Annotated in this window: 63 protein-coding genes, 2 riboswitches and 1 other annotated feature (1 of these 66 cut by a window edge); of the genes, 47 read left to right on the top strand and 16 right to left on the bottom strand. The window is 41.9% G+C overall.

The window, feature by feature from the left end:
* On the top strand, positions 1 to 269 hold the 3' end of the coding sequence (locus tag EBQ12_RS03225) for a poly-gamma-glutamate hydrolase family protein (protein ID WP_125589011.1). The gene continues 355 nt to the left of window position 1, outside the view; only the last 269 of its 624 coding nucleotides appear in the window; its start codon lies beyond the left edge, outside the window; it ends in the stop codon at positions 267 to 269.
* On the opposite strand, the gene EBQ12_RS03220 is transcribed toward EBQ12_RS03225, so the two are convergent.
* Positions 260 to 844: an ImmA/IrrE family metallo-endopeptidase gene (locus tag EBQ12_RS03220; protein WP_008346294.1), complete on the bottom strand. Its 585-nt coding sequence runs from the start codon at positions 842 to 844 to the stop codon at positions 260 to 262. The genes EBQ12_RS03225 and EBQ12_RS03220 overlap by 10 nt on opposite strands.
* A 311-nt stretch (positions 845 to 1155) precedes the next feature.
* On the opposite strand from EBQ12_RS03220, the gene EBQ12_RS03215 reads away from it, so the two are divergent.
* A complete protein-coding gene (locus EBQ12_RS03215; RefSeq protein WP_017359601.1) occupies positions 1156 to 2055 on the top strand; it encodes an N-acetylmuramoyl-L-alanine amidase in 900 nt (299 codons plus the stop codon).
* Here the strand turns inward: EBQ12_RS03215 and EBQ12_RS19605 are convergent.
* From EBQ12_RS19605 to EBQ12_RS03190, 6 genes are all read right to left on the bottom strand, one after another.
* On the bottom strand, positions 2044 to 2175 hold the full coding sequence (locus EBQ12_RS19605; RefSeq protein ID WP_277597302.1) for a hypothetical protein: 132 nt from the start codon (positions 2173 to 2175) through the stop codon (positions 2044 to 2046). The genes EBQ12_RS03215 and EBQ12_RS19605 overlap by 12 nt on opposite strands.
* 99 nt (positions 2176 to 2274) lie before the next feature.
* Positions 2275 to 2451, bottom strand: a complete 177-nt coding sequence (locus tag EBQ12_RS03210; RefSeq protein ID WP_008346289.1) for a type II toxin-antitoxin system SpoIISB family antitoxin — start codon at positions 2449 to 2451, stop codon at positions 2275 to 2277.
* The gene (locus EBQ12_RS03205) at positions 2420 to 3190 is read right to left on the bottom strand and encodes a type II toxin-antitoxin system SpoIISA family toxin (RefSeq protein ID WP_017359599.1); all 771 of its coding nucleotides are present in this window, start codon (positions 3188 to 3190) and stop codon (positions 2420 to 2422) included. Before EBQ12_RS03205 ends, EBQ12_RS03210 begins: the two co-directional genes overlap by 32 nt.
* A gap of 146 nt (positions 3191 to 3336) precedes the next feature.
* Positions 3337 to 4335 (bottom strand): inorganic phosphate transporter, encoded by a 999-nt coding sequence (locus EBQ12_RS03200; protein ID WP_017359158.1) that lies wholly within the window; start codon positions 4333 to 4335, stop codon positions 3337 to 3339.
* Positions 4336 to 4350: 15 nt separating this feature from the next.
* Positions 4351 to 4968: a DUF47 domain-containing protein gene (locus tag EBQ12_RS03195; RefSeq protein WP_017359157.1), complete on the bottom strand. Its 618-nt coding sequence runs from the start codon at positions 4966 to 4968 to the stop codon at positions 4351 to 4353.
* A gap of 206 nt (positions 4969 to 5174) precedes the next feature.
* A complete protein-coding gene (locus tag EBQ12_RS03190; protein ID WP_024719593.1) occupies positions 5175 to 5633 on the bottom strand; it encodes an ASCH domain-containing protein in 459 nt (152 codons plus the stop codon).
* Positions 5634 to 5860: 227 nt separating this feature from the next.
* On the opposite strand from EBQ12_RS03190, the gene ggt reads away from it, so the two are divergent.
* The 18 genes from ggt to EBQ12_RS03100 all read left to right on the top strand — a co-directional run bounded on the left by ggt (position 5861) and on the right by EBQ12_RS03100 (position 23195).
* Positions 5861 to 7615, top strand: coding sequence for a gamma-glutamyltransferase (gene ggt / locus EBQ12_RS03185; protein ID WP_125589009.1), 1755 nt, complete (start codon positions 5861 to 5863; stop codon positions 7613 to 7615).
* Between the two features lie 258 nt (positions 7616 to 7873).
* The gene (locus tag EBQ12_RS03180) at positions 7874 to 8905 is read left to right on the top strand and encodes a sulfate ABC transporter substrate-binding protein (protein WP_096881315.1); all 1032 of its coding nucleotides are present in this window, start codon (positions 7874 to 7876) and stop codon (positions 8903 to 8905) included.
* 11 nt (positions 8906 to 8916) lie between these two features.
* The gene (gene cysT, locus EBQ12_RS03175; RefSeq protein ID WP_024719596.1) at positions 8917 to 9762 is read left to right on the top strand and encodes a sulfate ABC transporter permease subunit CysT; all 846 of its coding nucleotides are present in this window, start codon (positions 8917 to 8919) and stop codon (positions 9760 to 9762) included.
* A gap of 5 nt (positions 9763 to 9767) precedes the next feature.
* The gene (gene cysW, locus EBQ12_RS03170; protein WP_125589007.1) at positions 9768 to 10637 is read left to right on the top strand and encodes a sulfate ABC transporter permease subunit CysW; all 870 of its coding nucleotides are present in this window, start codon (positions 9768 to 9770) and stop codon (positions 10635 to 10637) included.
* Between the two features lie 15 nt (positions 10638 to 10652).
* Positions 10653 to 11384 (top strand): sulfate/molybdate ABC transporter ATP-binding protein, encoded by a 732-nt coding sequence (locus tag EBQ12_RS03165; RefSeq protein WP_024719598.1) that lies wholly within the window; start codon positions 10653 to 10655, stop codon positions 11382 to 11384.
* Between the two features lie 240 nt (positions 11385 to 11624).
* Positions 11625 to 12092 carry a PTS sugar transporter subunit IIA gene (locus EBQ12_RS03160; RefSeq protein WP_024719599.1) on the top strand — a complete coding sequence of 156 codons (468 nt, stop codon included), beginning with the start codon at positions 11625 to 11627 and terminating at the stop codon, positions 12090 to 12092.
* Between the two features lie 50 nt (positions 12093 to 12142).
* Positions 12143 to 13516, top strand: coding sequence for a PTS galactitol transporter subunit IIC (locus EBQ12_RS03155; RefSeq protein WP_007498866.1), 1374 nt, complete (start codon positions 12143 to 12145; stop codon positions 13514 to 13516).
* Between the two features lie 19 nt (positions 13517 to 13535).
* Positions 13536 to 13814 carry a PTS sugar transporter subunit IIB gene (locus EBQ12_RS03150; protein ID WP_017367077.1) on the top strand — a complete coding sequence of 93 codons (279 nt, stop codon included), beginning with the start codon at positions 13536 to 13538 and terminating at the stop codon, positions 13812 to 13814.
* A 62-nt stretch (positions 13815 to 13876) separates the two neighbouring features.
* Entirely contained in the window at positions 13877 to 14323 is a 447-nt protein-coding gene (locus EBQ12_RS03145; protein WP_017359148.1) for a hypothetical protein, read from the top strand.
* The gene (locus tag EBQ12_RS03140) at positions 14320 to 15351 is read left to right on the top strand and encodes an alcohol dehydrogenase catalytic domain-containing protein (protein ID WP_045034933.1); all 1032 of its coding nucleotides are present in this window, start codon (positions 14320 to 14322) and stop codon (positions 15349 to 15351) included. Before EBQ12_RS03145 ends, EBQ12_RS03140 begins: the two co-directional genes overlap by 4 nt.
* A 180-nt stretch (positions 15352 to 15531) precedes the next feature.
* Positions 15532 to 16515 (top strand): pyruvate dehydrogenase (acetyl-transferring) E1 component subunit alpha, encoded by a 984-nt coding sequence (pdhA, locus tag EBQ12_RS03135; protein ID WP_041507420.1) that lies wholly within the window; start codon positions 15532 to 15534, stop codon positions 16513 to 16515.
* 31 nt (positions 16516 to 16546) lie between these two features.
* Positions 16547 to 17527 carry an alpha-ketoacid dehydrogenase subunit beta gene (locus EBQ12_RS03130; RefSeq protein WP_026050078.1) on the top strand — a complete coding sequence of 327 codons (981 nt, stop codon included), beginning with the start codon at positions 16547 to 16549 and terminating at the stop codon, positions 17525 to 17527.
* A 17-nt stretch (positions 17528 to 17544) separates the two neighbouring features.
* A complete protein-coding gene (locus EBQ12_RS03125; protein WP_125589005.1) occupies positions 17545 to 18867 on the top strand; it encodes a dihydrolipoamide acetyltransferase family protein in 1323 nt (440 codons plus the stop codon).
* Between the two features lie 12 nt (positions 18868 to 18879).
* The gene (gene lpdA / locus EBQ12_RS03120; protein WP_008346251.1) at positions 18880 to 20262 is read left to right on the top strand and encodes a dihydrolipoyl dehydrogenase; all 1383 of its coding nucleotides are present in this window, start codon (positions 18880 to 18882) and stop codon (positions 20260 to 20262) included.
* Positions 20263 to 20293: 31 nt separating this feature from the next.
* A complete protein-coding gene (locus tag EBQ12_RS03115; protein ID WP_046526584.1) occupies positions 20294 to 20989 on the top strand; it encodes an SDR family NAD(P)-dependent oxidoreductase in 696 nt (231 codons plus the stop codon).
* Positions 20967 to 21752: an SDR family NAD(P)-dependent oxidoreductase gene (locus EBQ12_RS03110; RefSeq protein WP_108611579.1), complete on the top strand. Its 786-nt coding sequence runs from the start codon at positions 20967 to 20969 to the stop codon at positions 21750 to 21752. The genes EBQ12_RS03115 and EBQ12_RS03110 overlap by 23 nt, the downstream gene beginning before the upstream one ends.
* Before the next feature lie 93 nt (positions 21753 to 21845).
* On the top strand, positions 21846 to 22802 hold the full coding sequence (locus EBQ12_RS03105) for a sugar-binding transcriptional regulator (protein ID WP_125589003.1): 957 nt from the start codon (positions 21846 to 21848) through the stop codon (positions 22800 to 22802).
* A gap of 63 nt (positions 22803 to 22865) precedes the next feature.
* Complete coding sequence (locus tag EBQ12_RS03100) at positions 22866 to 23195, top strand: hypothetical protein (protein ID WP_008358910.1); 330 nt, start codon at positions 22866 to 22868, stop codon at positions 23193 to 23195.
* A gap of 13 nt (positions 23196 to 23208) precedes the next feature.
* On the opposite strand, the gene EBQ12_RS03095 is transcribed toward EBQ12_RS03100, so the two are convergent.
* Complete coding sequence (locus EBQ12_RS03095; RefSeq protein WP_019743458.1) at positions 23209 to 24534, bottom strand: APC family permease; 1326 nt, start codon at positions 24532 to 24534, stop codon at positions 23209 to 23211.
* Between the two features lie 329 nt (positions 24535 to 24863).
* On the opposite strand from EBQ12_RS03095, the gene EBQ12_RS03090 reads away from it, so the two are divergent.
* Complete coding sequence (locus EBQ12_RS03090) at positions 24864 to 25814, top strand: ring-cleaving dioxygenase (RefSeq protein WP_046526586.1); 951 nt, start codon at positions 24864 to 24866, stop codon at positions 25812 to 25814.
* A 42-nt stretch (positions 25815 to 25856) separates the two neighbouring features.
* Here EBQ12_RS03090 and EBQ12_RS03085 read toward each other — a convergent pair whose 3' ends face one another.
* Positions 25857 to 27176 (bottom strand): S1C family serine protease, encoded by a 1320-nt coding sequence (locus tag EBQ12_RS03085; RefSeq protein ID WP_125589001.1) that lies wholly within the window; start codon positions 27174 to 27176, stop codon positions 25857 to 25859.
* Between the two features lie 169 nt (positions 27177 to 27345).
* Here EBQ12_RS03085 and proG point away from each other — a divergent pair, with 169 nt between their 5' ends.
* The 10 genes from proG to EBQ12_RS03035 all read left to right on the top strand — a co-directional run bounded on the left by proG (position 27346) and on the right by EBQ12_RS03035 (position 37741).
* Positions 27346 to 28170 carry a pyrroline-5-carboxylate reductase ProG gene (gene proG, locus EBQ12_RS03080; RefSeq protein ID WP_039963379.1) on the top strand — a complete coding sequence of 275 codons (825 nt, stop codon included), beginning with the start codon at positions 27346 to 27348 and terminating at the stop codon, positions 28168 to 28170.
* Positions 28171 to 28359: 189 nt separating this feature from the next.
* A complete protein-coding gene (locus tag EBQ12_RS03075) occupies positions 28360 to 29184 on the top strand; it encodes a M55 family metallopeptidase (protein WP_039168738.1) in 825 nt (274 codons plus the stop codon).
* Positions 29185 to 29202: 18 nt separating this feature from the next.
* Positions 29203 to 30138 (top strand): ABC transporter permease, encoded by a 936-nt coding sequence (locus EBQ12_RS03070; RefSeq protein WP_008346233.1) that lies wholly within the window; start codon positions 29203 to 29205, stop codon positions 30136 to 30138.
* Entirely contained in the window at positions 30135 to 31097 is a 963-nt protein-coding gene (locus EBQ12_RS03065) for an ABC transporter permease (protein ID WP_024719611.1), read from the top strand. The genes EBQ12_RS03070 and EBQ12_RS03065 overlap by 4 nt, the downstream gene beginning before the upstream one ends.
* A gap of 7 nt (positions 31098 to 31104) precedes the next feature.
* On the top strand, positions 31105 to 32118 hold the full coding sequence (locus EBQ12_RS03060) for an ABC transporter ATP-binding protein (RefSeq protein ID WP_007498841.1): 1014 nt from the start codon (positions 31105 to 31107) through the stop codon (positions 32116 to 32118).
* Positions 32115 to 33734, top strand: coding sequence for a peptide ABC transporter substrate-binding protein (locus EBQ12_RS03055; RefSeq protein WP_072367664.1), 1620 nt, complete (start codon positions 32115 to 32117; stop codon positions 33732 to 33734). Before EBQ12_RS03060 ends, EBQ12_RS03055 begins: the two co-directional genes overlap by 4 nt.
* A 114-nt stretch (positions 33735 to 33848) precedes the next feature.
* A complete protein-coding gene (locus EBQ12_RS03050; RefSeq protein WP_125588999.1) occupies positions 33849 to 34790 on the top strand; it encodes a S66 peptidase family protein in 942 nt (313 codons plus the stop codon).
* The gene (locus EBQ12_RS03045) at positions 34787 to 35866 is read left to right on the top strand and encodes a dipeptide epimerase (RefSeq protein WP_125588997.1); all 1080 of its coding nucleotides are present in this window, start codon (positions 34787 to 34789) and stop codon (positions 35864 to 35866) included. The genes EBQ12_RS03050 and EBQ12_RS03045 overlap by 4 nt, the downstream gene beginning before the upstream one ends.
* Complete coding sequence (locus tag EBQ12_RS03040) at positions 35866 to 36783, top strand: C40 family peptidase (RefSeq protein ID WP_125588995.1); 918 nt, start codon at positions 35866 to 35868, stop codon at positions 36781 to 36783. Before EBQ12_RS03045 ends, EBQ12_RS03040 begins: the two co-directional genes overlap by 1 nt.
* Positions 36773 to 37741, top strand: a complete 969-nt coding sequence (locus tag EBQ12_RS03035; RefSeq protein ID WP_008346217.1) for an ABC transporter ATP-binding protein — start codon at positions 36773 to 36775, stop codon at positions 37739 to 37741. The genes EBQ12_RS03040 and EBQ12_RS03035 overlap by 11 nt, the downstream gene beginning before the upstream one ends.
* A gap of 63 nt (positions 37742 to 37804) precedes the next feature.
* Here the strand turns inward: EBQ12_RS03035 and EBQ12_RS03030 are convergent, their stop codons facing one another.
* Positions 37805 to 38665, bottom strand: a complete 861-nt coding sequence (locus tag EBQ12_RS03030) for a dimethylarginine dimethylaminohydrolase family protein (protein WP_125588993.1) — start codon at positions 38663 to 38665, stop codon at positions 37805 to 37807.
* A 179-nt stretch (positions 38666 to 38844) separates the two neighbouring features.
* Here EBQ12_RS03030 and EBQ12_RS03025 point away from each other — a divergent pair, with 179 nt between their 5' ends.
* The 5 genes from EBQ12_RS03025 (at position 38845) to EBQ12_RS03005 (ending at position 41925) form a co-directional block, all read left to right on the top strand.
* Entirely contained in the window at positions 38845 to 39366 is a 522-nt protein-coding gene (locus EBQ12_RS03025) for an acyl-CoA thioesterase (protein WP_008346212.1), read from the top strand.
* 114 nt (positions 39367 to 39480) lie between these two features.
* Positions 39481 to 39807 carry a PadR family transcriptional regulator gene (locus EBQ12_RS03020; protein WP_052320600.1) on the top strand — a complete coding sequence of 109 codons (327 nt, stop codon included), beginning with the start codon at positions 39481 to 39483 and terminating at the stop codon, positions 39805 to 39807.
* A gap of 4 nt (positions 39808 to 39811) precedes the next feature.
* Positions 39812 to 40564: an HAAS domain-containing protein gene (locus EBQ12_RS03015; RefSeq protein ID WP_125588991.1), complete on the top strand. Its 753-nt coding sequence runs from the start codon at positions 39812 to 39814 to the stop codon at positions 40562 to 40564.
* A 310-nt stretch (positions 40565 to 40874) separates the two neighbouring features.
* Positions 40875 to 41363: a small multi-drug export protein gene (locus EBQ12_RS03010; protein ID WP_007498817.1), complete on the top strand. Its 489-nt coding sequence runs from the start codon at positions 40875 to 40877 to the stop codon at positions 41361 to 41363.
* 16 nt (positions 41364 to 41379) lie between these two features.
* On the top strand, positions 41380 to 41925 hold the full coding sequence (locus EBQ12_RS03005; protein WP_035392303.1) for a GNAT family N-acetyltransferase: 546 nt from the start codon (positions 41380 to 41382) through the stop codon (positions 41923 to 41925).
* Here EBQ12_RS03005 and EBQ12_RS03000 read toward each other — a convergent pair.
* Positions 41920 to 42978, bottom strand: a complete 1059-nt coding sequence (locus EBQ12_RS03000) for a bifunctional transcriptional activator/DNA repair enzyme AdaA (protein WP_125588989.1) — start codon at positions 42976 to 42978, stop codon at positions 41920 to 41922. The two genes, EBQ12_RS03005 and EBQ12_RS03000, sit on opposite strands and share 6 nt — an antisense overlap.
* A gap of 199 nt (positions 42979 to 43177) precedes the next feature.
* Positions 43178 to 43289: riboswitch (guanidine-I (ykkC/yxkD leader) on the top strand.
* A gap of 66 nt (positions 43290 to 43355) precedes the next feature.
* On the opposite strand from EBQ12_RS03000, the gene EBQ12_RS02995 reads away from it, so the two are divergent.
* Together EBQ12_RS02995 and EBQ12_RS02990 are read left to right on the top strand one after the other, a co-directional pair.
* The gene (locus tag EBQ12_RS02995) at positions 43356 to 43685 is read left to right on the top strand and encodes a DMT family transporter (RefSeq protein ID WP_024719620.1); all 330 of its coding nucleotides are present in this window, start codon (positions 43356 to 43358) and stop codon (positions 43683 to 43685) included.
* Entirely contained in the window at positions 43682 to 43996 is a 315-nt protein-coding gene (locus tag EBQ12_RS02990; RefSeq protein ID WP_017359126.1) for a DMT family transporter, read from the top strand. The genes EBQ12_RS02995 and EBQ12_RS02990 overlap by 4 nt, the downstream gene beginning before the upstream one ends.
* Before the next feature lie 33 nt (positions 43997 to 44029).
* On the opposite strand, the gene EBQ12_RS02985 is transcribed toward EBQ12_RS02990, so the two are convergent.
* Positions 44030 to 44215: a hypothetical protein gene (locus EBQ12_RS02985; RefSeq protein WP_017359125.1), complete on the bottom strand. Its 186-nt coding sequence runs from the start codon at positions 44213 to 44215 to the stop codon at positions 44030 to 44032.
* A gap of 163 nt (positions 44216 to 44378) precedes the next feature.
* Between EBQ12_RS02985 and purU the strand changes: the two genes are divergently transcribed.
* The 6 genes from purU to EBQ12_RS02955 all read left to right on the top strand — a co-directional run bounded on the left by purU (position 44379) and on the right by EBQ12_RS02955 (position 49948).
* Positions 44379 to 45281, top strand: a complete 903-nt coding sequence (gene purU / locus EBQ12_RS02980; protein WP_125588987.1) for a formyltetrahydrofolate deformylase — start codon at positions 44379 to 44381, stop codon at positions 45279 to 45281.
* A gap of 43 nt (positions 45282 to 45324) precedes the next feature.
* Positions 45325 to 45543: a binding site (T-box leader), on the top strand.
* A gap of 56 nt (positions 45544 to 45599) precedes the next feature.
* The gene (proB, locus tag EBQ12_RS02975) at positions 45600 to 46697 is read left to right on the top strand and encodes a glutamate 5-kinase (RefSeq protein ID WP_125588985.1); all 1098 of its coding nucleotides are present in this window, start codon (positions 45600 to 45602) and stop codon (positions 46695 to 46697) included.
* Between the two features lie 12 nt (positions 46698 to 46709).
* A complete protein-coding gene (locus EBQ12_RS02970; protein ID WP_125588983.1) occupies positions 46710 to 47957 on the top strand; it encodes a glutamate-5-semialdehyde dehydrogenase in 1248 nt (415 codons plus the stop codon).
* A gap of 125 nt (positions 47958 to 48082) precedes the next feature.
* Entirely contained in the window at positions 48083 to 49219 is a 1137-nt protein-coding gene (locus EBQ12_RS02965) for a response regulator aspartate phosphatase (RefSeq protein WP_008346192.1), read from the top strand.
* On the top strand, positions 49209 to 49343 hold the full coding sequence (locus EBQ12_RS02960; protein WP_008346190.1) for a hypothetical protein: 135 nt from the start codon (positions 49209 to 49211) through the stop codon (positions 49341 to 49343). The genes EBQ12_RS02965 and EBQ12_RS02960 overlap by 11 nt, the downstream gene beginning before the upstream one ends.
* A gap of 176 nt (positions 49344 to 49519) precedes the next feature.
* Positions 49520 to 49948 carry an organic hydroperoxide resistance protein gene (locus EBQ12_RS02955; protein ID WP_017367099.1) on the top strand — a complete coding sequence of 143 codons (429 nt, stop codon included), beginning with the start codon at positions 49520 to 49522 and terminating at the stop codon, positions 49946 to 49948.
* 33 nt (positions 49949 to 49981) lie between these two features.
* Here the strand turns inward: EBQ12_RS02955 and EBQ12_RS02950 are convergent, their stop codons facing one another.
* On the bottom strand, positions 49982 to 50428 hold the full coding sequence (locus EBQ12_RS02950; protein ID WP_008346188.1) for a MarR family winged helix-turn-helix transcriptional regulator: 447 nt from the start codon (positions 50426 to 50428) through the stop codon (positions 49982 to 49984).
* Positions 50429 to 50589: 161 nt separating this feature from the next.
* Here EBQ12_RS02950 and ohrB point away from each other — a divergent pair, with 161 nt between their 5' ends.
* Complete coding sequence (gene ohrB, locus EBQ12_RS02945) at positions 50590 to 51006, top strand: organic hydroperoxide resistance protein OhrB (protein WP_046343356.1); 417 nt, start codon at positions 50590 to 50592, stop codon at positions 51004 to 51006.
* Positions 51007 to 51082: 76 nt separating this feature from the next.
* Here ohrB and guaD read toward each other — a convergent pair whose 3' ends face one another.
* The 3 genes from guaD to EBQ12_RS02930 all read right to left on the bottom strand — a co-directional run bounded on the left by guaD (position 51083) and on the right by EBQ12_RS02930 (position 55405).
* Positions 51083 to 51553, bottom strand: a complete 471-nt coding sequence (gene guaD / locus EBQ12_RS02940) for a guanine deaminase (protein WP_008346184.1) — start codon at positions 51551 to 51553, stop codon at positions 51083 to 51085.
* Between the two features lie 142 nt (positions 51554 to 51695).
* Positions 51696 to 53984: a 5-methyltetrahydropteroyltriglutamate--homocysteine S-methyltransferase gene (gene metE / locus EBQ12_RS02935; RefSeq protein ID WP_017367101.1), complete on the bottom strand. Its 2289-nt coding sequence runs from the start codon at positions 53982 to 53984 to the stop codon at positions 51696 to 51698.
* 156 nt (positions 53985 to 54140) lie between these two features.
* Positions 54141 to 54333, bottom strand: a riboswitch (cobalamin riboswitch).
* Between the two features lie 112 nt (positions 54334 to 54445).
* On the bottom strand, positions 54446 to 55405 hold the full coding sequence (locus EBQ12_RS02930) for a S8 family peptidase (protein ID WP_007498796.1): 960 nt from the start codon (positions 55403 to 55405) through the stop codon (positions 54446 to 54448).
* A gap of 459 nt (positions 55406 to 55864) precedes the next feature.
* Between EBQ12_RS02930 and EBQ12_RS02925 the strand changes: the two genes are divergently transcribed.
* Entirely contained in the window at positions 55865 to 56167 is a 303-nt protein-coding gene (locus EBQ12_RS02925; RefSeq protein WP_058337430.1) for a hypothetical protein, read from the top strand.
* 1 nt (position 56168) lies between these two features.
* Entirely contained in the window at positions 56169 to 56372 is a 204-nt protein-coding gene (locus EBQ12_RS02920; RefSeq protein ID WP_008346178.1) for a helix-turn-helix transcriptional regulator, read from the top strand.
* Positions 56373 to 56493: the final 121 nt, after the last annotated feature.

The following is a 56493-nucleotide window of genomic DNA, read 5'->3' as shown; positions in this document are numbered from 1 at the left end:
GGGAAAAAGCTGCTGAAACAGTGAAGTATCTCACACAAAATGGCTTCCATGCCTTACTTTTATCTGAATCGGATCAATTTGCTGGAACACATCCTCAAAATATTAATAATCAATGCCTCACAGGAAAAAGTGTTCAAATTGAAATTAGCCAAGCTCAGAGAAGAGCTTTCTTTCAAGACTTTAGGCGGAGCCGTAGGCGTGATACACAAACCGAACAATTTTATCAATACACAAATGTACTGAAACAAGTGTTAAGCCTTTATGAATAAACTTCTGACGTCACGTGTGCAGACGCTTTTGTTTGATACGCAGCTTCATTTTCTGCGACCTTGCCTGCTCTCATTAAATAAGAAGTAAATTCTTTTTGAAATTGAATGCCGGCTCTTCGCTGTTCAAATAGAGCAAGCCGTTTTTCAGCAAAAGCCCGAGTGACATGAAATGTTTGAGCAATATGCAAAATGGCTTGCTGCCTAAGGTTTGGGAGCGTCATTTGCAACAGCATAAAAGTCGGAACACAAAAGTGATACATGAATTGTTTTGCTTGAAACTCTTGCAGTTCTCGAAAGAGCTTGTGCATGTTAAAGTGGTTGCCTGTATGCTTCAGCACATGACAAAGCTCGTGGGCGAAATCCTGCCACTGTTCTTCTGACGATAAGGCTCTGTTCAAAATAATACTGTAAAGACCTTGATGTTTGATCATCATGCTGCCAGTATCCTCGTAGTGTACCCATACATGAAATTCAGCTGCGATCCTATGCATGTCTACATAGGCAGGACCGCTTATTTGCAGTTGAGTGTATAACCGTTTAATATCTTCTTCTAAATGGGTTAAAAAATAAGTCATGTCAAAACCTCCATACAAACGTATGTTCTATTTTTGCCGTAAAAGAAAAGTCCATATAGGACTAAATGGCTAATAAAGCTATCGCTTACTTTTTATATCGGCTTGTTTTTAACAATTTTAACATAAAATCAAAGAAAATTGGAAGTTTTTCCTGTTTTTTATTCTATTTTTTTATATTTTACAAAGATAAAACAGCGATTGAATTCAAATTTTACCATAGTCTTATGACGAAAACAAACAAATTTGTCTTACGTTTGCCACCGATTGATGAGCAAGATCAAACATCAATTTAACAAAAAGGAGTGCAAAACATGGTACAAATTTATCAAGATTTTATTCCAGTTGGAAACGGAAATCGGCCAGGATATGCTATGACGCCGCTTTATGTAACTGTGCATAACACAGCCAATACATCTAAGGGAGCTGACGCAAAAAGTCACGCGGCATATGTCAAACGCTCAACAACAGAGGTAAGCTGGCACTTTACAGTGGATGACAAGGAGATTTTTCAGCATCTCCCTTTAAATGAAAATGGATGGCATGCTGGGGATGGACATGGAGATGGCAACCGAAAATCGATTGGCATTGAAATTTGTGAAAATGAGGATGGAAACTTTCAACAAGCTGTCAAACATGCCCAGTGGCTTATTCAAAAGCTTTTAAAAGAACATGGCATTCCATTAGCAAATGTGGTGACGCATCAGCATTGGTCAGGAAAAACATGTCCACGTCTGCTGCTAGCTACATGGGATGAATTTAAAAGAGGAATTGAGACCGCAGGTGATCCGGAAACGGTTATCACATATGTGGTGAAAAGCGGGGATACGCTAACGAGTATTGCCAAAGCCCATGGTGTCACAGTGAGTGACTTACAGACATGGAATCAGATTAGTGACCCGAACATGATTCGAGTTGGACAAGTTCTCAAGATTTATCATGCAGAAGAAAAGCTCAGTTATGAACTGCCAGATGGGGTGTTAAAGGTGACATCACCTCTGACAAAGGGGGAGCATGTACGTCTCGTCCAAAAAGCGCTTGCTGCTGTGTATTTTTATCCGGACAAAACAGCTGTAGATAAGGGCATTGATGGCGTTTATGGGGAAAAAACAGCCAATGCCGTCGCGCGATTTCAACTGATGAATGGTCTAACAAGTGATGGAGTATACGGTCCTAAAACAAAAGTGAAGTTGCTTCAACTATTAAATCAGTGAGTCTTTCTTTTTGGCCGCTTGAATGACGGCTACACTTTTTTCGTGTAATCGGCAGACATAAGGGGATGGCTTAAATTCAGCAAACTGAACATACCTCATTTGTTTAAGTTTCTTTTTCATATTGGCACCTCAATCGTTGCAGCAGTTGGTTTTATTGTATGCAAGTAGATGTGAAAACGGAAGTAGGACGCGGATGAAGTTCCGCGTCCTTTAGTGTAATCAAGCTTTTTTATTTTTATACTCATCTAGGAGCTGTTCATTCTTTTTGAAAATACGCTCCGTATGGGGACTTACTTTGTAATCAGCCATACTAATATGGCGCTTTTTCTTTAAAATCTTAAATGGGTTTTTCTTGCGATTGTTATTATCCCCTTGAAGTGCGTGTTCCATCTTCATCACCTTCCTCTTCGTCAGGCAAGATTAGGTCATAAATCGTTGTAAGTGAAGTCATTAATAAATAGTCGAATTCAGTGACAATTTCCTCAGAGGTCAGCTTAATCACAAAGTGTGCATCCGCTACTGAAAACGGGATGAGAACCAATTTGCCGAAATCATCGTAATACACTTCCTGCCTGTCAAGCTTTGCTTGAATGAGCGCTCTCTGATCAAGTGTCCGCAGCAGGTCATCTTTTTGCTCCTGCGTATCATAAGGACAAAGAACTGCTTGAATATTCATTTTTTCTGCAAAAGAATAGATCAGTCGTTCAATTCCCTCTATATATGCTTCTATACTTCCATAATATACATGGATCGGTTCGTTTTTCAATAGGTATTGGTACGTTTTTAGTTTATTGAGGTAAGAATGAAGTAGATCGTTATTTTGTTCTAGGAGTTGATGTGTGTCGGTTTCAAGTTCATGATTTCCGAGTTTTTTAATATAGGAGCTGAGGAAAATAAAGGCATCAGTTAATGCGAAAAAAACAGCAATAATCAGGTAGTGCATCCAATCGGTGAAGATTGAAGCAGGGTCATTTGTCCAGTACACAACAGCACCCGCTACATAAATCCAATACCACGTTTTACGAATCGCAAACATCTTTTCTTTTACTTTTTGTTCAAAGCGCCATACCGCAAATACATATACAGCAAGAGCACCTAGCAATAACCAAACAGTCAATTGAAAAAATAATAGCATGTTCTTCTCTCCCATAGACAGATGGATACTTATTTATTTCTATGGATATGATTGGAAACCCTGCTTCATGAAAAAATGGCTTGCAGAAAAAGACCATTTGAGGATGCAAACAAATAAAAAAAGACCTGTCTAACAGGTCTTTGATATTAAAGAATCGCATTTAACACAAAGTATATAAGTGCCCCTAGAGTTCCCGAAATCGGTAATGTGATCACCCAAGTGACAAGCATACGTTTTGCCGTACCCCAGTTGACTCCTTTTACTCTATGTGCAGAACCTACACCTAGAATAGAAGATGAGATCACGTGAGTGGTACTAACAGGTAAGTGAATAAATGTTGCACCGAAGATAATAGCTGCACCCGTTAAGTCTGCAGATACTCCGTTTACTGGACGAATCTTCATGATTTTACCGCCGACTGTTTTAATAATCTTCCAGCCGCCAATAGACGTACCTAGTCCCATTGCAAGCGCACAAGAGAATTGTACCCAGAAAGGAATGTCGTCTGTTGTATGCAAATTACCTGCAATTAAAGCCATCGTAATAATTCCCATCGCTTTTTGCGCATCGTTTGTTCCGTGGGTATACGATTGCAGTGCAGCCGTTAAAATTTGAACACGTCGGAATTGTTTATTTGTTTTTGCGAGATTGTTGTTTCGGAATATAATTTTGATAATGGTATACACGATATATCCCAAAACAAAAGCCAGGATAGGTGAAAGCAATAGTGCTTGAATGATTTTAATGAATCCCGAATAGTTTAAAGCGCCAAAACCAGCGGAGGCAATAACAGCTCCTGCAATTGACCCGATCAGTGCGTGTGAAGAACTACTCGGAATCCCGTAATACCAAGTAAGCAAGTTCCAAGTAATGGCTGCAATTAAAGCAGCCAAAATGACGACAGATCCGTTTTGAAGTGTAAAAGGATCTGCGATGTCTTTTGTAATGGACTTTGCCACACCTGTAAATGTCATTGCTCCTAAGAAGTTCATAAACGCTGCCATAATAATAGCATGTCTTGGCTTTAACGCCTTTGTTGAAACTGAAGTAGCAATGGCATTTGCTGTATCGTGGAATCCGTTAATGAAATCAAAAGCAAGTGCACAAATGACAATAAGTATGGTAAGGATGAGTAATGTATCCATGTTTAACTAACCCCGTTACGCATTCTTCATAATGATTGTTTCTAGATTGTTGGCAACACTTTGACAGGAATCTGCGATTTCTTCAAGTGTTTCGTAAATTTCTTTGTATTGAATGACCTTAATTGGGTCTGTTTCTTTTCCAAACAAGTTCTTTAGTGATTTGCGGTGAAGATTGTCACAATTATGCTCAATCTCTTTAATTTTGATTGCGTGCGGATGAATATCTTTCAAGCGATTATCAGCCAGTAATTCAATAGTCGTTAAAATTTCTTTCGCACATTCTCTGATGTAGTGGCTGAATTTGTCGATATGTTCGTCAGAGCTTGTAATTGAATAAATTTCTAAAGTTGCTGAAAAATGCTCAATGCCGTCTAAAACATCGTCGAGGCTATTCGTCAATTGAAGAATGTCTTCACGTTCAATCGGTGTAATAAAGGCTTTGTTCAGCTCTTTAATCATGGTATGAACATGATTATCACCTTTTGTCTCATATTCCTTCAATGTGTCAGAAAATTCTTTCAGAGTGGTTTGATTTGTTACTTTATAGCTAACAAAATACTCAGCAGTTTCATCTAAATTTTTAGCAATTTCCGTTAACAAGACGGAAAACTTGTCTTTTTTCCTTTTTAACATGTAAAAACCCTCCATTGTATAAATGAGACAATGCACACATCAAATAATTATATATTCTTTTGTCGAAAAAAAACAGGTGTAGTCGAAAATTTCTTCACTTTTTCTATTTGATCTTATTCTGACCTAAAGATGTGATCTCAACTCACCTTTTTCAGAAAGGGGAAAAGAAAGCAAAAAAGCGGACCATTTTTGGCACCGCTTAAAAGTTAAGAAGCTGAATAAACAAGCTTAAATCGCTCACAAACAAGAAGCATATCTTCCTTAAATGTTAATCCGTACGGCTCAAGGGCTTCTGTGAAAAATTCTTCATGTTCTTTGTACCAATAGTCATATGAAAGATCGCCTTCACCTTCTGCTTTTGCAAATGATTCAGGAACCTCATTCATTGGCATGATATCTACTTGCGTGATCTCTATGATGGCTTTTGGTTCCTCCTGACTGTCCAAAATGACCGCATATTGACCGGGTTTTGGAAGAGGCTCTTGTTCTTTTTCGTAAAAAAGGTATCCGGAACAAGTGGCTGTTTTTTTTCCTTGTTGTACAAGGTCAAGCAAGTGATCTGGATTTGCGCCAAATGCCCAAGCAGAAACAGAGGCGTGATCAGGAGTTTTTTCTGATTTTTCTTCCCAATAAGATTCCCAAAATAAAGTGCTTTTGTGGTTCATTCTTTTTCCCCCTTTGTTATGAGTTTATTATATCGTGAAGTTTCAAACTTGGAAAACGTATGTCTTTATTACTACAAGATGTGCATGTCATATGTTTTGAAAACATGCGTTTTGTTTGGCAGATATAGGATGATAGAATGAAAAATTTTGAAATTTTAGAATAATCTATTGTATTCTGGTCAAGAAGTCGGTAAGGTCAAAGTAAGAATATGGAAGGGGTGTTGTTCATGAAACGCATTTCTCTAACTGTTTTGTCCATATGTCTGTTTGTTTTCTCGTTTTTCCTGCCGGTCAGCCAAGTCACTGCAAACGAAACTCATGGGAATAAAGTAGCTGTTGGCAAAGATGGTATGGTGGCTACTGCACATCCGCTTGCATCGGAGATTGGTGCTGACGTATTGAAAAAAGGTGGGAACGCAGTGGATGCTGCTGTTGCCATTCAGTACGCACTTAACGTAACAGAGCCAATGATGTCTGGAATTGGCGGTGGCGGATTTATGATGGTTTATGATGGGAAGACAAAGGAAACTTCCATCCTCAATAGCAGAGAGCGAGCACCACAGGGCGCAACACCTGACATGTTTTTAACAGATGATGGGAAAGTGATTCCGTTTGCTGAGCGATCTACACATGGAAATGCGGTAGGTGTTCCAGGGACTGTAAAAGGTCTTGAAGCTGCATTAGATAAGTGGGGTACTCGTTCTATGAAGGAATTGATTGAGCCCTCCATTCAACTTGCAGAAGATGGTTTTGAAATTGATTCTGTCTTGGCAAATGCGATTGATGATCACCAAGGAAAATTGAAAAAAACGGCCGCAGCGCCAATTTTTCTTCCAAATGATCAGCCACTCGAAGAAGGAGATCTGCTTGTCCAGCCAGGTCTTGCAAAAACATTTAAACTCATTGCGAAAAAAGGAAGCAAAGCGTTTTATGAAGGAAAAGTAGCAAAGGCACTTGCAAATACAGTTCAAGATTTTGGCGGGACGATGACTTCAAAAGATATCAAACGTTATGAAGTCAAGACTGACAAGCCAATCTGGGGAGACTATAAAGGATATCAGCTTGCAAGCATGCCTCCACCAAGCTCAGGCGGGGTGTTTATGCTACAAATTCTCAAAATACTTGATCATTTTAACCTGTCTCAGTATGACCCCAAATCATTCGAAAAATATCAGCTGCTTGCTGAAACAATGCACCTCTCCTATGCTGACAGAGCCGCATATGCCGGCGACCCCGAATTCGTAGATGTTCCACTAAAAGGACTACTAGACGATGATTACATTTCAGAAAGAGCCTCTCTCATTCAATTAGATCAAATGAATCGCAGCCCGAAAGAAGGAGATCCTTGGGCATATGAGGATGAGAAAAATCCATCCCCAATTGTTCCTCAGCCAGAAGATAAAACCATTGGTGAGACGACCCATTTTACTGTTGCAGATCAGTGGGGAAATGTTGTGTCATTCACCACTACCATTGAACAATTATTTGGTACAGGGATACTTGTTCCAGAGTATGGATTTTTCTTAAATAATGAACTGACTGATTTTGATGCAAGACCTGGTGGGGCAAATGAAGTCCAGCCCAATAAACGTCCGTTATCAAGTATGACTCCGACGATCATTTTTAAAGATGGAGAGCCTGTCATGACTGTTGGGTCTCCTGGTGGAACGACGATCATTGCTTCTGTTTCACAGACGATTCTCAATTTACTTGAATATGACATGGAGCTTCAAGATGCGGTAGAAGAGCCAAGAATCTACACAAACAGCTTAACTTCGTATCGTTATGAAGTAGGTGTCCCTCTAGATGTAAGAACAAAGTTAAATGATATGGGTCACCAGTTTGGCAGTTCCCCTATTGATATAGGGAATGTGCAAGCTTTACTGATTGATCGAAAAGCAGGGACATTCACTGGAGTAGCTGATTCAACGAGAAATGGAACTGCTGTAGGTGTCAATCTAAAGGTAGCTGCAGATCAATAGCATTTCCCGGGAAAAGAAGCGCCTCATCAAGACGGCGTTTCTTTTTTTCATTATAATAAAAACATAGTTGACACCTGTGAATAGTTTGAATAATATATAGACTAACATCAATCATACATAGCTGATCGGACAACCGAAGGCTCTTGGCATTGACGTACAGAACTTTTTTGTACTTCAATCGCTGAGAGCCTTTTTTGCGTATAGAACTGAAAACGGCAAGGTTGGTGTCACTATTCAATGTGCAAGGGAGCGGATAACATGAAAAAATGGATATGGATTTCTATTGCGATGACACTTTTCATCATCACAAGTGCTGCATGCTCAAATGCGAATGAAGCCTCAAATCAAAAGGGAAAGATTGAGCTGTTGAATGTGTCATACGATCCTACCCGTGAATTGTATCAGGAATACAATCAAGCCTTTCAGACTTATTGGAAAGACAAAACCGGTGAAGATGTGACGATACAGCAGTCTCATGGAGGATCAGGTAAGCAGGGGAGATCGATTATTGATGGACTCGAAGCAGACGTGGCTACACTTGCTCTTGGGTACGACATTGATGCCATTGCAGATCGAGGGCTACTTTCAAAGGATTGGCAAAAAGAATTTCCGAATCAGTCCACACCTTATACGTCTACTATTGTGTTTCTTGTGAAGAAAGGAAACCCCAAAAAAATTAAAGACTGGGATGACTTGATTCAGCCAGGTGTATCTATCATCACACCAAATCCAAAAACGTCAGGCGGTGCAAGATGGAATTATTTAGCCGCATGGGCATATGCCGATAAAACCTTTCATGGGGATGAAGAAAAAACGAAGGATTTTGTGAAAAAGTTATATGAGCATGTCGAGGTGCTCGATTCAGGTGCTCGTGGCGCCACAACAACTTTTGTCGAGCGCGGTCTTGGTGACGTGTTAATTGCTTGGGAAAATGAAGCCTATTTAACACTGCATGAATTAGGCAAAGACAAATTTGAGATTGTCAGTCCTTCCATTAGTATTCTAGCAGAGCCGCCCGTTGCCGTTGTCGACCAAAATGTGAAACGAAAAGGAACAGAGAAAGTGGCAAAGGCTTATTTAGATTATTTGTATTCTAAAAAAGGACAGGAAATTGCGGCGAAAAACTATTATCGACCAAGAAATCAAGAAGTGCTAAACAAATATAAAGATCAATTTAAAGAGATTGATATGGTGACCATTGATCAGGCATTTGGCGGATGGCGAAAGGCGCAGAAAAGATTTTTTGATGATGGCGGATTATTTGATCAAATATATAGCGGACAAAAATAGGGGGCGACGTGATGAAGAAAGGCTATGCTGCCGCCAATAAAAGAAAACGTGTATTGCCTGGATTCGGGCTGAGTCTCGGAGTGACACTTGTTTATGTCAGTGCGATTGTCGTGATTCCTTTATCTATGGTATTTATTTGGACGGCTTCATTAGGAGCAGAAGGAATTTGGAATGTCTTTAGTGATGCGCGGGTGCTAAAGTCGCTGCAGCTTACGGTTACGACTTCTTTTGCAGCTGCACTCATCAATGCAGGTTTCGGTGTACTGATCGCATGGGTTCTCACGCGGTACTCGTTTCCAGGAAAGAACATCCTGGATGCCCTCATCGATTTGCCGTTTGCTCTTCCAACGGCAGTGGCTGGCATCGCTTTGACAACTCTTTATTCTCCGAATGGGTGGATTGGGCAATTTTTGCATGTGAAGGTGGCATACACCCCGCTCGGTATTATTTTGGCACTGATTTTTATTGGCGTTCCATTTGTCATAAGAACGGTTCAACCGGTCATTGAGGGGCTTGAGCAGGAAGTGGAAGAGGCCGCAGCTATACTTGGTGCTACAAGAAAACAGACCTTTTTTCATGTACTGCTGCCTGCCTTGTTTCCAGCGGTGCTGACTGGATTTTCTCTTGCATTTGCAAGAGCACTCGGTGAATATGGCTCCGTTGTGTTTATAGCGGGAAATATTCCGTTTAAAACAGAGATTACACCACTGATGATCATGTCTAAGCTTGAGCAGTATGATTATCAAGGTGCCGCAGCCATTGCCTGTTTCATGCTGCTCTTATCATTTGTCATTTTGTTATTGATTCACGGATTGCAGTGGTTTGTCGAGCGGAAAAAACAAGTGGAAGTGAGGTGAGATGATTGGAAAGGGAGCTTCTTAAAGAGCACCGCATCAAGTACAGGAGTCCTGTGACGGAATCAAAAGCGGTGAAGAGTATGTTGATTGGTGTGGTGTATGCTTTTTTGATTTTGTTTTTACTCATGCCGTTGATTGCTGTGTTTTCAAAGGCTTTTGAGAAAGGATGGAGTTCTTATCTTCTTGCCATCTCGCATCCAGACACGCTTGCGGCAATTAAATTGACTGTTTTGATTGTGATGATCACATTGCCGCTTCAAATGATTTTTGGGGTCAGTGCTGCTTGGCTCATCACAAAATTTCATTTCCCGGGAAAACGTTTGTTAACGACTGTCATTGATCTTCCGTTTGCGGTGTCACCTGTCATTGCAGGACTTGTATTTGTACTTTTATTTGGTTCAAATGGACTTTTAGGACCGTGGCTTTTAGCAAATGGATGGAAAGTGATTTACTCTGTACCGGGGATGATTCTTGCGACCATCTTTGTGACATTTCCTTTTGTTGCGAGAGAGTTAATTCCGTTTATGCAAAATGAAGGCATTCATGAGGAAGAAGCATCGCTTACGCTTGGTGCCAGTGGGTGGAAGACCTTTTTCCTTGTGACACTTCCAAATATAAAATGGGCCCTTTTTTACGGCGCCATTTTAGCAGGGGCTAGGGCAATTGGTGAATTTGGTGCAGTGTCGGTTGTATCCGGTCATATCCGCGGAATGACGAATACGATGCCGCTTCATATAGAAATTCTATACAACGAGTATCAATTCCAAGCGGCTTTTGCCGTGGCCTCTCTCATGGCGTTTGTTGCGGTCATCACATTAATCATCAAGCAGATCATTCAGCAGAGAGATCATAGGCTTGGCAAGCGTTCAAAATAAATGGAGGGATCAGCCTTGGGGATTACAGTGAAACAAATATCAAAGCAATTTGGGCAGACGAAGGTTTTGCAAAACGTGGATTTGACGATCGGAAATGGGGAATTGATTTCCTTACTTGGACCGTCTGGGTCAGGTAAGACGACTTTATTAAGAATTATTGCAGGGCTTGATGATGCGAATACAGGGCAAATCTTATTTGGAGAACAGGATTATACTTATATTCCAGTGCGAAAACGGCAAATTGGTTTTGTCTTTCAGCAATATGCGCTTTTTCGAAATATGACGGTATTTGATAATGTGGCTTATGGATTGAAGATGAAACCTAGAGGAGAAAGGTTGCCTAAAAAAGACATCAAAGAGCGGGTGCATGAGCTGCTGAAAGTCGTTCAATTAACGCAGTATGAACATCGTTATCCAGAGCAGCTGTCAGGTGGACAAAAGCAGCGTGTAGCACTCGCACGTGCACTTGCCGTCAAACCGAAAGCTCTTCTCTTAGATGAACCTTTTGGTGCACTAGATTCAAAGGTGAGAAAAGACTTAAGACATTGGCTGAAAAAAGTTCATCAAGAATTTCAAATGACGACCATCTTTGTGACGCATGATCAAGAAGAAGCGTTTGATATCGCTGATCGTGTTGTGGTGATGAATGAGGGCAGAATCGAAAAAATCGGCACAAAAAAAGAAATGACAGAGCAGACAGACAACCTTTTTGTAGCTGAATTTTTAGATATAGGAAGCCATATTTAACAAGAAGTTGATGTGATGTAATGAAAGAGATGCGGCAAAAAGCTGCATCTTTTTTTATAAAAATTTTCCTAGGAACATTGACTTATAATTTCGAATATTATAATATCTTTACAAAGGTAACAGTATTGAACATTTTATAAAACATCTGTTTGTAAGCGCTTTACAAAAGGTTCTATTTTAAAATGTTCATTCTATTTTTTACATGTGTTCATATTTATACCAAATGAAAGGGGTGGTTGTTTGAACAGCTTGTTTGAGTTAGATCAACAGCTGATTGAGCTGCAGTACGAAGCATCTTCAAGTGAGGAGGTGACTGCCTATTTAGCAGAAAGGTTAGAAACTGGAGGGTATATTAAATCGAGCTTTTTACCAGCAGTGCTTGAAAGAGAAAAAACATATCCGACCGGTCTTCCTCTTGCGACCTTTGGGGTAGCCATTCCCCATACAGATCCTGAACATGTAAACAAACCGGCGATCAGTGTAGCGACATTAAAGGAACCTGTTATTTTTCATAAGATGGGAAGCCCTCATGAGACAGTTCAAGCCAAAATTGTGTTCGTTCTGGCAATCTCTGAACCTAGTAAGCAGCTCGTGATGTTAGAGAAACTGATGACGCTTTTCAGAAAAGAAGAAGTAATGACAAGATTATCTCACATGACATCGTATGAAGAAGCCGTTGATGTACTTCAAAAAGAATTAAACCAATAGTTATTCAAGACATAATGTAAGCGCTTTATTTAAAATCAGGAGGTGGATGTATGATCAAGCAAGCCGTCGATTTCATCTTAGACTTAGGGCCAACAATTATGCTCCCAATTATTATGACGTTATTCGGTATGATTTTAAGGCAAGGATTTAAAAAATCCTTCCGTGCAGGTATTACCATCGGAATTGGATTTGTCGGGGTCAATCTTGTCATTAATTTACTTGTAAGCGGTCTTGGACCAGCAGCCAAAGCCATGGTCAATTCCCTTGGATTAAAGCTTGATATTTTAGATGTCGGTTGGCCGATTGGAGCCGCCATTTCATTTGGTACACCTGTTGCCCCTTTGATGATTCCTCTTGTGCTCTTGTTAAATGTCATTTTGCTGTCTGTTAACTTTACGAAAACATTGAATGTGGATATTTGGAATTTCTGGCATTTGATTTTCGCTGCTTCTGTTACTTACTACGCTTATCATAATATGTTCTTAGCTCTTGCCGTTGGTTTAATCGTTTCTGCGATTACACTAAAACTTGCCGATTGGACGGCACCGACGATTGAACACCATTTCGGATTAAAAGGCGTATCGATGGCTCATGCTGAAACGGTCAACTTCGCTCCGCTCATGTATGCGTCAAACCGCGTGATTGATAAAATCCCTGGTTTAAACAAAATTCATGCGGATCCAGAAACTTTGAAAAAACGTTTTGGCATCTTTGGTGAACCGCTTGTGATGGGTCTTATACTTGGTATCATTATTGGTCTTCTTGGGGGCTATGATGCAAAAGGTGTCATGACTCTTGGAATTCAAATGGCTGCAGTGCTTGTGTTAATGCCAAGAATGGTTGCTTTATTAATGGAAGGACTTATTCCAATCTCTGAGGGTGCTCGTTCTTATATTCAAAAGCGTTTCCCTGGTAAAAATGTCTATATTGGTTTAGATACAGCGATTGTCATTGGTCATCCAGCGAATATGGCTGTAGCCCTTTTGATGGTGCCAATCACCATTTTGCTCGCTGTCGTTCTTCCTTACAATGGTATGCTGCCGTTTGCAGACTTATCGGTTCTGCCATTTACAGTAGTATGGGCAGTAGCAGCCGCTCGTGGGAATATTATTCGCGGCCTCATTAACAGTATTTTTACCTTAATGATTGTCTTCTTCATTGCAACGAACCTTGCACCACTCGCCACAACAATGGGGAAAGCAGTTGGTTTCGACTTCCCAGAAGGGGCAAATATGATTTCTGGTATCGATCTTGGTTCACACGTCATTCCTTGGATCATGGTGAGACTTCTTGATCCGAGCAATCCTTACTTCATTGCAGCGATTGTCTGTGCACTGGCATATGCGCTTCTTTGGTACTGGGTGCGAAATGATATTAAAAAGCAGTATGCAAAAGAAATGGGCTTAGATCAGAAAGATCAATAAACGACCTGGAGGGATTCTCATGGCAAAAAAAATATTAGTATCTTGCGGAACGGCAGTTGCAACGTCAACGGTTGTGGCAAAAAAGGTAGAAGAGACATTAAAGGAAAAAGGATACGATGTCATCGTTGAACAATGTAAGGCATCTGAGGTTCCGCAGAAAGCGGAGGGTGCTGATTTAATTGTGACGACAACGCCTGTTAGTGATACAAAAGGAACGCCTGTGATTCAAACGTTATCTTTTTTAACGGGATTTGGCATTGAAGATGATATTGAAAAAATTATCGATCATATTAAGTGAACGATGATTGCGTGGAGGAGCTGCGAAAGCTCCTTCCATGTCATTTGAAAGGGGGAACTCTCATGCAGCAGCATGCTTATAGCCGAACGTCTGCCATGTTTTCTATTTTCCTTCCGGCCTTGTTAATATGTGTGTTTTTTCTCTGGTCTCTTTATACGTTGATGTCGGCAGGACCTGAGCCATTAGCTGTGTTAGGTGTCTATACGCTGCCTATCCTTATGCTTTCTAGCATCACAGGCCTGAATCAGCCAACGAATATCATGATTAGTGAAGATGAGCTGAAAATAGGTGCTTTTGGTAGGTGGCACACATATGCCGTGTCCGATATTAAAGGAACATTGTTTTTAAAACCATATCCTCATATCGGGAAAGTATATGTCAGAGTGGGACCTGCGCGAATATTTGGCGGACGCTACTGGATTTCAAGTGAGATGAGTGAGTACAAGCAGCTCGTTCAATCCTTGCAGAGTCTTGCGACATGTGATGAAAAGGAGGATGCGGCTAAATGAAATCAGCTGTCTTTTATTCTTCAGAGGACATTCGTTACGAGGAGCGGAAGCGGCCAGCCATTGGTGATGATGAAGTATTATTAAAAATGCGTGCCTGCGGCTTATGCGGGACGGATATTTATAAAGCGACACATGAGACGGTACCTCCTGGCACAGTGCTAGGGCATGAAATCGCTGGTGACATTATCGAAACAGGCCGTCACGTCACACATGTTCAAACGGGAGACAGGGTGTATGTAGCGCATCATGTCCCTTGCTTTACTTGTGACTTTTGTCAAAGAGGATTTTATACAATGTGCCCGCAATTTGCAGCCACAAATGTAGAGCCGGGCGGTTTTTCGGAATATATTCGTGTTCCTGCTTTACATGTTAAGCATACAATGGGCAAGCTCCCACATGGCGTCTCATATGAACAAGGAGCGATGGTTGAACCGGTTGCCTGCTGTCTTCACGGCTTTGAAAGGGCGCCCGTTCATCCTGGAGATTCTGTCTTGATTCTTGGAGCGGGGCAAATTGGCTGCATTCAATTACAGCTTGCCAAATATTATTTGGCTGGAAAAGTGTTGATCACAGACGTAAATGAGAACAGGCTCCTTCAAGCAAGAAATCTTGGGGCGGACGTCGCCTTTCATCCAGCATCTGAGCCAGTAGAAAACCGCGTCATGAAAGAAACAGATGGAAAGGGAGCGGACCTTGTCATTATTTCTGTGGGGAGCAGTGCGCTTTTAAAAGAAGCATTTCAAGCTGTTGCAAGAGGCGGAACGATTTTGGTCTTTGCTCACTTTCCGAAAGGGGATGTCTCCATTCCAGCAGAACGTTTTTTCCATGATGAAGTGAAAGTAGTCGGAGCTTATTCGTCGCATCCATACCATTATCGTGAAGCGCTGGAGCTCTTAAAAGCAAAGGTCGTTCATACAGAAAAAATGGTGACGCATCGATATCCATTAAGTCAGCTTCGTCAGGCGATAGAATGCGCTAGGCATCCAGAAGGTGAAAGCGTCAAAATCATGATGTATCCAGATGAATGAGAATGTACGAGATGGAGAGAAAGAGAAGGTCTTTGGAAAAGGGCTTTGCCTTTCTCTTTTTTTCTGAAAAAAGATGAAAACGCTTAAAAAATAAACGGAAATGCTTGACTTCAATGAGAGTTAAACGTATGATAATTACAAATGTAACATATAAGAACAAATGTAAAGGGGAGAGAAGAAATGCAAAAACAAATCACTTTGCCTGAACAGATTAGTCATGAGAAATTAGCAGATTTATATAAACAAATGTGGTTAGTAAGATATTTTGATGAAAAGGTCGATCAATTCTTTGCTAAAGGATTAATCCATGGAACGACCCATTTATGTGTTGGACAGGAAGCATCGGCTGTTGGATCTATTGCTGTGTTAAAGGATGAAGATAAGATTGTCAGTACACACCGCGGACATGGTCACTGTATTGCAAAAGGTGCAGAGGTCAATAAAATGATGGCTGAACTGTTCGGACGTGAAACAGGTTACTGCAAAGGAAAAGGCGGTTCCATGCATATTGCCGATTTAGAAAAAGGAAACCTTGGGGCAAATGGAATTGTTGGCGGCGGTATTCCACTTGCAACAGGTGCGGCGCTCACGTCCAAGATGAAACAGGAAGGCTTTGTGGTCCTTTGTTTCTTCGGAGACGGCGCTACAAATGAAGGCAGCTTCCATGAAGCGCTGAATCTTGCTTCCATTTGGGATTTACCTGTTGTGTTTATTTGTGAAAACAACCAATACGGCATGTCTGGTCCTGTGAAAGAAATGATCAACATTGAAGACATCTCAACAAGAGCAGAAAGCTACGGAATGCCAGGGAAAACAGTTGATGGAAATGACATGGTTGAAATCATGAATACAGTAGATGAAGCGGTAAGCCGTGCAAGAGCTGGAGAAGGGCCATCACTCATTGAAATGAAAACGTATCGCTGGAAGGGGCACTCAAAGAGTGATGCGAAAAAATACCGTACACGTGAAGAAGAGACAGAATGGAGACAAAAAGACGGAATTAAACGCTTTAAGTCACTCTTAATGGAGCTAGATGTTCTGACAGAAGAGCAGGCTGCTCGTTTACAAGAAGAAGCGAAGCAAGAGATCGAGGCATCTGTTGAATTTGCGAAAAATAGTAAAGAACCATCAATTGACACACTATTAGAGGATGTATACGCCTAATTAGGAGGGGAATCACGTGACAAACACGACAGTGAGAGAGATTTCATATTTAGAAGCCGTTCGAGAAGCAATGAGTCAGGAAATGAGAAAAAATCAAGATGTCTTCATTTTAGGTGAAGATATAGGCGTATACGGTGGCGCATTTGGTGTCACGCGCGGGATGATCGAGGAATTCGGTCCAGAACGCGTCCGCAATACGCCGATTTCAGAGGCTGCCATCGCAGGAGGCGCAGTCGGAGCGGCTTTGACAGGGATGCGTCCGATTTTAGAACTACAATTCTCTGACTTTATTACAATTGCAATGGATCAGCTTGTAAACCAAGCTGCGAAAACACGTTACATGTTTGGCGGAAAAGGGAAAGTGCCGCTTGTTGTCAGAACACCAGCAGGTTCCGGGACAGGTGCCGCAGCGCAGCACTCCCAAAGCTTAGAAGCGTGGATGGCTCATATTCCTGGACTAAAGGTGGTTCAGCCTTCAACAGCTTATGATGCAAAAGGACTTTTAAAAGCAGCAATGGATGATGACAACCCTGTCATTTTCTATGAACACAAGCTTTTATATAAAACAATTGGTGAAGTACCAGAAGAGCAGTATTCGATTCCTTTAGGGAAAGCGGATGTGAAGAGAAGCGGAAAGGACGTCACAATTGTCGCAACAGCCATTATGGTGCACAAAGCGCTCGAAGCAGCGAAGGAACTAGAAGCGGAAGGAATCGATGTCGAGATCATTGATCCGAGAACGCTCGTCCCATTAGATGAAGAAACCATTATTGAATCTGTGAAAAAAACAGGCAAATGTATCGTTGTGCATGAGGCAGTGAAACGAGGCGGTTACGGCGGAGAGATTGCGAGTATGATAGCGGAAAGTGAAGCCTTCGACTATTTAGATGCACCTATTAAACGACTTGGCGGTCTTGCCGTCCCAATACCGTACAACCCAACGCTGGAAAAAGCAGTCATTCCACAAGTGCCAGATATTATTGAAGCAGCAAAAGAGCTCGTGCGCTCTTAAGTAAAGGGGAGAAGATCATGCCAAAAGAGATATTTATGCCGAAGCTAAGCAGTACGATGGAGATCGGTACCTTGCTTCAATGGTTTAAAGAAGAAGGAGATTCGGTTGAAATCGGTGAGCCTCTATTTGAGATTATGACAGACAAAATCAATATCGAGGTTGAAGCCTATGATGATGGCGTTTTTCTAAAGAAATATTACGAAGCAGATGATCAGATTCCAGTTAATGCTGTCATTGGATATATCGGAGAGGCTAATGAGCAGGTACCGAGCGAGCCGCCAGCGCAGTCAGATGAAGCATCTTCTGAAGACAGCGGAACGTCATCACCATCTGAACCATCTGTTTCGACTGAAGCTGAACCAGCGGTGGGTGAGAAAGTACGCGCAACTCCTGCAGCTAGAAAAACGGCAAAAGATCACCAAGTAGCCATTCACGAAGTATCTGGTACAGGACCAAAAGGCAGAATTCAAAAACGGGATGTCGAAGCGGCCCTTCATACGAGCGAGGAAGGCCAGCGCGTATCACCACTTGCAGGAAAAGTGGCTGCTCGTGAAGGGATCGACTTAGCGAATGTTGCTGGTTCTGGCGCTCACGGCAAAATCATGAAGAGTGATGTGACAGCAGCAGGCGCACAAAAGGCAGAGGCTGCTCCAGTGAGAACACAAAAACTAGCCGGGATGAGAAAAGTGATCGCAGATCGCATGTCACAAAGTGCCTTTACAGCGCCGCACGTCACATTAACAAGTGAAATTGATATGACAAAAGCAAAAGAAGTGCGCAAACAGCTGCTCCCAGCGATTGAAAAAGAGACAGGCTACAGATTATCGTTTACAGAAATCATCATCCATGCGGTCAGCAGTGTCCTCACGCGCCATCCGCAAATCAATATGACGTTTGAACAAAATGAGCTCCATTTCCATGAGGATGTGCACATTGGTCTTGCGGTTGCTGTGAAAGACGGCTTAATGGTTCCGGTCATCTCTCATGCAAATCAAAAAGGGCTGAAACAGCTCACAAAAGAAGCAAAAGAAATTGGTCGAAATGCACGCGATCAAAAGCTACTGCCAGACCAGTTGAAGGGGTCTACATTTACCATTAGTAACTTAGGGATGTATGCCATTGACACGTTTACCCCAATTATTAATCAGCCGGAAGTGGCGATTTTAGGCGTTGGACGCATTCAAGAAAAACCTGTAGTGATCGATGGAGAAATTCAGGTGCGGCCAATGATGGGCGTCAGTTTATCATTTGATCATCGAGTGGTAGATGGTGCACCAGCAGCAGCCTTTTTAACAGACCTTAAAAAAGTGCTTGAACAACCATTTGAATTGCTAATGTAGGAGATGAATCGGATGACAAAAACGTATGATCTGACAGTCATTGGCGGAGGGCCTGGCGGATACACTGCCGCCCTTCAAGCCGCTGAACGTGGACACAAGGTTGCATTGATTGAAGAGGATTTTCTAGGGGGGACTTGTTTAAATCGAGGCTGTATCCCTTCAAAGACACTGCTCAAACATGCAGAAGTCATTGAATCCATTGAGAAAGCAAAAAGCTGGGGAATCGAAACAGGTGAGATGGTTCTTTCCTTCGATAAAATGAGAAAACGTAAAGATGATGTCATCGAAAAACTCAGGGGTGGAATCGCCTTTTTATTAAAGCAAGGAAAGATTGATGTATATAACGGCAGAGGAACAGCTGTGACAAAAAATCGCATTGACATTGAAAAACAAGATGGGTCAGAAACGATTGAAACAAAAGAGCTGATCATTGCCACTGGCTCATCACCTGCTATTCCGCCTATTCCAGGGCTCAAAGAGATTCAATTTGACACAAGTGATACGATCTTTGACATCCCAGATATTCCTGCATCTGTCGTCATTATTGGCGGGGGTGTAATTGGTCTTGAGCTGGCATGCATCTTCCAGAGTCTCCAATCAAAAGTCACCATTATAGAAGCCGCTCCGTCGATTATTCCGCAGGAAGATGAAGAAGCGTCGAAATTACTAGAAAAAGAATTGAAGAAAAAAGGCATCCATATCGCAAAGAAAACGACGGTGACAGAAGTAACAGAAAGCGAAGGAGTCAAAGCGATTCATGCGACAGACGATAAAGGAGAGACGCACATCTTTACGGCTGAAAGACTGTTAGTTTGTGTCGGAAGAAGACCAAATGTATCTGCTGTCAGTCAGCTGGATCTTCAGCTGGATGGCCCTTTTATTAAAGTAAACGACGAGATGAAGACAAGTGCTGAAGGTGTATATGCAATTGGCGATGTAGCCGGCGGCTATCAGCTCGCTCATGCGGCGATGGCAGAGGCAGCCGTTGCAGTTAGCAATATATGCGGCGAGCCTGAAAGAATGAATCACGACATCGTTCCTAGATGTATTTATACATTGCCAGAGGTAGCGAGTGTTGGACTGACTGAGAAAGAGGCGAAAGCCAAAGGGCTGAACGTGCGGGCAGAGCGATTTGATTTAGCTGCAAGCGGAAAAGCGTTGGCAGCAGGTGTTCAAACAGGTTTTATTAAACTCGTGTACGATACCGTATATGGTGAAGTCATTGGTGCTACAATGGTTGGTCCGCACGTAACGGAGATGATATCAGAGGCTTCCTCATTTATGTATTTAGAAGGAACAGCTGAAGAGATGGCCAAAATGATTCACCCGCATCCAACCATCTCAGAAGGCTTTTATGAAGCAGCTCTTGATATTGTGAGTAAGCTGAGAAAATAAATGCCAAACAAGGGATAGGGAGGAGATCCGTGTGCACGTCCAGCTTCATCAGAAAGTGGCACTTGTGACAGATAGCACAGATGGATTTGGAGAAGCCATCTGCCTGGCTTTGGCCCGGGCAGGTGCACATGTTTTCATACACGCTTTTCGTGATGAATCAAAAGCAAAGTCGATAAGCGAAGACATTGAAAAATTAGGCGGCCAATCGACTGTTGTCATCAATCCGCTTGAGACACCGCGTGATGCCACGCTGATGCTAAGACAAGTCATCGATACATGCGGCAAACTTGATATTTTAGTCAATCAAGCCGAGCAAACAGCAGATGGGGAGATTGATGACGTAAGTCCTGAGATATGGGTCGATGAAGTGGAAAGGTCCGTAAATACAGTCTTTCTTTCCAGTCAAGCTGCAGTGTGGCATATGGTGGATCAGAAGCAGGGCTGTATCATTAATATTTCCTCATCAGGCAGCATAACAGGTGATGGCGGGATCTCACATGCTACATCAAATAGTATGTTGAATGCCATGACAAAAGGATTAGCGCGCGAATTTAAAGACAAAGGCATCCGGGTATTGGCACTACTTCCGCCGCCTCTCCATTTGCTTCCTGACAAAGAGCAAATCAAGGAGACGGTGGCTCATATGACGGTTTTCTTAAGTACATCGTACGGCGCATTTACAGATGGAGCAGCGATTATGCTTGATGGGGGTGAGAGCGCTGGCTAATCAACAAAAACCAGTTCTCATCGTAGGTGGCGCCCAAGGGATCGGCAAAGAAATTGCTCAGCGTTTTTTAAAAGAAGGGCATCGTGTAGCTGTGTCAGATATAGATGAACAGGGACTTTTGCTTTTAAAACAACAGCATCCTCAGCTGCTGACGTTCCAAGCTGACGTTTCATCGTGGGAAAGTGTTCAGCAAATGGCGTCAGCAGCTGAAAGGGAGTTGGGTGGCATTGGGCATCTTGTCTATTCAGCAGGAATGACGAAATCCCTTCCTTTTTTAGAGGTTGATTTTTCACTTTGGAAAAAGACACTGGCTGTGAATCTATATGGTCTTTTCTACTGCATCAAAGCATTAGCACCCTATCTATGTGAGCGGAATGAAGGCAGCGTCGTCATTATTGGATCAGGATCTGCGATAACAGGCTCTGGCGGCGGCATCCAGTATTACGCATCAAAAGCCGGGGCATTTGGTCTCATGCGTTCGCTCGTAAAGGAATTGGGTTCCCATCATGTCCGCATCAATGTCATTGCACCGCGCGTCATTGAATCTCAGATGCTTGATACGCTCTATCCGACTGAGCTTGAGAAAAGTCAGCTTCGATCACTTATTCCTATCGGGAGATTAGGAAAACCAGAAGATATTGCTGGAGTCACTTTATTTCTCGCAAGTGACGAGGGAAGCTATTTGCACGGACAGATACTGTTATTAGACGGCGGGAGAACGTATCAGCCTAAATATAGCGAGGGAAAAAGAGCGGAGAGTTAATCGCTCTTTTTGTCATTTTCATAACAATTGTTCCAATTAGAAACGAATGTTTGGTATACTGGTAATCATAGTATATTAAAAGGATGATGTCACATGCTGAATTGGGAAGAAAGACGACAGCTCGTCAAGGTTGCTCATCTTTATTATACAGACGGGTGGACGCAGCAGGAGATTGCAAAAAAACTCAATGTCTCAAGACCAGTCATTTCAAAGCTCTTACAAAAAGCAAAAGATGTGGGAATCGTTGAAGTGTACATTAAAGACGAAAGTATTCATACAGTGGAACTTGAAAAACAGCTGGAAACGACTTTTCAATTAACGGATGCTGTCGTTGTCCCAAGTGTCGGGACAATGTCTGAGATGGTCAAACGGGCAGTCGGTCAAGCGGGCGCCTATTATCTTTCTAAAAACATGAAAGGCGCTGAGAAAATCGGTATTTCATGGGGAACCACACTTGCCGAGCTCGTGAAGGAATATCCATTTGAACGAAGAAACGATGTCAAAGTCATTCCTTTAGAGGGCGGAATGGGCAGGCAGGCAGTCGACATTCATGCGAATCAGCTGGCATATGAGCTGGCAAAAAAGATGAATGGTACGTGCTCCTATTTATATGCACCTGCGATTTTAGAAACAGAAGAATTAAAAGAGCGGCTGATGGCGATGCAGGACATAGAAGCTGTGCTTGAAGAAGGCAGAAATGTCGATATTGCCCTCATCGGTATTGGGAATCCGCATAAAGGCTCTACATTGAAAACAGTCGGTTATTTAAAAGAAGAGGATTTGTCTGGTTTAAGGCAATCAGGAGCTGTTGGTGATATTGGTTTTCGTTTCTTTGACGGGGAAGGGAAACCAGTCCAAGATGAGCTGAACCAAAAGGTGATTGGATTATCGTTAGAACAATTAAAGAGCGTGAAAAAAGTCATCGCAGTTGTAGAAGGAACCCATAAGGCTGAAAGTGTTTTAGGGGCCTTAAACGGCGGCTTTATTCAGGTGCTCGTCACCGATGAATTGACTGCGGCAGCTATTTTAAAGGAAGCATCTGTCCAATAAACAGCTGACAGCCATCGTATTGTATAAAAAGAGCAACATCAAACGAGAAAGGAGCTGTGTATCTTGAAGAAAACCGAAATGGAAGCAAACCTACACTGTACTCGGTGCCAAGAAGAGACCCTCCACAGCATCGTTTATGTGAATGATCAGATGAAAAGCGTTGAGTGTACAGAGTGTCATCAGAAGATCAGTGTGCAAGTCGACATCATGAAGGAATTTTACAAAGAAGTATATGAAAAAATTGCCACAAAGCCGAAGCGGATGACGCAGGAGTATAAGGCGAATCTGAATGGATTTATTTCAAGACTCCCCATCCGGGTTTTAAGTAAGCCATACCGGCTGATGAGATATTTAAACGAATCTTATAAGGTCATTAAGCAATATAAAAAATAAAGCAGAGGCTGTCTTAGCGCTCTGCTTTATTTTGTGTTTTTTTCATATAGTAATAAATCGGCAGTCCGGCAATGCCGATCAGCATGGAGATCAGGCAGCTTTGCCAATCGGTGATCATGGTGCTGATTAAGACAAAGAAAGAGCCGATAATCGCAATGATCGGTGTGAGCGGGTAAAGTGGTACGCTATAAGCGCGCTTCATTCCCTTGTTTTGTTTTCTTAGCTTAAAGACAGCGAAAAAGGCCATCACATAAAAGATGTAAATCATGAAAATCGAAACCTCTGACAGCTTCTCGGGATTACTGACGATCATAAACACAATGGCAATCAAAATCTGTACAAATACAGCGATCCAAGGTGTTTGAAAAGTAGGATGAATACGTGAAATGGCTTTGGCAAACGGAATTTGTTTTCGTTCTGCCATTGCAAAAATGACACGCGGGAACGAAAGAACCTTTCCATTCAAACAGCCAAAGATACTAATGATGATTCCGATACTAATAATTTTACCGCCAATGGGACCAAAGAGCATTGTAGCAGCTGTGCTTGTGGCATTTTCACCTAGTTGAACGATTTGATCAGCTGGTAACACATGCAAAAGGGCGATGTTAATAAAGAGATAACATGCTGTGACAATTAAAATACCGCCTGCCATCGCGCGAGGAAGCAGTTTCTCTGGATTTTTCATTTCACCGCCAAGCGCTGCAAGCAAAATCCAGCCATCATAGGCGAATAATGTCGCCAAAATTGCTGCACCGAAGTTCATCTGAGCGATACTCTCATTGACGGCTGTGAAAATATGTTCATTTCCTTTCCATAAGCCAAACACAATAATTGCTGCAATTGGAACAAGCTTTCCAATCGTAGTCAGCCCTTGGACAAAACCGCCGTATTTCGTTCCCATGATGTTGATCACACATAAAAAAAGAACGGTGATAATGCCAATGGTTGTAGCCCATATAGATGAAAGAGAAAATAAATTAGCTAATAATGAACCAAAATAAAGACCAAGAGCACCAATAATCGCTGGCCCGTAAATAATAATTTGCACCCAGCCACATAAGTAGCCCCAAAATTCACCGTATACTTCTTCAAGATAGGCATATAAACCGCCAGTACGTGGGATTTGTGTACCAATTTCAGCGACTGTGAGTCCGCCTGCAAGGGTTAAGATCCCGCCTAACAGCCATGCGAATAAGGCGATGCCTGAGCTTCCTGAATAAGAAAGGACGTTGCCAGGCTTCATAAAAACGCCAGATCCAATAATTGTTCCGATGACAAGAGATAGGGCAAAAAATAAGCCGATGTCTTGTTTTAACGCTGGTTGTTCTTTGTTCATTACACACGACCTCCTGCATCACTTTCATACGTTACTGTGACATGTATTTTGTTTATTGTAATACGATTTTAGGAAAAAAAGAATTAAAAAAATTTTCTGATTTTCGTATTTGTGTTTAAAAGTGTTCGTTTATTGGAGATATTAGGATGAATGTTATCTTAAAAGCGAACAATACAAGAATATTTTTGATGTAATGTTAATTTAATAGGCGAAAGCCGAACATCCAATAAAGATGCAGCCGAATGGTTGACTTTTCTTCTAAAATGACCTATTTTATTCATAAGGATATTATCTTGAATTCGAGATATTTTATAATAGGAGTGAACACAATGAAAATAAATGGGATTCACCACGTATCAGCACTAACAGCAAATGCTCAGAAAAACGTTGATTTCTACCGCCAAATTCTCGGCTTAAAACTGGTGAAAAAAACAGTCAATCAAGATGATCCATCGATGTATCATCTATTTTATGGAGATGAGGTCGCCTCACCTGGTACAGAGCTGACGTTTTTTGAAATACCGATGCTCGCCCGCCGGCTGGACGGAACAAATGCGATCTCACGCACAGGTTTGATTGTCACTTCAGAAGAGGCACTCACCTTTTGGGAAAAGCGCTTTGAAGAAAAAGGTGTAAAGAAAGAAACAGCTTCTTTAAGAGGTGGCAGACCTGCCTTGAAATTTACAGATCCAGAAGGACAGCAGCTGTTTTTGACTGTAGAACCAAGCGTGCAAGATGGAGCGAAGCCGCCAGTGCATGATGAGATTCCTGCTGATTTTGCGATCAGAGGTTTGGGGCCAGTAGAATTAACAGTCGCAGAAGCAGATAAAACGATCAGTGTGTTAACGAGCATCCTTGGTTTCACAGAAAAAGCACGTGAACAATCAAATGATGGGGAAATCGTAACGATTTTTGAATCAGGACAAGGCGGAGCTGGAACAGAGATTCATGTCATTGAAAAAGCAGAAGGACCTGTTGAGCGATCTGGCAGAGGGAGTGTTCATCACGTAGCTTTTCGTGTAGCGGACGCAGAAGAGCTTGAAAAATGGCATGATAAAATAGCCAAAGCCGGTTTCACCAACTCTGGTGTTGTAGAACGTTTTTATTTTAAAGCCTTATATTTTAGAGAGCCAAACGGCATTTTGTTTGAAATCTCAACAGATGGTCCGGGATTCACAGTGGATGAAAGCGTGGATGAACTTGGTGATCAATTAGCACTTCCACCATTTTTAGAGCACAAACGAGCAGAAATTGAACAAAGATTGGTCCCAATCAAGTGAACATGAAAAAAGCAGCTCATAAAAATTGAGCTGCTTTTTTCGTTAAGAACTGACTTGCTTTGATTCAGATTGTGTTAATGTCACTTGTTTTGTTTCTTCTGTTCCATTACGAACGAGTGTGATGCTGATGGTATCTCCTACTTTTGCATTCGTGTAAAGCTCGTGGCGTAATTCACTGCCGGTTGTCACTTTTTTGCCATTGATGGCGGTGATGACATCCTCTGTCTTTAATCCAGCTTTGGCAGCAGGTGAGCCAGTAGCGATTTCTTTTACGTACACGCCTTTATCCAGCTGACTGCTTGTCAGTCCAAGCGTTTCCTGCTGATAAGCATCTGGTACTTGTTCGAGATCCAGCATGCTGATACCGATATAAGGTCGTTCGATTTTTCCTTTTGTGAGAAGCTGCTCTGCAATTGGTTTGACATCATTGATTGGGAGCGCAAACCCGATACCTTCCACACCTGTTTCAGAAATTTTCATACTGGTGATCCCCACAACCTTTCCGTCTGTTGTTAAAAGCGGCCCGCCGCTGTTGCCGGGGTTAATGGCTGCATCTGTTTGAATGACATTAATACTGCTTTCGCCAGCTGATGTATCCATAGACACTGTTCGATCGACACCGCTGACAATTCCTTGCGTTACTGTTCTTGATAAATCTTCACCAAGCGGGTTTCCGATTGCGATGACGGTTTCTCCTGCACGAAGGGATGAGGAGTCTCCAAGTTCAGCGACTTTTGTAACGCCGCTGCTGCTAATTTCCACGACAGCAAGATCAGTTAGCGGATCAGAACCGACCACTTTTCCTTCCACCGTCTTACCATTATGCAAGGAGACTGTTAATTTATTTGCTCCTTCAATCACATGGTTGTTTGTTAATACATAGGCTTTACTGCCGGATTTTTTGAAAATAACCCCTGATCCGGTACCGCTTTCTTGCTCTTGACTGCTGCTGTTTTGATTTTGCTGTGATCCATCAAAAGGTGTGTTCATATCACCAAAATCTGTGGTTGTTTGACTTTGTGTTTGATAGTTTGTAATGCCGACGATGGCTGGTGATACGTTTTCGACCATACTGGAAATACTGCTGGTCGAATTCGATGTTTGTGACGCTGTTGTTTTTGACGAATTTGTACTTGTATCATTTGTCGATACAGCGGCTGTTTTCGTTGACGAATCAGTTGAATGATTTTCTGAATGCTGAGCATATGGAGTCAGAACGTAAACACCTAACGCTAACGTACCGCCTACAATCCCGCTGACAAATGGTTTCAGCCAACCACTTGGCTTCTTCTGTGTTTTTTTCGGCTGTTCAATCGTTTGTAATTCATAAGAAGTGTGCTTTTCATCTTTGTGTTGTGTCATTAAGATCACTCTCTTTCATCGATTTTTACATGTATGTGTTCAAGATGTTTGACTGTATGTGGTGGATACTGACTTTATCGTAAGAAAAAAGTGTGGGATAAAAATGAAAACATTGTGGGAAATTGTTAAAATAAGTAGTGAATCTAAGCAAAATAGAGGAGATTAAACTGTGGAGACTATTGGAATCATTGGATATGGAAGCATGGCAGATATGATGGTACAAAAATGGCTGGACAAAGGAGTACTTCATGCCAGTCAGTTTATGATCCATACAAGAAGTGAAACGGAGCGGCTGCAACAGCTGAAAGAGAAGAACCAGCATGTCAACATTTGCTCTTTAGATGACATCTCTGCATCATGTGATGTCGTGTTTGTTTGTGTACCACCGCTTGCTGTACTTGATGTCTTAGATCAGCTGAGCCCCGCAAAGACATCTCTTCATATCGTATCAGTGGCAGCGGCTGTCACGTTAGACAAATTAATGCAACATACGAATCAGCCGGTGTCTAGATACATTCCCACTTTGACATCAGCCGTAGGGACGGGTGTATCCCTTGTGGCGCATGGTGAAACCGCTGGGCAGGAGGCGCAAGAACGACTCCACCGCCTGCTTTCAGCTTTTAGTATCGTCAGGGAAGTGGAAGAGGACCGCTTTGATGCGGCGAGTAATTTGACAAGCTCTTCTCCGGGCTTTATTGCAGCAATCTTTGAAGAAATGGCAAGAGCCGCTGTTCGGAATAGTGAGCTTTCTTTAGAAGAAGCCTATGAATTTTTAACATATGCGCTGCTCGGTACAGGACAAGTTCTTGTTGAACGCGGACTGACATTTGCTGAAACGGTGAACAGGGTCGCAACAAAAGGCGGGATTACAGGAGAAGGCGCTGCAGTCATCCAGCAGCAGGCACCGCAAATGTTCGATGACTTGTTTACACAAACGATGAAAAAATATGCGCAGCTAAAATCGCAAATCGATGAAGCAGACAAACACCACTAAAGACATAGCTAGTGGTGTTTTTTCTGTCAAATAAATCCTTTCGCATCAATGCTTTTGACCTGTATTACCTGAGTCTAATTTCCTTATTTTCAGACATTGTATTGAAAAATCAATCAAGTTCTCATATAATTTTTTAGAAAATTTAGAAAAATATACACAAATTTTAAGTTTAATTAAAGGGGGATGGGGATGAAGCTCTATGTATCAGTCGATATGGAGGGAATTACTGGTCTAGCTGATCATACATTTGTTGATAGCCGCCAGCACAATTATGAGCGCGGGAGAAAAATCATGACAGGTGAAGTGAACGCCTGTGTAGAAGCTCTTCTTACACATGGGGCGACCGAGATTTTAGTGAATGATAGCCATTCTAAAATGAATAATCTGTTGATTGAAGATTTGCATGAGGAAGCATCTCTCATATCAGGGGATGTAAAGCCTTATTCAATGGTTCAAGGATTAGATCAAACGTATGATGCCGCTGTTTTTTTAGGCTACCATGCGAGGGCATCAATGAAAGGTGTGATGTCTCACAGTATGATTTTTGGTGTCAGACATTTTTACATAAATGATCATCCAGTTGGTGAAATGGGCTTTAATGCGTATGTCGCAGGCTATTATGGTGTTCCAGTCATTCTTGTATGCGGAGACGATCAAGCGGCACTTGAAGCCGAAAAGTTAATGCCTGGCGTGAAAACAGTGGCGGTGAAAGAAACCATTTCAAGATCTGCTGTGAAATGCTTAACACCAGCGAAAGTAAGCACCCTCATCTCGCAGCAAGTGGAAGCTGCCATGAAACAAATTCATCAAATGAAGCCGCTCACGCCTCCTGAGCAGCCAGTGCTGAAAATCGAGTTTGCCAATTATGGACAAGCCGAATGGGCGAATTTAATGCCGGGTACGGCCATCATCGAAGGGACAACAACGGTGACGTACCAAGCAGAGAATATATTAGAAGCCTACCAAGCGATGCTTGTCATGACAGAGCTTGCCGCACGTACAACATTTTGTTAAGCGAGGGGGAGACAGCAGATGGCCAGCTTTTTGCTCAAGCGTTTGATTGCCATGATTGCCACGATTTTAACCATCACAACTTTAACGTTTATTTTAATGAAGGTCATCCCAGGATCGCCCTTCAATGAAGAACGAAATACAAACGAAACTGTCCAGCGAAACCTCGAAAGCTACTATCACTTAGACGAACCACTCTATGTTCAATATATGATTTATTTAAAATCCATCGTTACTTTTGATTTTGGTCCTTCCATTAAAAAGCCTTCTGAAAGTGTCAATGATTTATTGGCGAGAGGTTTTCCAGTCTCATTAGAACTTGGTCTTATCTCTATTTTGATTGCTGTCATCTCCGGCATCTTGCTCGGAATCATGGCTGCCCTCCGGCATAATGGCTTGATTGATTATATCGCCATGACGATTGCTGTTTTCGGTATATCCATACCAAACTTTATCTTTGCTACCTTATTAATTCAGCAGCTTGCTGTGAATGTAAAGCTCTTTCCTACAGCGATGTGGACAAGTCCAATGCATATGGTGCTTCCTACCATTGCACTGGCGGTAGGTCCAATGGCTATCATTGCCCGGTTAACGAGATCGAGCATGATTGAAGTGCTGTCGCAGGACTATATTCGAACTGCAAAAGCGAAAGGACTTTCCCCTTATAAAATTGTGTTTAAACATGCCCTGCGGAATGCACTTTTACCTGTTGTCACGATCCTTGGCACACTTGTCGCAAGTATTTTAACAGGCAGTTTTGTGATCGAAAAAATATTTGCGATCCCAGGAATGGGAAAATATTTTGTCGAGAGTATTAACAACCGTGACTATCCTGTCATCATGGGAACCACTGTTTTTTACAGCATCATCTTAATTACCCTTCTTTTCATTGTAGATGTGACATATCGTCTGCTTGATCCAAGGATCCAGTTGCATCAGAAAGGAGGAAAGGCATGAGTATACATCTTCAGCATGATCAAACGAATCAAGCGCATGAAGTGCCAGATGAATGGTTTGCTCCTAAAGAACAAAAGACATCTGAAGTCCATGCCATTAAAAGACCTTCACTTTCGTATTGGGCAGATACTTGGCGACGGTTAAAACAAAATAAACTCGCTATGTTTAGTTTATCGGTGCTGATTTTTCTTTTCGTCATGGCTGTATTAGGCCCACTCCTTGCACCGAATAGTGTGACAGAACAGCGGCTTTCCATGCAAAACTTGCCACCGTCAGCTGCTCACTGGTTTGGAACAGATGAGCTTGGACGTGATGTGTTTACACGTACTTGGTACGGCGCACGCATTTCATTATTTGTGGGCGTGATGGCCGCTCTCATTGATTTTGCAATCGGTGTCATCTATGGCGGTATTGCAGGCTATAAAGGCGGGAAGTATGACCATGTCATGATGCGGATTGTCGAGGTGCTTTACGGTCTGCCGTATTTACTTGTCGTCATTTTATTGATGGTTCTGATGGGGCCTGGGCTTGTCACTATTATTGTGGCGCTCACTGTCACAGGCTGGATCGGGATGGCAAGAATTGTGAGAGGTCAAGTCCTTCAGCTGAAAAGCCAAGAATATGTCCTTGCCTCGAAAACCTTTGGCGCAAAAAGTTTGCGCATCATCCGCAGAAATTTACTCCCGAATACGATGGGACCGATTATTGTCCAGATGACGCTGACTGTACCGACAGCGATATTTGCTGAAGCGTTCTTAAGTTTTCTCGGTTTAGGGATTCAAGCGCCGTTTGCAAGCTGGGGTGTGATGGCCAATGATGCCTTGCCGACAGTGCTGTCAGATAATGGTCACTGGTGGCGTTTATTCTTTCCGGCATTTTTTATTTCGCTGACGATGTTTTGCTTTAATAATTTAGGTGATGGCTTGCAAGATGCGCTTGATCCGAAGATGAAGAGGTGATGGCGTGATGAAAAAAATGCTTCGGATTATCGATCTGCATGTTAGCTTTCGGACATATGGCGGTTCTGTTCAAGCGGTACGCGGGGTGAATGTGGATGTGTATGAAAAAGAAACCCTCGCCATTGTCGGAGAATCAGGCTGCGGAAAAAGTGTGACGTCTCAAAGTATCATGCGGCTTCTCCCTGCATACAGCGCACAAGTCGATCAAGGGGAAATTTGGTTTCGTGATCGCAACTTGCTGTCATTATCTGAAAAAGACATGCGCAGCATACGTGGTGTCGATATCTCCATGATTTTTCAAGATCCTATGACGGCACTCAATCCGACGCTGACAATTGGAGATCAGTTGATGGAGGCTGCAAAAGTGCATCAGAAGCTGACAAAAAAAGAAGTGAAAGAAGAGGCGCTTCGTATGCTTGATTTGGTGGGGATTCCGCAGCCGAAAGAGAGACTGAAGCAATATCCGCATCAATTCAGCGGTGGCATGAGGCAGCGGCTCATGATTGCAATGGCTCTTATTTGTGAGCCGAAGGTGCTGATTGCAGATGAACCGACAACTGCACTAGATGTAACCATACAGGCGCAGATTTTAGAACTATTTAAAGAGATTCAGAAAAAAACAGGCGTGACGATTATTTTAATCACACATGACCTAGGGGTCGTAGCACAAGTCGCTGATCGAGTGGCTGTCATGTACGGGGGGAAAATCGTTGAAGTTGGGACAAGGCGAGATATCTTTTACAGTCCGCAGCATCCCTATACAAAAGGGCTGCTGCAATCCGTTCCAAGGCTGGATATGAAAGATGAACTCATTCCTATTGAAGGAAGCCCGCCTGATTTATTTGCCCCGCCAAAAGGATGTCCATATACCGATCGATGTCCGTCTGCGATGAAAGTGTGTGATCATATTATGCCGCATGAAACGCAGCGTTCACCTACACATGCAGTACATTGCTGGCTTCAAGATGAACGAGCGAAGCAAACGGTTTTATCTTCAACACAAAGGGGGAGTTTTTCATGAGAAAAACAGGTTGGATTCTCAGTATGTGCTTTATCACAGTGATGCTGCTTGCAGGATGTACAGCCAATGAGCAAGCAGGCAAAGGATCTTCAAGCAAGGGTGAAGAGAAAGTTTTAACATTAAATAACGAAAACGAACCGACATCATTTGATCCGCCCATTGGTTTTAATAATGTGTCCTGGCAAGGGCTCAATAACTTAATGGAAGGATTAACGAGACTGAATGAGAAGCACGAACCATCTGCTGCCATGGCGGAAAAATGGGACATCTCAAAGGACGGAAAAACGTACACGTTCCATTTAAGGGATGGGATTAAGTGGTCAAATGGTGATCCAGTCAAAGCAAGTGATTTTGAATATGCGTGGAAGCGGCTGCTAGATCCAAAGACGGGCTCTTCTGCGGCATTCTTAGCTTATATGATTGAAGGGGGCGAAGCGTTTAACAGCGGAAAAGGGAAGAAAGAAGATGTAAAAGTCAAGGCTGTTAATGATCAAACGCTAGAGGTCAAGCTAGCATACCCGCAGAAATCTTTCTTAAATATGACGGCAAACCCTGCCTTTTTCCCAGTGAATGAGAAGGTAGCGGAAAAGGACCCGAACTGGGCCAAGGATGCGAAAACCTTTGTCGGCAATGGACCGTTTAAGCTGACAGAGTGGAAGCATGATGAAAGCTTTACAATGGAAAAAAGTGACACATATTGGGACAAACAAACGGTCAAGCTAGATCAAGTGAAATGGCTCATGATCAGTGACCGAAACACAGATTACCAAATGTATCAATCAGGAGATTTAGATACGGCCTTCGTTCCGGCAGAACAAAGTGAAGACCTGTTAAAAAGCAAAGATGTGCAAATTGAGGATCAAGCAGGGCTGTTTTTTTATCGTCTAAATGTCAACATGGAGCCTTTTCAAAATAAGAACATTCGCAAAGCCTTTCAAATGGCGATCAATCCTCAGGATATTGTAGAGTATGTGACGAAAAATGAAGAGAAGCCAGCACGTGCCTTCGTTTCACCAGGAATTTTAGATTCAAAGGGTGAAGATTTCAGAGAAGCTGGCGGCGACCTTGTCAAACATGATACGAGTGAAGCTGTAAAACTATTAGAAAAAGGGTTGAAAGAAGAGAACTATTCTAAGCTTCCGCCCGTCACATTAACATATAGTACAAAGCCTGAAAATAAGAAAAAAGCAGAAGCCATTCAGCAACAATTAAAAGAAGCGCTAGGGGTAGATGTGAAGCTTGCCAACATGGAAGCAAATGTGTTTGCAGAAGATCAAAAGGCACTCAAATTCCAATTCTCGCAAAGTTCATTTCTAGCTGACTATGCAGACCCAATCAATTTCTTAGAGAGCTTCCAAACAGGAAATGCGATGAACCGGACAGGTTGGTCAAATGATACGTATGATCAGCTGATCAAAAAGGCGAGTCAAGAAGCAGATGAACAAAAGAGAAATCGTATGCTGCATGATGCCGAGGCACTTCTGATGGAAGAAGCACCGATCATTCCCATTCATTTTTATAACCAAGTCTATTTACAAAAAGAAGGCGTAAAGGGCATTGTCCGCCATCCTGTTGGTTACATTGATTTGAAATGGGCACAGGTAGATGGAGAGTAAATGAAAAAATGAGAGAACGGGACGCTTTGAAAAAAGCGTCTGTTCCTTTATTTGTTCATGTTATGAAGAAGATGCCCATAGATTGAAAGAAACGAAGAGAAAGAGGGGATTGGCATGAACCATCTGCCAGTGGCACTTCAAACAGGAGATACAGTGGGAATCATTGCACCAGCAAGCCCGCCAGATGAGCTGAAATTAGCAAGAGGTATTTCTTTTTTAGAAAGCTTAGGGCTAAAGGTGAAAAAGGGGAAGTATATCGACTCCCGGTATGGTTATTTAGCAGGTCATGATCATGAACGAGTGGAAGATATTCATCACATGTTTCAAGATCCAGACGTGAAGGCAGTGATTTGTGCTTGCGGAGGATACGGAACAGGAAGAATTGCAGAAGCCATTGATTATGATTTGATTCGCCGGAACCCAAAAATCTTTTGGGGATACAGTGATATTACGTTTTTACATACAGCCATTCAGCAGCAGACGGGTCTTGTCACCTTTCATGGTCCAATGCTCTCCTCTGATGTGGGACTTGAAGAGGTTCACCCGTATACAAAGGATACCTTTTTACAGCTATTCACTCCGAAAGCCTTTTCGTATACGAACCACCTGTCACCTCTTCACACTTTTTACCATGGCACGGCTTCAGGCGAAATCACCGGAGGAAATCTTGCCCTTATTGTCACGACACTTGGTACACCTTTTGAAATTGATACAAAGGGGAAGCTTTTATTGATAGAAGATATTGACGAAGAACCATATAAAATCGATCGAATGATGCAGCACCTAGCCTCTGCAGGAAAATTACGTGATGCGGCTGGATTTATCATTGGTGATTTTCATCAATGTGAGCCGAAAAAGAAAGAGCAGTCGTTAACGCTCGATCAGTTATGGGAGACGTATATTGTTCCGCAACAGAAACCTGCACTTGGTGGTTTTCGGATCGGTCATTCATCTCCAAACTTCGCCATTCCAATCGGCGTGCACGCAACATTAGATGCTACAGGGAAAAAACTTCATATTTCCCCAGGTGTTGCAGCGAAAGAGGCGATCAAATGAAAATCGTAGATGTTCGCACATGCAGAACGAATGTACCGCTAAAGAAGCCTTTCAAAACAGCATTAAGAACGGTGTATGACGCCGCATCTCTTATTGTGATCATCACCTATGATCAAGGTGATGTCAGCTATGGAGAGGCAGTGCCGACATCGGTCATTACAGGTGAAACACTGGAAAGCATCGACTATGCTATTTGCGCTGTGATGAGGCCGATCTTGATTGGGGCCTCATTGTCACAATATGAACAAATCTTTTCAGCGATCGACCGTGTACTTGTAGGCAACACGAGTGCAAAGGCTGCAATAGATATGGCGATTTACGATGGTTTAGCGAAGCAGGCTGGCCTGCCGCTTTATCAATATCTTGGTGGTTATCGTAATCAGCTGGAAACGGATTACACGGTTAGTGTCAACCGTCCGCTAGAAATGGCAGAGGATGCGAAGCAATATGCAGCTGAAGGCTTTCGTACCTTAAAGATCAAAGTGGGAAAAGATGATATAGATACGGATATTCAGCGGATCAAACGGATTCGAGAAAAAGTCGGGTCGGATATTCAAATCAGGCTTGACGCCAACCAAGGCTGGACATGGAAGGAAGCGATTGTCGCCATTCGAAAAATGGAGGCACTCGATATTGAACTAGTCGAGCAGCCAGTGCCTAAAGAAGACATCGAGGGTCTGCGCCGGGTGACGGAAGCAACAGACACATTGATTATGGCAGATGAAAGTATTTTTAGCCTCCATGATGCCATCAAGGTGTTAGAAACGAGCAGCTGTGATCTCATCAACTTAAAATTAATGAAAACAGGCGGTATCAAAAAAGCGCTGAAAATCAATAGTTTAGCAGAAGCATACGGCGTCAAGTGCATGGTTGGCAGTATGATCGAATCAAAACTAGGGATTTCCGCAGCCGCTCATCTTGCTGCAAGCCAACCGAATATTACCCGTTACGATTTTGATGCGCCGCTTATGCTCAAAGAGGACTTAATAGACGGAGGAATTATCTATCAAGGAAAAGATATTCTCTTTCCGCCGCATCATGGGTTAGGCATTCAAAGAGTGAAAGGGGTCTTATGATGTTATATGAATCAAAGGTTCCAGTCGCAAATATATGGACAGCACCGCAGTCGCCGAGAGAAATAGATCGACACGTTCTTCAAAGTTCCGTCCAGATCAAAGAATGGATTGATGAGCAAACATATGAACAGAAATTGGCCTTATGTGAAGAAAATCTTATTCAAACCCAAGTACTGCTTGGCGAACGAGTCATTGGGCTGGAGGAAACAGATGGCTGGATGAAAGTTGTCATCCCGCAGCAGGCAAGCCGGAAACACCCGCAAGGCTACCCAGGTTATATCCCTGTAGAGCAATTAAATGAAGTATCAGAGAGTGAACCACCTGCTAGTCCCTTGATTGTTTGTCAGAAAAAAGCGGTTTTATATCAAAACGGAACACCGGATATGGAGGTTAGTTTTTTAACAGAACTAGCACTTGTTGAAGAAATGAGCGATTCCTTTGATGTTCTAACTCCAGTAGGAAGAAGAGAAATCAAAAAAGAAGATGTGCGCCGTGCTTCATCACCTTCTTCTATGAGCGGTAAGGATGCCTTAGCCATAGGAAAACAATTTATTGGACTGTCATATTTGTGGGGCGGCATGAGCAGCTATGGCTACGACTGTTCGGGTTTTGTTTACAGTATGTACAAAGCGTGTGGATGTTTATTACCGAGAGACGCAAGTGACCAAGCAGTTCAAGGAACCCCAGTCGCATCAAATCATTTGGCGCCAGGTGATCTCATGTTTTTTGCCAATGACAATGGGAAAGGAGCTGTTCGCCATGTAGGGATGTATGCTGGAGATGGAATGATGCTTCATTCGCCTAAAACGGGCAGACAGATTGAACTTCTTACTCTTGCTGGTACTTCATATGAACAGGAATGGGCAGGAACAAGGCGGTATTTGAAAGCTGAGAGGGGGAGATGTGATGGGAAGTGAACCACTTCTGCAAGTCAACAACTTAAAAAAGCATTTTCATCTATCGAAAGGAAGAACGTTAAAAGCATTAGATGGTGTCACCTTTCAGCTGAAACAAGGCGAAACCTTTGGTCTTGTTGGTGAGTCAGGCTGTGGTAAATCTACACTTGGAAAAGTGCTCATGCGGCTTTATGACCCGACAGAAGGGGAAGCTTTGTATGAAGGGAAAAGTCTCCATCACTTATCGAACCGAGAATCATTTGATTTCAATAGACAAATTCAAATGGTGTTTCAAGATCCGTATTCTTCTTTAAATCCTAGGCTCTCTGTAAAAGATATTATGCTAGAACCGATGGAGATCCACCAATTGTATGGCAGTCAAAAGAAAAGACTCGAGCGTGTGAAGGAACTGCTTGAAGCGGTGGGGTTAAGTCATGATTTTGCTACGCGCTATCCTCACGAATTCAGCGGAGGACAGAGGCAAAGAATAGGGATTGCTAGGGCACTCGCCTTATCGCCAAAGTTTATTGTGGCAGATGAGCCGATTTCTGCACTAGATGTATCCGTTCAAGCTCAGGTCGTGAATTTGCTGAAAAAACTGCAAAAAGAAGAAGGATTGACGTTTTTATTTATTGCCCATGATTTATCGATGGTTAAATATATTAGCGATCGAATCGGTGTCATGTACTTAGGACATCTCGTGGAAATGACGAGCAGTGATGCTTTATATAAAACACCGCTTCATCCATATACACAAGCATTGCTGTCTGCTATCCCGATTCCAGATCCTGATGTGGAAGATAAACGCAAGCGGTTTATTTTAAAGGGAGAAATTCCAAGTCCAGTGAATCCGCCAAGCGGCTGCGTATTTCGGACAAGATGTCCTGCTGCAATGGATGTATGTGCGGACAAAAAGCCAGTATTACAAGCAGTCGAAGAAGGACATGAAGTGGCTTGTCATTTATATGATAGGAAATAGATAAAGGGAAGTAGACAAGCGTTTAAAAAGCCAGCGAGTAAAAACAAGCTGGCTTTTTGGCTTTTATGAACGCCTAATAGGTAATGTACAGCATCTAAAAGAGCCGCCGGATTTAATGATTTCTGAAAAATCCACTTCAATGACGGTGTAGCCGCGTGCTGTTAATGCAGCATTTGTTTCTTGGTTGATTGGTAAGCTGATGACTTTTTTCTGACCAATGGACAACACATTTGGTCCAAGTGTGAACTGCTCTTGCTCACTTATTTTAATGAGATCATAATGCTTTTTGAGCATATGAAGATCCTTTTCCGTAAAAGCTTCAGGGTAAATCAAGATCTCATGATGAGAAAGAATATTCATCACACAATCAAGATGCAAAATGTGAGAAGGAAGATGAATAGGAATGATGTCGTGATTCGGCAATTCTTTTTTGAGTTGCTGGATGGCGGCTAGATTTGTTCTTTTGCTGATCCCCACAAATACCCGTGTTTGGTCTACAAGCACATCGCCGCCTTCAATCGTTCCATCATCCAGCGTGATGGTTGTCCATCCTTTTGTCTGTGCCCATTCTTTTAAGGAATGTTCTTCTCCTTGTCTGACAGGGGCTGCCATGTTTGAAACAAATAAAGTCTGTCCAATTGTAAATCCAATATCCCGAGTGAAGACTTGTTCAGGGAATCGTTCATTTGCAGGAAGAAGGACAGGCCGGACATGATGGTTTTTCAGCGTTTGGATGAATTGCTTATGCTGCGTGAGGGCTTTGATTTGAGAAATATTTTCTCTTGCAAAATGCTTTTGGGTTTCATTGATGATCTGTTTAATTTCCATATAAATTGGACTGCATAAGAGGACTTCTTGTAAATCATCATATTCACTCATACATTGCGGCGTTTTATACACTTTCTCTGATTTCATAGAATCCATCAAAGGGCCTCCTTGTTTATCGATAGTTATATTATTCCTCCTTCTAGTAAATGTTGAAACATTTCCGAAAGAAAATCTCTCATGAGAGACTAAAGCAAAAAGTTTAGACAAACCTAATAGAATAGTGTTTAATAAAAGTCGTTCCGCATCAACGAAAACAGCAAGAAGGAGCTATGACGATGAGTGAAGAAAATTTCAAATACTGCAAGGAATCGAAAGTTGTGAAAACCAGCAGGGTATTTCCCCTCGATACGAATAACCACCAAACGTTATTTGGCGGGAAATTAATGAGTTATATAGATGACATTGCTTCCATCTCGGCAGCAAGACACAGCCGTAGTGAAACAGTCACCGCATCAATGGATTCAGTTGATTTTTTAGAGCCGATTGGACAGAAAGAGTCCGTCTGCTTAGAATCTTATGTGACATGGGTCGGCACATCTTCTATGGAAGTATTCGTCAAAGTCATTAAGGAAAACTTGATGTCTGGAGAGCGCAGACTCGCAGCAACTTCATTTCTTACCTTTGTCTCGCTTGATGAAAACGGGAAGCCAAAACGAGTTCCACAAGTCATGCCGGAAACAGAGGAAGAAATCATGCTTCATCAAACAGCGAAGCAGCGGGCAGAGGAAAGAAAAAGCCGCCGGAAGCATAGTAAAGCTTTGGCTGACGCACTTGGGACGGATAAGCCTTGGGCGTAAAAATCACCCTTTAAGCGGTGATTTTTTTTTGAGTCGGTATCTTGCATGGCAAGATAGTGTGTGGTAAGATCAAACTATCTTGTCATGCAAGGTACTGAAAGCGGAGGATCGATGATGACACAATCAACACAAATGCTAAAAGGAATTTTAGAGGGATGCCTGCTGTCGATTATTTCTGAAGGTGAAATTTATGGCTATGAAATGACAAAGAAGCTTGCGCACTATGGATTTGATCAGATTAGTGAAGGAAGTATTTATCCGATCTTGCTGCGTATGCAAAAAGAACAGCTGGTCAGTACGTCCACAAAAGCATCGGCGAGCGGGCCGAAAAGGAAATACTATACGCTCACACAAAGAGGCGAAGAGGCGCTGACAGATTTTATCATGCGATGGAAAGAGCTGTCAGAGAATGTAGAGCGATTATTACATAAAGGGAAGTGAGAAGATGGTAACAAAAGAAACGAGACACATCTTATTAGAGCTGCAACTCTATCTCATATCAAAAGGGAAAAATCAGGACGAGATCGACGAAGTGATGGATGAATTAACGACACATGCTGTCGAAGCTGAGAAAGATGGGAAAACAGGGGAAGATGTATTTGGCGGAGATCCACGGGGCTTTGCTGACGAGCTAGCGAAAGAGCTCTCTAGAAATCATAAAGACTGGGTTCCGTTTGTCAGTGCTTTTTTAATTGGGTCTCTTTTTTACATGATGTTAGCAGATGCCATCAGTCAAAGTTTATCGTATTCTTGGTATGCACTCATTGGTTATCCGCTCATCATAGTGGCCAATGTGATCATGACCATTGTGATGTTTAGAGCTTCTGCCTTTCAAACAAGCAGGAGGGCATTCTTTTACTTTTGGATATTAGGTGTTTTTCAGATGACAGCCTTGATCACAGTGAAATTATTGGACCAAAAACTTGGTACTCCTTTACTTGTGCTGACCTCGAGCCAAAGATGGGGCGTCATTCTTCTGTTACTGCTGTGTATTATCTTATTAAATGCCATATTAAAGGCGAATATGGTGTCGCTCATTCCGGTGATCTTCTTTGGACCGCAACTTCTATTCGAATGGCTTGGATGGACATCACCTCTCATGCTTCTTTTCACAAGTCTGGCATCCATTTTGATTTTAGTCTTGCTCACAATCGCTTTTTTACGGAAAACAAACAAGAAAAATGAACATTTAATGTAAATAGAGCACATTACTTGCGATGTGCTTCAGCGTGTAGACAAACCCTCGCATTCTTTGTCAGTCCTGCGTGCTGGTGCTCACGAATGTCAAATTCGCTCCGCGCCAGTACTCGTCCTTCCTAGGGCTGCAAAGGTTTTCTATCACGCTGAAAAGAAGACAAAGGGCTAAAATCAAGTTCATTTTAGCCCTTTGTCAACAATCTGGAGCACATCTCTTGCGATGTGCTTTTCTTTTTCTAAAAAAATGTAGATATGGGATCACATTTTTCTTTACAATGAGAAGAGGACAAAAATGAAAAGGGGTTCTGTGATTGGATATTGTATGGGGGTATGTACTCGTTTTTATATTGGCTGCTTTACCTTTCTTTGAAGTGGTTGGTGTCGTTCCGCTGGGGATTTTAAGTGGTCTGCATCCTGTGACAACGGCAGTTATTGGATTCGTCGGCAACTTTCTTACCGTCTTGCTACTCATCGTCTTCGTAGACCGATTTAAAGCGTGGTGGCTGAAGAGGAAAGAGGAGAAACATGATGAAAAAGGAGAGAAAAAACAGCTGAAAGCCAGAAAGGTTTGGGAACGGTATGGTCTCCCTGGTTTGGCACTTATCGGTCCTTTTATCATTGGCAGTCATTTAGCGGCTTTTATGTGTATGAGCTTCGGTACGAAAAGAAAACAAGTCACTGTGTGGATGACGGTCAGTTTAATCATGTGGACCGCATTAGCTGCTAGTTTAACGGGTGCGGGGTTCCATTACTTTGCCCCAGATTCAAATGGGTTGTTCGGAGATATTTTTAGCAAGTAAGCAAGGAGGATAAAAAATGGCATATCAAACACGGATCGTGCTTGAAACAGAGCGCCTCAGACTGAGAACAATGGATGAAGACGATGCGCCTTTTTTATATGAAAAGCTGTTCCAAGATGAAGAGGTCATGAAGTATTATCCTTCACTAAAGGATGAAGAGCAGACAAAAGAGTGGATTGCTTGGAATCAAAAGAATGACCGCACGTATCATACATCCCTGTGGATCATTGAAGAAAAAGAAACGAAAGAACCACTTGGACAAAGCGGAATTGTTCTCCAAAACGTCGAAGGACAAACAGAGCTTGAAATTGGTTATATGCTAAAGAGATCGGCATGGGGAAAAGGATATGCTGTTGAGGCTGCAAAAGGCTGTCTTGCGTATGGTTTTGACGAAATGAAGGTGAGGCGAATGGTTAGCTTAATTCGCCCTGACAATGAAGCGTCAGTCAAGGTCGCAATGAAAATGGGGATGAAAAAAGAAAAAACCATTTCAAAATGGGATCAAATGATTGATGTTTACAGTGTTACTCGTGACGGAAAAAGCGGCTCGCTTGAATCATAAGGAGAGCCGCTTTTTCTTTTGTTCTAACTGAAGTAAATATTTCTTTCGTTCGATTCCCCCGCCATATCCGCCAAGTTCACCGCTTGTTTGAATGACTCGGTGACAAGGAATGATGATGGCCAACTGATTGGCACCATTTGCATTTCCAACTGCCCGAACCAAATGGGGATCGCCAAGCATGATGGCAAGATCTCGATACGATCTCGTTTCGCCTGGCGGAATCTGTAAGAGAAGATCCCATACCTTTTTCTGAAAAGGGGTGCCATGTATAGCAAGTGGCACAGTAAACTGCGTGAGTTTCTTTTCAAAATATAAGGCCAATTCCTTTGCTAATTGCTGATGGACGTTTGTTTCTCCAACTAAAATACGGGCATGATGTTTTTTTCTGATGTTCTCAATTTCTCTTTCTAATCCTCGCCTGTCCATAAATTCAAGCAAATACATATGGGTTGCATCTGAAATGCTCATCATCCGCCCAATCGGAGTAGAAATAAAATTCGCATGCAAAATATTGACTTGCGCCTTTTTGGGTGGATTTCCCATGATTTTCGTAAAGGCATCATTGAATGCACTGGAAGACTCGTAACCGAAGGTGACTTGCTGATCTATGACTTTTTTTCCGTTCAGAATCTCTTTAAACGCTAACCCCATTCGGCGTGATCTAGCATATTGAACAAAGGTCATTCCATAGATTTCTTTAAATTTTCTCCGAGCTGTTGCAGAGTGAATCCCTAATTGGCGAAAATCTTCTTCTTTCCACCGTTTCTCAGGACTCTCTTCAACTGCTGATACAAGTGTTTTGACTTCTTCTGGAATGCTGTTAGGATATGTTAAAGGCGTGCATCGCTTACACGGCCGATACCCTGCAAGCAGCGCCTCCTCTGCTGTAAAGAAAAACTCGCAGTTTTCATATTTTGGTTTTCTAGCAGTACATGTGGCATGACAGAAGATGCCGGTTGTTTTAATACCAGCAAAAAACGTGCCATCATATTGCGGATTCTTATCAACAAGTGCTTGATAAAATTCGTGTTTTTGTTCGTCGGTCATCATCATTTGATCCACCTCTTGTTTTATTATATCAGTGATGTGGTCGTTCCTCTTTCTAACATTTAGTATACTTCGCTTTCATCCACTTTCTTTCGAAAAATGAACAAGTATATTTGAAGGGGAAAAGCAAAGTGGTAGACCGGCATATCAGGGTGTGATACACTTTTTCATACAGAATCGGCTCTATGCTAGATCTGATTATCATGAATTGGTTTTCTAGGGTTCCGTGCGGGCAGCGCAGTCTGGACCGAGAGAAAACACATAGGGTCCTCTAAGAATGGGCCGTATGGACACGGAGGGATAAAAGCCCGGGAGATTTGATCAAACGATCGATTTCCGGGCTTTTTTTATTGCTTGGAATCGGTAAGAAAGGAAGAGATCGAATGAAATGGGGAAATGTTTTGATTGCAGCCGTATTTGAAGTCGGCTGGGTAATGGGGTTGAAATATGCTGGCTCTATATTGGAATGGAGCGCAACCATCGTTTGTATTGTCGTCAGCTTTTATCTACTCCTGAAAGCCACGACGGTACTTCCAGTTGGCACACTTTACGCCGTTTTCACCGGACTTGGAACAGCAGGTACGGTCATAGTAGGGATGGTCATGGGTGAGCCGGTACAGCTAGTAAAATTACTTTTGATCATGGTCCTTTTAAGCGGTGTATTAGGACTCAAATTGACCACAGGTGAAAAGAAAGGGGAGGCTGAATCGTGAGCTGGCTTTTACTCATTGGGGCAGGCATCTTAGAAATGCTTTGTGTCACCATGATGAATCAATTCCAGAAAGATCGCCATGTCAAATGGATTTTCTTCATAGCAGCTGGCTTTTCGCTTTCCTTTCTGATGCTGTCTCTTGCGATGAATACAATTCCGATGGGAACGGCGTATGCGATTTGGACAGGAATCGGAGCAGCTGGAGGAGCGATTGTCGGAATGCTGTTTTATGGTGAGTCGAAAGACGCAAAACGTATTTTATTTATCGCACTCATTTTATCAGCAGCGGTCGGGTTAAAAATCATTGAATAAGAAAAGGCTGGCAAACATGTGCCAGCCTTTTTGCTACATCGAATGATGATTGGAATCGTTTTCATTTTTGCGGTAAAGCTGACTCACAAGCAGAAAACATACACCAAATGTAAGTAAAGGAATGAGTCTTTCTCCGGTCATAAATAGATAAATGCCCGTGATGAGACATACGATGCCGAGCCAAAAGCTCACTTTACCAAACAAAGTCATGTTTTTCATCTCCATCACTCCTTTTGTGATAAAAGGTCTATTCATATTATATCACGCTAGGTGCAGAATTGAATGAATATTCAATAAAAAACACGACGCTTAATTGCTTTTTCTCTTTCCAGTCCAGTATAATATTTCATTAGAATGAAAAATGTAAATGAGGTCATAAGACATGAGAACATTGATTACAGAGAAACTTGAATTACACAGACAAAAGCATGAGCAAAAAGGAAGGCTTTTAGTCAGCTGCCCGGATCAGCCTGGTATTGTGTCAGCTGTTTCTACTTTTTTATTTGAACATGGAGCAAACATCATTGAATCTAGTCAATACACAACAGATCATGAGAGCGGCCGATTCTTTTTAAGAATTGAATTTGATTGGAAAGACATTTCTGCCAACTTAGATCAATTGAAAAGCAGCTTTGAGCCAATTGCGCAATCATTTCACATGACGTGGAGCATGTCGCGTGCAAGTGATCTGAAAAAGCTGGCGATCTTTGTGTCCAAAGAGCTTCATTGTTTACATGAACTTTTATGGGAATGGCAAAGCGGTAATTTAATGGCTGAAATAGCGGTTGTCATCAGCAATCATGAAACGGCAAAAGATACAGTCGAAGCACTCGGCATTCCATTCCACTTCGTGAAAGCAAATAAAGACATTCGCCAAGATGCAGAAAAACAGCAACTTGCATTATTAGAAGAGTATGATATTGATGCGGTTGTGCTTGCGAGATACATGCAAATTTTGACGCCAGCCTTTATTGAACAGCACCCGAACAAAATCATTAATATTCATCATTCCTTCCTGCCGGCTTTTATAGGGGCTAACCCTTACAAGCGTGCATATGAGCGAGGGGTTAAACTGATTGGCGCGACTTCCCATTATGTCACCAATGATTTAGACGAAGGACCAATCATTGAACAGGATATTGAGCGGGTAGATCATAGAGATGATGCAGAGACATTAAAAAATATTGGCCGCACGATTGAGCGCAGTGTGCTTGCCCGTGCTGTCAAATGGCATCTAGAAGATCGAATCATTGTCCATGAGAATAAAACGATTGTGTTTAATTGACCGCTTGACTTTTCTGAAGCAATTGGTGATAATATAAAAAAATTAACGAGCGTTGAGAAGGAATAGTAAGCAGGACCTGCTGTGTAAAGAGAGCAAATGACACGCTGAAACATTTGCCGCAGACAGCTGCTGAACCTACCCTTTGAGCCTTAGAGGAAAAATCTAAGCGCATGCCTGGCGTTACAGGAGTTGAGTGGAATAAGCAGACGTATGCTTATTCAATGAAGGTGGTACCACGGAAAATCCCTTTTTCGTCCTTTACATAAGGAGAAAAAGGGATTTTTTATGTGGTGAAAGGTATAGCGGAGGGAATCAATGATGAAAAAGCAGAGGATCGTCATAAAAATTGGTAGCAGTTCATTAACAGAGCAAAAGGGAGCCATTGATGAACAAAAAATGCAGGATCATGTCAAAGCCATTGCAAAGCTAAAAGAGGCAGGACATGAAATCATTCTCATTTCGTCAGGTGCCGTTGCGGCGGGATTTGGCAGTTTAGGATATCCGTCAAGACCTGTAACCTTAAAAGGAAAGCAGGCTGCTGCTGCCGTAGGTCAAGGCTTGTTAATGCAGAAATATACAGAACTATTTTCACAGTTTCAGATGACGCCTGCACAAATGCTTTTAACACGTAATGACTTTTCAGATCGTACAAGATATCGAAATGCTTACGCAACGATGATGGAACTGATCGAAAGAAAAATTTTACCGATCATTAATGAAAATGATTCTGTGTCCATCGAGGAGCTTACCTTTGGTGATAATGACATGTTATCAGCACTGGTGAGTGGCTTAATTCATGCAGACCAATTGATCATTTTAACAGATATCAACGGAATTTATGATGCCAATCCAAGTGAGAATCCTGATGCGAAGCGGTTTGATGTGCTGACTCACATTTCAGATGAATTGTTCTCATATGCGAAGAGTACGGGTTCAAAGGTTGGAACAGGCGGGATGAAATCTAAGCTTTCAGCTGCACAAACAGCTCTCTCCCTTGGCGTTAAAGTCTTCATTGGTACAGGTGCAGGGGAAGACAAGCTTCTTCACATTCTCGCTGGTCAAGGGGACGGCACATATATTGGTGAACAAGACTTATCATCAGTCAATAACCGTCGCCAATGGATTCAATTCCACTCACCAGTCTCTGGAAAGATCATGATTGATGCGGGGGCAGAGGCGGCGATTTTGCATAATGGAAGAAGTCTTCTTCCAGCTGGTGTCATTGATGTAGCTGGTGAATTTTCTAAAGGAGAGGTCGTCGAAGTCGTTGGTCCAAACGGGTTAGTCGGTAAAGGGCAAACATTGTATGATTCAGATGAGCTTCTTGGCATTAAAGGGATGCGAAGTCAGGAGCTTTCTTATGAAAAACCTGAAGTCATTCACCGAGATCACTGGGTTCAGCACATACAAAACTGAGGAGGGAAAACGATGAATGAAGTTCTAGAAAAAGCAAAAAAGGCAAGCGCAGCCAAAGATCAGCTGCTATTAAAAACAACTGAACAAAAGAATGCTGCATTAGACGCTATTGCAAAAGCATTAAAAGCATCTTCAGCGTATTTAATTGCCGAGAACCAAAAAGATGTTCAGGCGGCTATAGACAAAGAGTTTACGCCATCTGTGATCGACAGAATTACATTAACAGAAGAGAGAATTGAAGCGATTGCAGACGCTACGCATCAACTCATTCAGCTCAAAGACCCAATTGGTGAAACATTAGAGACCATTCAAAAAGAAAACGGGCTTTTCATTGAAAAAGTACGTGTGCCTCTTGGAACGGTTGGGATGATTTACGAAGCAAGACCAAACGTGACAGTCGATGCGGCCACTCTTTGCTTGAAAACTGGAAATGCTGTGATTCTTCGAGGAAGTTCATCGGCCATTCATAGTAATAAAGCGATTGTGAAAGTCATTCATGAAGCGCTGCAATCAACGGATATTCCTGTAGACAGTGTACAATTGATTGAAGATACAGGCCGTGAGACGGCTAAAACCCTGTTCACTTTAAATGACTATCTAGATGTCCTGATTCCACGTGGAGGGAAACATTTAATTGATCTTGTTGTGAGAGAGTCTACTGTTCCAGTACTTGAGACGGGTGCAGGGAATTGTCATATTTACATTGATGAAACAGCTCAAAAAGAAATGGCTGAACAAATTGTTCTGAATGCGAAAACACAAAGACCATCTGTTTGTAATGCCATTGAGAGCATTGTCATTCATGAAACATGGGCACAAGAACATGGCGCTTCGCTCTTTGAAGCACTTCAGACACATGGTGTAGAGATACGGGGCGATGAAGCAGTATGTGCAATTGCACCGAGTGCCACATTAGCGACGACCACTGATTTTGAAACGGAATTTTTAGCGCCGATTGTCAGTATTAAAACCGTCAAGACCATGGAAGAGGCGATACAGCATATTCAAATGTATAGCTCTAAGCATTCTGAAGCGATCATTACGGAAAACGACCAGCATGCGGCACTTTTCTTAACAGCCGTTGATGCTGCCGCTGTGTATCATAATGCATCTACCCGGTTTACAGATGGCTTTGAATTTGGCTACGGAGCGGAAATCGGCATTAGCACACAAAAATTGCATGCTAGAGGACCAATGGGTCTGCCAGCCCTAACCTCTGAAAAATTTGTCATTCGTGGGCAAGGACAAATAAGAGAATAACCGATTCAAAAAGAGAGTCTTATCGCACAAGGCTCTCTTTTTCCTTTCATTTTTGTATTTCTTCGGTCAAGTATGATAAAATATGGTAATGTTTTATATTTTGAGAAGATTGGAGAAGGCAACGTATGGCGAAAATCATTCCCTCTTCGGATATTGGAGTGAAAATCAACAAGTGGTATGAATTAATCCGCAGATTTGATTCAGAACAAGCAGAACAGTTAAAGCAGGAAATTCGCACCTCTCTTGATTCAATGGAAGAAGATCAGAATTTGCTTCTCTATTTTTCTTTAATGGAATTCAGGCATGAGGTCATGCTCGATTATTTAAAGCCATTAAAGGAAGGAAAGCTTCGCGCCAACTTTTCCGAGCTTTCGAAAGAAATAGATGAGCATCAAACGCATGTCACAGGCATGCTTGAATATTACTATCATTTCTTCAGAGGCATGTATGAGTTCGGCCGGAGAGAGTACATTGCTGCCATATCGTCCTATCAAAAGGCAGAGCACAAGCTTTCTTTTGTATCCGACGATATTGAACGTGCAGAATTTCATTTTAAAATGTCAGAAATATATTATCACATGAAACAAACACACATTTCGATGCACCATGCCAAACTAGCGCTGGATGTCTATATTCAGCACGAACTATATGCGCTTCGTACCATTCAGTGTGAATTTATTGTAGCCGGTAATTATGATGATATGAGAAGGCATGAAAAGGCATTGCCACATCTCGAAAGAGCACTTGCAAGATCAAGAGACTTTCAGAATGTGCGTTTTATTGCTTCTTCTTTGTTTAATATGGGCAACAGCTATTACAGAATGGGAGACTTGAACCGCGCACTCGACTTAATGAAAGAATCCATCTCATTATTTGATCAAAACCAATCTGATCATCTTCGTCGATCGATAGACCCTCTTTATACAGCCGCTCAGATCTTATACAAACAAGGTAAAAACAATGAAGCATTATATTACAGAGAAGAATGTATGAAACGAGCAGAAGCTCTGCAGGATGACATTCATATTCAGAAGACCATTTTTTTAGAAGCATTGTACTTACGACAAGATGCAGAGCATATTAAACGGATTTTCCATTTTTTAGAATCTTCCTATGCATATCCAGATATAGAAGAGCTGGCTTTAGACACCGCAAAGTATTATAATGAAATGGAGGATTATGAAAAATCTTCCATGTTCTATGGGGAAGCGGAACATGCTCGTATCTATATTCAGAGAGGGGATTGTTTATATGAATTTTAAAAAATGGGCAGTCGTCTGTACAAGCATCACAATCTTGGCATTATGGATCACATCACCTAATGCCGACCCCGATAACAGAAACCATACGCTAGAAAAACCGAATCCGCAGCATATCACGATCTAAAAAGCCCTTTTTAAAGGGCTTTTTTTATTGACCGCTTCAATCATCGTAGGTTGCACATTCATAAAAATAAAAAATGGAGGAAAGATGAAAGTGAGTGTTTTTCATTGACTCTTGAATTTAGATTGTGTACAATTCAATTGTAGAAAATATTAATAGAGCGAAAGAGGGTTATATTCATGTCAGAAGTTTTATTTACTGCAACGGTATCAGCTGTAGGAGGAAGAGAAGGTAAGGTTGTGTCAACAGATGGCGTACTAGAGCATGATGTAGCAATGCCAGGAACGCCAAGAGCGAAAAAGCTTGAGAAAGCAACGAATCCAGAGCAATTATTCGCAGCGGGCTATTCTGCATGTTTTGATTCAGCTCTTCAAATGGTCGCAAGACAAGAGCGTATCCGTTTTGAAAGTGAAGTAACGGCACATGTAAGCTTAGTCAAAGACAGTTCAGACGGCGGTTTCAAACTAGGTGTCAAATTAGAAGTAAAAGGAACTGGCATTGAGCAATCTGCACTTGATGAACTTGTTCATAAAGCACACGGCGTTTGCCCATACTCAAAAGCAACGCAAGGAAACATTGAAGTAGAATTAGTAGCTGTCGCTCAATAATAAACATCAAAAAAAGGCTGAGGGAATATTCCCTCAGCCTTTTGATTGTGTTAATTTTTGCAAAAGCTCATGTAAAGAAGCGCGAAGTGTTTTCAGCTCTTCTTCTGATCTGCCTGTTCCAGACAGCATTTGAAATGGAATCGAAGTGGCCTTCTCTTGTAAAGCTTCTCCGTATTCTGTTAAACGAATTTGGACCGAACGCTCATCCTCTTTCGAACGTTCGCGGATGATGAGTCCATTTTGTTCCATTCGTTTTAGCATAGGTGTGAGTGTACCGGAGTCTAAATATAAAAGCTCTCCCATTGTTTTCACATTTAATGTCCCATGCTCCCATAACAAAAGCAGTGCCAAATATTGCGGGTATGTGATATTTAACTCTTCTAATAATGGTTTATACTGCTTCGTCATTTCTCTTGAACTTGCATATAACAAGAAACAAAGCTGATTTTCCAGCTTCATATGTTCAAATTCATTTGTCATATCTGTCACCAACTATTTTTTGTCATACTTATCATTGTATAAGATTTTCTTCCTTTTTAAAATAAATACAGACTAAAAATGAAAAATTCTTCAATGTGCCATAAATGTTTGAGCAACGAATAGAACGTGAAAGGTATAAGTAGAAGAAGGAGGAGATCAAGATGAAACCATTATTTACTGCAAAAGTAAAAGCACAGCATGGAAGAGCAGGACATGTTCGTTCTGATGATGGTGTGCTTGACCACAACATTGTGATGCCAAACGCAAAGAAAGATGGAGAAACTGGTACGAATCCTGAGCAATTATTTGCAGCGGGTTATGCGGCCTGCTTCGGAGGGGCGCTTGAACAAGTCGCCAAGAAGCAAGGTGTCGAAATTGAATCAGAAGTAGAAGGACATGTCAGTCTATTAAAAGATGAAAGTGATGGCGGTTTTAAACTTGGCGTGAAGCTGATTGTTTCCGCTAAAGGGCTTGACCATGACAAAGCGAAAGAGCTTGTTGAGGCTGCACATGAATTCTGTCCATATTCAAAAGCAACAAGAGGAAACATCGAAGTAGAGCTTGAAGTGGCGGAATAATGAAAAGAAAAAAGGGCTGAAATTTAGCCCTTTCTCAACAATCTACTGACACCTGCTGTGGAGCAGGTGTCTTTTTTTAATATTCTTTCTTTTTGTCGTATGTGTCCCATGCTTCAAATGGAGCAAGGGTTTTTTGAAGGGTCAGCTGGTAAAATGGAATGTTTCTTGATTCGTATTCTTTATTGATTTCTTCATAAATAAAGGAGTCATCAAAACCAGAAGTCGCTGCATCCTTGTGTCCAGCGGCAAAATATACGGCCTTTGGTCTAGCCCAATAGATAGCACCAAGACACATTGGACAAGGCTCACAGCTTGTATACAAAATACAGTCTTCTAATTGATATGTATGTAGTGTTTGGCACGCCTTTCGAATAGCTGTCACTTCTGCATGTGCAGTTGGATCATTACTCGTTGTGACATTGTTGCTTCCCTCTGCAATAATCTGACCGTCTTTGACAATGACCGCTCCAAAAGGGCCGCCTGTGCCACTATTTACTCCTTCTACTGCAAGATCAATTGCGCGTTGTAAAAAAGCTTCGTGATTCATTGTCTTCCTCCCTTTATTCGACTGACTTCTCTAGTATAAACGAATCATGATAGAAAAGGAATCATTGTAGGAGGAGATCGAACAGGACAATTTACGCATAAAAAACCCCTGCCAAATGTTCAGCAGGGGAAGAGTGAGTCCATTATGCGTGCTGCGCTAGCTTTTTACGAGCGACTTCAGCAGCTGTCACCATGTTTTTCAAAGCAGCAATGGTTTCAGGTTCTTGTCTTGTTTTCAGTCCACAGTCAGGGTTGACCCAGAAGCGATCTGTCGGACAGACGTTCAGTGCATCATCAATGATTTTACTCATTTCTTCAACAGCTGGAACGCGCGGGCTGTGGATGTCATATACCCCAAGTCCAAGACCTTTCAAATACGGGTGTTTTTCTAAATAATCGAGGAACCCGCCATGACTACGTGAATGCTCAATCGTAATCACGTCTGCATCAAGGTCTTCAATCGTATCAACAATATCCTCGAAATTGCTGTAGCACATATGTGTATGAATTTGCGTTTCATTTTGAACAGACGATGTCGATAGACGGAATGACTCTGCTGCCCAGTTTAAGTATGCTGCCCAATCACTCTCTTTTAAAGGAAGACCTTCTCTTAGCGCAGGTTCATCCACTTGAATCACTTGAATACCCGCTGCTTCTAACGCTTCTACCTCTTTGCGTAAAGCAAAAGCGATTTGGAAGGCAATGTCTTTACGAGAGATATCTGTTCTTGGGAAAGACCAGTTTAAGATCGTGACAGGCCCTGTCAGCATTCCTTTGACTTTTTTCTCTGTTAAGCTTTGAGCGTAAACCGTCTCTTTCACTGTCATTGGCTCTGTAAATTCTACATCTCCATAAATGATCGGCGGCTTTACGCATCGTGATCCATAAGATTGAACCCAAGCGAATTTTGTAAAGGCAAATCCAGCGAGTTTTTCACCGAAGTATTCAACCATGTCTGTACGTTCAAATTCTCCATGAACGAGTACATCTAGGCCAATCTCTTCTTGAATATCAATCCATCTTTTTGTTTCTTTTTTAATAAATTCATCATACTCTGCATCTGTCCACTCATTTTTGCGCCATTTTTGACGAGCACTGCGCACCTCAGCTGACTGAGGGAAGCTTCCGATTGTTGTGGTTGGAAGAAGCGGCAGTTCAAGAGATTCATTTTGAATGCGTAGTCGTTCTTCAAAAGCAACTGGACGTTTAAAATCTTTTGATGAAAGGCTGTTGCGCTCTGCTGTCAGGTCGGCATTCGTTCCTTTCGCGAATTCTTTTAACGTCAGAAGTGCTTCATTTGCTGCATGGATGTCTGCATCAATGGCAGCCGCTCCTTTTGATAAGCCTTCTTTTAATAGCGTTAATTCAGCCAGCTTTTCAGTGGCATAAGAAAGTCCGTTTAATAGTTTTTCTTCAAGCTGTTCGCTCGGATGTTTTGCAACTGGTACATGTAGCAGGCTGCTTGAAGGCTGTAGCCATACTTCTTTCGGCTGCACGTCAGCAATCACTTCAGAAATAAACGATAATCTTTCTCCTAGATCTGATCTCCAAATATTTCTGCCGTCGATGATACCGGCTGCTAAAATTTTATCTTTTGGGAAGCCGTGTTTTTTCACTTGTTCAAGGTTTCGTCCTTGATCATGGACAAAATCAAGACCGATGGCTTCAACAGGATACGTGACAAGCTCTTCATAGGCATCTACTGAGTCAAAGTATGTTTGAAGGAGAACGTTTAAGGCAGGTACAGCTTCTTTAATCGTTTGATAGATGGCTTTTACTGCTTTCACGTCTTCACTTGAAGCTGTGACTAAAGCAGGCTCATCAATTTGAACCCATTTTACACCGGCTTCTTCAAGCTCTTTTAACAACTGAGTATAAAGCGGCACTAGGCGCTGCTGAATCTCTTTCACTTCATTGGCTTCATAGCCTTTAGAAAGAGAAACAAATGTATAAAGACCAAGGACGACAGGTTTTGTTTCAACACCAAACGCTTTTTTCACCTTTTCGTATGCTTCAAGCGGTTTGTTATGTGTGAGTTTGAATTCTGTGCTTTTTTCGTATTCTGGAACGATGTAGTGATAGTTTGTATTAAACCATTTTGTCATTTCACTTGAGACAGCATCTTTTGTTCCTCTTGCCATCGCAAAGTATGTATCTAGCGGGTCTTTCAAGCTGCGGAAGCGCTCTGGAATCCAATTGAACATAACGGCAGTATCCAGCACGTGATCATAGAAGGTAAAGTCTCCAGAAGGAACAACGTCAATTTGTTGATCAATTTGAGTTTTAATAGCGGCTAAAAATTGTTCATCGAGTGTGCTTAAGAGGGTTTCTCGGTCAGTTTGACCTTTCCAATAAGACTCAAGTGCTTTTTTCCATTCTCTGTTTAAACCAATTCGCGGGAAACCTAGATTACTTGTTTTAACAATTGTCAATTCCAATTCCTCCTCTAAATATAAAAAGACACTCACACTCATGGTCAAGATTGATGAGGGCAAATGTCTGGTTTAAAAAGACAAAATGTGTGTGCGAAAGAAGGCGTAAGTATCAATGACGAACGCTTTTCCGACATCTCCTATCAACCGTAGGGGGTTTGATGTGATAGAGCGGCTGGTATCCTGGCTCGCGAATTTGCAAGCTTTTCATCCTTCCCATCTTAATGACAGTGGATTATTAACGAAAAGCTCTCCTCACTTACAGTGGCGGGACCGCGCCGGATTTTCACCGGTCTTCCCAATTAAAATTCGATGTGTGATCGAATTACCGACTCTCAAACTATGAATTTATTGTGTTCGATTATATAACGTTCACTTCATTTCGTCAAAGTAAATTTTGAATAATTTTAATTAAAAAAATCCTGAGAAAATTCTATCTTTTCTCAGGACCTAACATGTACCTATAGAGACAAAAGTTCTGCTTCCAAAGTTTTCTCAAGAAGCACATCTGGTGCAGTTAAATATAAAAACCCGTTTCCTACAAGGGTTTTCGATTGTTTTAGCGGAAGGGTTCTCCGTACGAGTTGAGCATATACCTCAGGTTCTGTCAGCTTACGCTGGAACGCTTCTTCTTCGGCATTTTTAATAATGGCGAGTGCACCGCTCACATGAGGGGCAGCCATGGAAGTGCCTGTTAGTCTTCCGTATTTATGGTTAGGGAGAGTGGATAAAATGTCTTCACCTGGAGCGACGAGGTCGATTTCTTTATTCGCATTGGAGAATTCAGAGGATTCTCTTGCAAGAGAGACAGAGCCGACGGCAATGACCTCGTTGTATGCAGCTGGGTAGGAGAACTCTTCAGTACGCTCGTCTCCGTCACCTTCATTTCCTGCTGCGCAGACAACAAGCACACCGCTGCTTACCGCATGTTGGATAGCCTTTTGCAGTTCTGGTTCATTGCTTGGCCCACCGAGAGACATGGAAATGATATCAACCTTCTGTTCAACCGCATAATTAATGCCATTGATAATCCATTCGTATTTCCCGCTGCCATTTTTCCCTCCAAGAACTTTCACAATCAACAGCTTGGCTTCAGGGGCAACACCTAAAATGCCACCATTTTGATCCGTTGCTGCAATCGTTCCTGATACATGGGTACCATGTCCGTTGTAGTCTTTTACATTCTCAGCATCTCCATTGTCATCATCGGTAAAGTTTTTTCCTCCGATAATCTGATCTTTTAAATCGGGATGCTCCGTGTCGCAACCTGTATCAAGGACAGCAATGGTTATGCCTTTTCCTTTGAAGCCACTTGACCAAAGTTCGGGTGCTTTAATCTCCTGAATACTTTCCGGCGTCTCTTTCGCTTCCATCACATTGGCTTTTACTTCATACGGAATTAAGCGAATTTCACCTTTCATAAGAAAGCCCTCCTTATTTTGTTTTCAAAGTAGATTCAGGTTGCGTAATGTTATTGTATAAAACAAATGTTTGATCGGAAAGGGTCAATTGTAATAATTTTTCAAATAATCAAATAATTATTTATTGTGCAGTTCTCCTCATATCTTGCCGAAAGAAGTCACCTTTTGAAGAAAACTCTTAGTATCATATGAAAAAGAATGAAATGCTGCATAGTGAGCTTGCACCTGTACAGATGAAAATGGGTGAAAAGAACTAAAAAAGGCAGATCGAAAAAACAATCATATAAAGAGATAGAGGATGACAGAAAAGAAAAAGGTACATGCCATGTGTAGATGATTGTTTTTTCATTATAATGATCGAAGGAATGTAAAATGTAAAAAGTATTTGACATTTTTTAAGCGGATGATATGATTGAAATGTAAAAAGTATTTGACATTTTGATTGGAGGGGACTAACCGTTGGATGTTGTCAAAGTTGTGTATTCAGTCATCTTATTAGTGGTCGGACTGTTCATTTTTATCGCGCCTATGATTCAAAAGGGTGATGAAAGAAAGAGATTTATCTACTCAAAAGCTCAATCGTATGCATTTATGGTGGTCATTGGTATGCTTTTATTAGAAGTCGCAGAGTCCATATTTTTAACGATCCAAGGGAACAATTCTAATAAGGGGTTTGGGATTTCTCCCATCATGTTCCTAACTGTGATTTCGGTCATATATTTAGTTACATTACTCATATACAGAAAAAAATATGGTGATTAAATTGCAAAATCATATAAGAGAACTAAGGAAATCCATTAAATTATCCCAAGAAGAACTTGCTAAACGATGTAAGGTCTCGAGACAAACCATCAATGCCATTGAAAACGATAAGTACGACCCTACTTTACAATTAGCCTTTGACATCGCCTCTGTTTTGAATACGACTGTAGATGAGCTTTTTGTCAGTCAACCTAAAAAGAAGTAAGGGACCAGCCTCAGAAAAGAGGCTTTTTTTGTTGATTTGTGTAATGTGAAAGGATCAGCTGAAAATAAAAATCAACCATATTACATAACAATTCCTTATTCATGAAAAATAAGATATGAAG

This window comes from Bacillus sp. 2B09 (assembly GCF_003946835.1).
GTDB classification, from domain to species: Bacteria; Bacillota; Bacilli; order Bacillales; family Bacillaceae; genus Bacillus; species Bacillus altitudinis.
The sequence above is the reverse complement of the archived record's forward strand: the minus strand, read 5'-3'. Positions and strand labels throughout refer to the sequence as shown.

Coding starts and splice junctions, on each gene's coding strand:
- EBQ12_RS03195 (WP_017359157.1), bottom strand. CDS start 4,968: ATGTTAAAAAGGAAAAAAGACAAGTTTTCCGTCTTGTTAACGGAAATT.
- EBQ12_RS03110 (WP_108611579.1), top strand. CDS start 20,967: ATGGGGGTGAGAGCGCTGGCTAATCAACAAAAACCAGTTCTCATCGTA.
- EBQ12_RS03045 (WP_125588997.1), top strand. CDS start 34,787: ATGAAAATCGTAGATGTTCGCACATGCAGAACGAATGTACCGCTAAAG.
- EBQ12_RS03000 (WP_125588989.1), bottom strand. CDS start 42,978: ATGATGATGACCGACGAACAAAAACACGAATTTTATCAAGCACTTGTT.
- EBQ12_RS02985 (WP_017359125.1), bottom strand. CDS start 44,215: ATGAAAAACATGACTTTGTTTGGTAAAGTGAGCTTTTGGCTCGGCATC.
- ohrB (WP_046343356.1), top strand. CDS start 50,590: ATGAAACCATTATTTACTGCAAAAGTAAAAGCACAGCATGGAAGAGCA.
- EBQ12_RS03095 (WP_019743458.1), bottom strand. CDS start 24,534: ATGAACAAAGAACAACCAGCGTTAAAACAAGACATCGGCTTATTTTTT.
- EBQ12_RS03005 (WP_035392303.1), top strand. CDS start 41,380: ATGGCATATCAAACACGGATCGTGCTTGAAACAGAGCGCCTCAGACTG.
- EBQ12_RS03200 (WP_017359158.1), bottom strand. CDS start 4,335: ATGGATACATTACTCATCCTTACCATACTTATTGTCATTTGTGCACTT.
- ggt (WP_125589009.1), top strand. CDS start 5,861: ATGAAACGCATTTCTCTAACTGTTTTGTCCATATGTCTGTTTGTTTTC.
- EBQ12_RS03055 (WP_072367664.1), top strand. CDS start 32,115: ATGAGAAAAACAGGTTGGATTCTCAGTATGTGCTTTATCACAGTGATG.
- EBQ12_RS03025 (WP_008346212.1), top strand. CDS start 38,845: ATGAGTGAAGAAAATTTCAAATACTGCAAGGAATCGAAAGTTGTGAAA.
- EBQ12_RS03030 (WP_125588993.1), bottom strand. CDS start 38,665: ATGGATTCTATGAAATCAGAGAAAGTGTATAAAACGCCGCAATGTATG.
- EBQ12_RS03145 (WP_017359148.1), top strand. CDS start 13,877: ATGCAGCAGCATGCTTATAGCCGAACGTCTGCCATGTTTTCTATTTTC.
- EBQ12_RS03180 (WP_096881315.1), top strand. CDS start 7,874: ATGAAAAAATGGATATGGATTTCTATTGCGATGACACTTTTCATCATC.
- EBQ12_RS03015 (WP_125588991.1), top strand. CDS start 39,812: ATGGTAACAAAAGAAACGAGACACATCTTATTAGAGCTGCAACTCTAT.
- EBQ12_RS03040 (WP_125588995.1), top strand. CDS start 35,866: ATGTTATATGAATCAAAGGTTCCAGTCGCAAATATATGGACAGCACCG.
- EBQ12_RS03150 (WP_017367077.1), top strand. CDS start 13,536: ATGGCAAAAAAAATATTAGTATCTTGCGGAACGGCAGTTGCAACGTCA.
- EBQ12_RS03060 (WP_007498841.1), top strand. CDS start 31,105: ATGAAAAAAATGCTTCGGATTATCGATCTGCATGTTAGCTTTCGGACA.
- EBQ12_RS03215 (WP_017359601.1), top strand. CDS start 1,156: ATGGTACAAATTTATCAAGATTTTATTCCAGTTGGAAACGGAAATCGG.
- pdhA (WP_041507420.1), top strand. CDS start 15,532: ATGCAAAAACAAATCACTTTGCCTGAACAGATTAGTCATGAGAAATTA.
- EBQ12_RS03155 (WP_007498866.1), top strand. CDS start 12,143: ATGATCAAGCAAGCCGTCGATTTCATCTTAGACTTAGGGCCAACAATT.
- EBQ12_RS03090 (WP_046526586.1), top strand. CDS start 24,864: ATGAAAATAAATGGGATTCACCACGTATCAGCACTAACAGCAAATGCT.
- EBQ12_RS03070 (WP_008346233.1), top strand. CDS start 29,203: ATGGCCAGCTTTTTGCTCAAGCGTTTGATTGCCATGATTGCCACGATT.
- EBQ12_RS03205 (WP_017359599.1), bottom strand. CDS start 3,190: ATGCTATTATTTTTTCAATTGACTGTTTGGTTATTGCTAGGTGCTCTT.
- EBQ12_RS03190 (WP_024719593.1), bottom strand. CDS start 5,633: ATGAACCACAAAAGCACTTTATTTTGGGAATCTTATTGGGAAGAAAAA.
- EBQ12_RS03035 (WP_008346217.1), top strand. CDS start 36,773: ATGGGAAGTGAACCACTTCTGCAAGTCAACAACTTAAAAAAGCATTTT.
- EBQ12_RS03140 (WP_045034933.1), top strand. CDS start 14,320: ATGAAATCAGCTGTCTTTTATTCTTCAGAGGACATTCGTTACGAGGAG.
- EBQ12_RS02930 (WP_007498796.1), bottom strand. CDS start 55,405: ATGAAAGGTGAAATTCGCTTAATTCCGTATGAAGTAAAAGCCAATGTG.
- EBQ12_RS03125 (WP_125589005.1), top strand. CDS start 17,545: ATGCCAAAAGAGATATTTATGCCGAAGCTAAGCAGTACGATGGAGATC.
- cysT (WP_024719596.1), top strand. CDS start 8,917: ATGAAGAAAGGCTATGCTGCCGCCAATAAAAGAAAACGTGTATTGCCT.
- EBQ12_RS03105 (WP_125589003.1), top strand. CDS start 21,846: ATGCTGAATTGGGAAGAAAGACGACAGCTCGTCAAGGTTGCTCATCTT.
- EBQ12_RS03050 (WP_125588999.1), top strand. CDS start 33,849: ATGAACCATCTGCCAGTGGCACTTCAAACAGGAGATACAGTGGGAATC.
- guaD (WP_008346184.1), bottom strand. CDS start 51,553: ATGAATCACGAAGCTTTTTTACAACGCGCAATTGATCTTGCAGTAGAA.
- EBQ12_RS02950 (WP_008346188.1), bottom strand. CDS start 50,428: ATGACAAATGAATTTGAACATATGAAGCTGGAAAATCAGCTTTGTTTC.
- EBQ12_RS19605 (WP_277597302.1), bottom strand. CDS start 2,175: ATGAAAAAGAAACTTAAACAAATGAGGTATGTTCAGTTTGCTGAATTT.
- EBQ12_RS02995 (WP_024719620.1), top strand. CDS start 43,356: ATGAAATGGGGAAATGTTTTGATTGCAGCCGTATTTGAAGTCGGCTGG.
- lpdA (WP_008346251.1), top strand. CDS start 18,880: ATGACAAAAACGTATGATCTGACAGTCATTGGCGGAGGGCCTGGCGGA.
- EBQ12_RS03210 (WP_008346289.1), bottom strand. CDS start 2,451: ATGAAGATGGAACACGCACTTCAAGGGGATAATAACAATCGCAAGAAA.
- EBQ12_RS02970 (WP_125588983.1), top strand. CDS start 46,710: ATGAATGAAGTTCTAGAAAAAGCAAAAAAGGCAAGCGCAGCCAAAGAT.
- EBQ12_RS03075 (WP_039168738.1), top strand. CDS start 28,360: ATGAAGCTCTATGTATCAGTCGATATGGAGGGAATTACTGGTCTAGCT.
- EBQ12_RS03020 (WP_052320600.1), top strand. CDS start 39,481: ATGACACAATCAACACAAATGCTAAAAGGAATTTTAGAGGGATGCCTG.
- EBQ12_RS03220 (WP_008346294.1), bottom strand. CDS start 844: ATGACTTATTTTTTAACCCATTTAGAAGAAGATATTAAACGGTTATAC.
- purU (WP_125588987.1), top strand. CDS start 44,379: ATGAGAACATTGATTACAGAGAAACTTGAATTACACAGACAAAAGCAT.
- EBQ12_RS02955 (WP_017367099.1), top strand. CDS start 49,520: ATGTCAGAAGTTTTATTTACTGCAACGGTATCAGCTGTAGGAGGAAGA.
- proB (WP_125588985.1), top strand. CDS start 45,600: ATGAAAAAGCAGAGGATCGTCATAAAAATTGGTAGCAGTTCATTAACA.
- EBQ12_RS03065 (WP_024719611.1), top strand. CDS start 30,135: ATGAGTATACATCTTCAGCATGATCAAACGAATCAAGCGCATGAAGTG.
- EBQ12_RS02960 (WP_008346190.1), top strand. CDS start 49,209: ATGAATTTTAAAAAATGGGCAGTCGTCTGTACAAGCATCACAATCTTG.
- EBQ12_RS02965 (WP_008346192.1), top strand. CDS start 48,083: ATGGCGAAAATCATTCCCTCTTCGGATATTGGAGTGAAAATCAACAAG.
- EBQ12_RS03085 (WP_125589001.1), bottom strand. CDS start 27,176: ATGACACAACACAAAGATGAAAAGCACACTTCTTATGAATTACAAACG.